Source organism: Exiguobacterium sp. s189 (assembly GCF_018617615.1).
Taxonomy (GTDB): domain Bacteria; phylum Bacillota; class Bacilli; order Exiguobacteriales; family Exiguobacteriaceae; genus Exiguobacterium; species Exiguobacterium aestuarii_A.
Map to the genome: position 1 here is coordinate 115,343 of NZ_JACSKM010000006.1, position 56,423 is coordinate 171,765.

Below are 56,423 nucleotides of genomic sequence, written 5' to 3' on the forward strand. Positions count from 1 at the left end.
TTGTTCGTACCTCCTTCTTTTTTCGTCAATTTCAAGAATTGCTCTTCGAGTGACTCGTGTTTCATGCCGATTTGGTAGACGGCGATATCCCGTTCAATCAATTGCTTCAATAGAACAGGGATATCCGTCTCCTGACGTGGGACGATGAACGACTCGGCTGACTGTTGAACGATTTTCACATCATCGAAGGCGAGTGCCGCGACATCGAGCGCATCGCTCATCTGTTCTTTCGCAACTTTACAGAGGATGACGCTATCGGCTTTCGTCTGACCGTCTTCTACTGATTTGATTTGTCCTTGGTCAATGATGGCGAAGCGGTCCGTGATCAATTCCATCTCACTCAACAAGTGACTCGAGATGAGGATGGCGATGCCGCGGTGGTCCGCGAGGTGGCGTAAGTAATTCCGGAGATCAGCAATCCCGGCTGGGTCGAGACCGTTCGTCGGCTCATCAAGGATAAGTACTTTTGGATTATGCAACAAGGCACGGGCGATCCCGAGGCGTTGTTTCATCCCGAGCGAATACTGTTTCACTTTCATATCGAGCTTTCCATCGAGTCCGACGAGCGCACCAAGCGCATTCAAATCGACCTTCTTTAAGTTCGGGATCAAGTTCATGGCATGAATCAAGTTCTCACGACCGGTCATGTACGGATAGAACGCCGGATTCTCGACGATGGCTCCGATTCGGCTGAGTGCTTCTTGGCGGTTGTTCGCGACGTCATACCCATCGACCGTCACGGTTCCATGTGTTGCAGGCATGAGGCCTGTAATGATTCGGATCGTCGTCGTTTTCCCGGCGCCGTTCGGTCCGAGGAAACCAAAGATTTCACCCGGGGCGACATCAAAGCTGACATTCGTCAATACCGTTGCTTTTCCCATCTTCTTATGGACATTTTGTACGGATAACATGTGGTCACCTAGCTTTCTTTTTTGAGTGATAGTGTTCTTCCTACACCCCCTTCTACGGGCTTGTTTGAAATAAGGTTTCATCTTTTTTTGAAATGTTTGAAACAAATCCGCTGAGACACAATTTATCGATAAGCAAAACTTATCGAAATAGTATGGACGAATTGTGAATTTGTAAGGGTCTTTCTAGCATGAAAGGTGTAGTATGAAGTTGAGCGTAAGAGGCAAGATTTGGTTTTGTTCACTAGGGTAAGAGAAGAGTGAACGGCTTCGGGCTACATGTTAAAATGAAAGCGTTCACAGATTGGGCGTTTAGGAATGGATAAGGGGGATTTATTCAATGGGAGAGTCGTCGAATGTTCACGAGAAATCGCAAGCATTTTATGGTCCTAACTTAGGCTACATCATTGAACTGTACGAGCAATATTTGGAAGACCCGTCTTCGGTCGATGAGGAGACACGTCGTTACTTCGACGAGAACGGGGCACCAGAATCATCACCGACAGAAGTACCGGCCTCGGGTCCGTCGTTTGACTTAGAGAAAGTCGTCTCGGCGACACGTCTCGTCAACGATATTCGTGCGTTCGGTCATAAGGCGGCGGATATTTATCCGTTGAAAGATCATCCGCGTGAACAGGAATTGTTCGAACTGTCTCGTTATGATTTGACAGAAGAAGATTTAAAACAAATTCCGGCCCGTCTTCTTTCGGACGATGCACCGAAACCAAATGCGAGTGCCCTTGAGTTATTCCGTCACTTGCTTGACGTCTATACAGGGACGGTTGCAATCGAACTCCGTCACTTAGACGATATGGAAGAGAAGAAGTGGATTCGCCGTCAAGTCGAACAAGGCGCATTGAAACAAACCTTCTCAAAAGAAGAAAAGATCGAATTGTTCAAACGTCTTGCTGAGACAGAACTGTTTGAATCATTCCTGCATAAAACGTATGTCGGACAGAAACGCTTCTCCATCGAAGGATTGGATGCGATGGTGCCGTTACTCGACGCGATGGTCGGGGGACTCATCTCTAGCGGATCTGAACACATCAATATCGGGATGGCACACCGTGGACGTCTGAACGTACTCGCTCACGTACTCGGCAAGCCATACGAGATGATTTTTGCGGAGTTCCAACATGCACCGAACAAAGAATTGATTCCGTCTGAAGGGTCAATCGGCATCAACTTTGGTTGGTCAGGCGACGTGAAATATCACCTCGGGCTTGATCGCAAAGTCGTCGAACAACAAAAAGAAGTACGTCTCAACTTGGCGAACAATCCGAGTCACCTTGAATTTGTCGGATCTGTCGTCGAAGGGTACACGCGTGCCGCACAAGATGATCGTTCTGAAAAAGGATCGGCTGTCCAGCAGGATGATTTGGCAGCTTCGATCTTGATTCACGGAGATGCGGCGTTCCCAGGACAAGGAATTGTGGCGGAGACGCTCAACATGACGAACTTGACGGGTTACCGTACAGGTGGAACGGTTCACGTTATCGCCAACAACACCATCGGTTTCACGACGGACCCGAACGATTCACGTTCGACACGTTACGCGAGTGATATCGCCAAAGGGTATGAAATTCCAGTCTTCCACGTGAATGCAGACGACCCGGAAGCGTGTGTCGCCGTCGCAAAATTGATTAGTGAGTATCGTGCCAAGTTCCATAAAGACATCTTGGTCGATTTGATTGGGTATCGTCGTTACGGTCACAACGAAATGGACGAACCGATGAACACGAACCCGGTTCTTTATAAAGCAATCAAAGGACATCAATCTGTCCGTCACGTATATGCCGAGCAACTTGAGGCAGAAGGCATCATGACGAAAGATGAGAAAGCAAAAATCGAGCAAAAAATCGAAGAAGAACTTAAAGCAGCGCGGGATCTCGTTCCTTCTGAAGAAGAAGATGCTGACATCGTCTTGCCGGAAGCAGTCCATAAAGGATTCCCGAAAGTCGACACGAGCGTGAAGCTTGAATTCCTCACGCAATTGAACGAAGAGTTGCTTGACTGGCCAGAAGGATTCGGTGTCTTCCACAAACTTCAAAAAGTACTCGACCGTCGCCGTGACGCTTTCGGTGAAGGTGGAAAAATCGACTGGGGTCATGCGGAAACGCTCGCCTTCGCTTCGATTCTTTCAGACGGTACGCCGGTCCGCTTGAGCGGTCAAGATTCGGAGCGCGGAACGTTCGCCCAACGAAACATCATGTTGAACGATGTCGAGTCAGGGAAGAAGTTCTCGCCACTCCATCAGCTGTCGACGGCGAAAGCTTCGTTCTCTGTCTACAACAGCCCGCTTTCAGAAGGGTCGGTTCTTGGATTTGAATATGGGTATAACGTATTCGCCCAAGACACGCTCGTATTGTGGGAAGCCCAGTACGGTGACTTTGCGAACTCGGCACAAGTCATGTTCGACCAGTTCATCTCGGCCGGTCGTGCGAAATGGGGTCAAAAATCAGGGCTTGTCATGCTCTTGCCACACGGTTATGAAGGACAAGGACCAGAGCACTCGAGTGCACGGATGGAGCGTTACTTGACGCTTGCCGGTGAGAAGAACTGGACAGTCGCAAACCTTTCATCTGCGGCACAATACTTCCATATTCTCCGTCGCCAAGCTGAGATGCTTGGCAAAGAAGAGATTCGTCCGATGATCATCATGACACCGAAGAGTCTCCTTCGTCATCCGCTCGCGACGTCACCGATTGAGGCGTTCACGGAAGAGAGCTTTAAACCAATCGTTGAACAGCCAGGTCTCGGTGAGAACGCAGAGAAAGTCGAACGTCTCGTCTTCTGCACAGGGAAGATGGCGATTGACCTCGCGGAAGCGGTCGGCAAGTCAGAAGAGTCACTCGACTTCTTGCACATCATCCGGGTCGAAGAAATCTATCCATTCCCGGTACGTGAGATTCGTGACGTCATCAGCCGTTATCCGAACGCGCGCGAAATCGTCTGGGTCCAAGAAGAGCCGAAAAACATGGGAGCTTGGACGTACATCGAGCCTCGTCTTGAAGCGGTCACAACGAACCGACTCGACGTTCGTTACATCGGTCGTCGCCGTCGTTCGAGCCCGGCTGAAGGAAATCCGACAGCTCATAAGCAAGAACAAGCACGCATCATCCGTGAAGCACTTTCTCGCGACGTCGTCTCGAGCGGTGCAGGCACGAGCACATATCAAAAAGATCGTAAATAAGTTAAGGGGGAACTCATTGTGGTCGAAATTAAAGTACCTGAATTAGCAGAATCCATTACGGAAGGAACGGTCGCGACATGGCTCAAACAGCCAGGCGACCAAGTCGAAAAAGGGGAAGCCATCGTCGAGCTCGAGACGGATAAGGTCAATATCGAAGTCCCAGCTGACGAAGCGGGTGTGTTAGAAGAACAACTTGCCGGAGAAGGGGATACGGTTCAAGTTGGCGACGTCATTGCACGTCTCGGTTCAGGTTCTGGTGGCGGAACGGCTGTCGCGACGAAGACGAAGACAGAAAACGCGACAGAAACGAAGACAGAAGCGCCGACTGAGAAGAAAACGGAGTCCGTTGAAGAAGGCAAGAAAGTAGAGAAACGCGAAGAACACGTCGCGAGCCCGGGTAAAGGACCAATCGCAACACCTGCTGCCCGTAAACTCGCTCGTGAGAAAGGCATCGACCTCTCGGCCGTTCAAACGAACGATCCGATGGGACGCATCAACGTCCATGACGTCTCAAAACATGAAGACAAACCAGCTGTGAAAGAGCAAAAACCAGCTGCTTCAGCACCTGCACCGCAACCGGCTGCGAGTGGGAAAGAAGAAGAGCGCATCAAGATGACACGTCGTCGTCAAACGATTGCCAACCGTCTCGTAGAAGTGCAACAGACGGCAGCGATGCTCACGACGTTCAATGAAATCGATATGTCGGCGGTCATGGCACTTCGTAAACGTCGCCAAGAGAAGTTCGTGAAAGACAACGATGTCAAACTCGGGTTCATGTCATTCTTCACGAAAGCAGCGGTCGCGGCTCTTAAGCGCATGCCTTACTTGAACGCTGAAATCCAAGGAAATGAAATCGTCTTGAAGAAGTATTACGATATCGGGATTGCCGTATCGGCGCCAGACGGTCTCGTCGTCCCTGTCGTCCGTGAAGCAGATCGTAAAAACTTTGGTGAAATCGAGAAAGACATCCTTCACCTTGCGGATAAAGCGCGTAACAACAAGTTAGGTTTAGGCGACCTGACAGGAGGTACGTTCACGATCACAAACGGTGGCGTGTTCGGTTCACTTCTTTCAACTCCAATCTTGAACGGACCACAAGTTGCCATCCTTGGGATGCACTCGATCCAACTCCGCCCAGTCGCAATCGACGCGGACACGATGGAAAACCGTCCGATGATGTATGTCGCCCTCTCATATGACCACCGAATCGTAGATGGTCGTGAAGCTGTAACATTCCTCAAGCACATCAAAGATATGATTGAAGATCCAGAACAATTGTTGTTCGAGGCATAAGAAGATGAAGTACTCGCTCTTAAACAAGGGCGGGTACTTTTTTATGTCAGGTCATGATAAAAAGCCTTTTTATGGAATTTTAGTATGGGCATATATGTTATCCTTGATGGAGAAAATCAAGGAAAAGGTTGTGAATGGTAAATGAAATGGAAAAAATGGTTTCCTTGGATGGGACTTGTCTTAGTAATAGTGGTCATTGCTACATATGCATTCTATCAGTATTGGCTGGGACCGAATCAAAGTGAGCTCGACCGGGACAATTTGACGGAAGAAGAGTATGAGCGGGCGCTTGAATTGATTGACATCATCAAAGAAGAAGACCCGCTCGGGCGGCGTCAAAACGTGACGCGTCGAATCAATCCGCAGGAGACGACGGGGCTCGTCTTTGACGATGAGAAAAAATTAAACAAAGGGAATCTCGTCGATGCGATGCATCTGATGACGCACCAAAAGATTTTGGCGACGGAAAAAGCGGGTGCCATCCCGATGACGCACGACAATCTGAAAGAGGTCCGCGACTATTTGGAGCTGTTACGGGACAAAAATAAAATCAAGCCCGAAGATTATCGTCAACTCGGTCAAATCATCGAACGATGGGAACAAGCCATCTTTGATGAGATTGACAAAGAGCAAGACGTTCTTCTAGAGGAGATGTACGCCGTCATCGGATTCTCAAACGGACTCGCGACACGAGCGGAAGAAGAACTGTTCATCTTGAATAACTTCGGTGAGGAATACGTGTATACGATGGACTTGGAGCCGATGCCCGAAGAGGAAGACGTGAATACGGAAACCGAAGAGTAAACAAAAAGGAGTTCATCACGAACTCCTTTTCGTATGGATGCCAGTATTCATTCGAACGACTCATGGAACGAAAGCCGATTTTTCCCGTTCGCTTTTGACCGATATAAGGCGTCGTCCGCTTGTTCGATGGCGACGTGTGGAGGTTTGGCTGGCGACCAAATCGATGCGCCGATGCTTGCCCCGACCTTTTCCGATATGAGACCGAGCATCACAGGTTGTGAGAGCGTATCGATGATGGATGTCCCGATTTCTTGAATATCCTGAATTGAACGTTCATGTCTTGGAAACATGAGGAAGAACTCATCCCCGCTCAAGCGGACCGGGTACACCTCATCGATTGTGAGTGCTTGTAGCCGCCGTGCGACTTCGACTAATAACTCATCTCCGACCGCGTGACCGTATGTGTCGTTTACCGCCTTGAACCCATCGAGATCGATATAAAAGAAAACATATGGCTCTTTCGAAGTGTGCAGTTGATTCAACTGTTCACGTAAGGCGACACGGTTCGAGAGACCGGTCAGCGCATCACGGTTTGCGAGCGTCTCAAAATGTACCCGCTCCGATTCGGACTCCGTAAGAGAGGTGACGAGCGATTCTAACGCGAATGCGAGTGACTCAATCTCTTCAATTCCGGACTGATGCGGGAATGTATTGACTTTTCCTTGCTCCATGAGCGAGGCCGTTTCAGTTATTCGTTTCAATGGTCTCGTCACGACGGAAGCGAGTAACCAACCGAGAACGGCCGTCACAAGCGATGCGAACAGACCAATCCATAGAATTCTCGTTTCTAGCGCCTCGACCGGCGCGAACGCGACGGCTGCCGGTTGACGGACGACGACACGCCAACCCAGTCCGGGATATTCATCATACCCTTCCCCAATCGACATCCCCGTCAGATAGTCTTGTCCATCCTCCCATTCTTTCACGGAAGCCCCTTCCGTAAACGACACGGGGAGCGGTTTTCCGATTAAGTTGTCTGGACCGAGGAGCACCACGTTGTCTCGCTCACTGACGACGAACAAATCCGTATCGTCGACTTGCTCATGGAGCGTCCGATTGAAATGTCCGAGTACTTCTTTTCCCCATGCCCAACTCAAATGAGTGGCAAGCACCCCTTGAAACGTCCCGTCTTGAAATAAAGGGACACTAATATCGACGAATTGGAGCGGTTCACCCGTCGGATTCGGTAACAGTTCAGCTAAGAGAACCGCCTCGTGGACGTCACCGATGAAAGGCCCTTCTTTCGCTTCGAGATACACTGGGCGCTCGGCGATGGATGCCTCTTCGAGTATGCCGTTCGTGGAAGCGACGACAGTCCCTTCCGCATCCGTGACTCCCATCCAAGAGAATGCCGGAATGTTCGATTGGACTTGATCGAGCAGTCGTCGTGTCGCGTCCGAGTCTTCTAGGGCGAGCCCTTGCAAGAGCTGGACTTCTTGATAGCGTGACCACATGTAAAAGTCGAGTTTGTCCGCCAATTGATGTGATGTCGTTGAAAGACGTTCCCCGATTTCTTGTTCGAGCGAATCAGATGCCCGATGACTGATCAGGGAGGTAAGTGCAATCGTCAGTAAAAAGACGAGCGTGGCAATGCTGAGAGCCAAAATGAGTCCAAGGCGCATCGTAAAAGACTTGATCATGCGAGAAAAACCTCCTAAAGCTTGAAATGAAGACAATTATGAAAAACGAGTCGAACACATGATAGGTGAAAGAGCTTCCGCTATAATGAAAGACGAGTCGAAAATAAATAGAGGTGAAGAGAATGAAAAAGAATCAATGGTTGGTCATCATGACCGTCGTTGCGGTCGCATTGATTGCATTGGTGTTCGTCTTGCTCAATCAAGATGAGCCGACAACGGCCGACCGAGGCGATCACGTGTCAATCGAGGGACAACCGACACTCGGAGACTCGGACGCGAAAGTCTCGGTTGTCGAGTTCGGAGATTATAAATGTCCATCGTGTAAACAGTGGGGCGAAACGATCTATCCGCAACTGAAAGCGGATTATCTCGACAAGGAAGATGTCAGCTTCAGCTATATTAACGTCTTGTTCCACGGACAAGAATCGATTTTGGCATCCCTCGCTTCCGAGTCGGTGTACGAGCAAGACCCTGAATCGTTCTGGAAGTTCCATAAAGCGCTCTATGACGCGCAACCGGCTTCACAACAACACGACAACGCATGGGTGACGGTCGAGAAGTTGAAAGAAATCGCAGGTGAGACGACATCGGTCGACTTGGCACAACTTGAACAAGACCTCGGTGAAAACTCGACCGTGCTCGAAAAAGTCAGCACGGACGACGGGCTTGTGAAAGAGAACGGTGTTCAATTCACACCTTCAATCATGATTAACGGTGTGATGCTCGAGGACCCGTTCGACTACGAACAAATCCAACAGTTGATCGAGCAGGATCTATAAGATGAAGTCATTTTTCGAAAAATATGGATTGTATCTCGCTTGGCTCGTCGCGTTGACAGCGACACTCGGGAGTCTCTATTTCAGTGAGATTCGGGAGTTCGTGCCATGTGAGCTTTGCTGGATTCAACGCATCTTTATGTATCCGCTGACGATTATCCTAGGAATTGCCGTCTTTACGGACGATCGGGCGGTACGAAAATATGTGTTACCGCTTACTATCATAGGCGGTATTGTTTCACTTTACCATTACTTGGTACAAAAAGTGCCGGGATTTGCAGAAATTCAGCCTTGTGCACAAGGTGTTCCGTGTAGCGGTCAATACATCAACTGGCTCGGATTCATCACGATTCCGTTCCTCGCATTGACGGCTTTCACGCTCATCACCATCGTCATGTGGAATGTCAAAAAGCGATAAGGAGTTGGAACGTGTGAAGAAATGGTGGATCGGTAGTTTGATGACGATGCTCATCGTCCTAGCAGGATGCGGACAAGAAATCGAGGACCCGCTCAACTGGGAAGTCGAATCGTTCGAATACATGAACCAAGAAGAAGAGATGGTCAGTCTCGACGATTTAAAAGGGAAAGTGTGGATGGCAGACTTCGTCTTCACAAGCTGTGAGACGGTCTGTCCGCCTATGACGTACAACATGACGAAGCTGAATGAAGCGCTCGAAGAAGAGGGCGTCAAAGACGTACAATTCGTCTCGTTCAGTGTTGACCCGACGGTGGACACTCCAGAGAAGATGAAAGAATTCATGAGTGGCTATGACCTTGCGAAAGCGGACTGGCAGTTCTTGTCGGGCTACTCGCAAGACGAGATTGAAACGTTCGCCCAAGAGAACTTCAAAGCGCTCGTCCGGAAGCCTGACGAAGGGACACAAGTCGACCACGGTACGTACTTCTATTTGGTCGACCAGGAAGGGAAAATCATCAAAGCGTATCCTGGTTTCCAAAACGTCCCGACTGAAGACATCATCAACGACATTAAAATTTTACAAAAGTCTTAACCGAAGACCTGTCCCACAAAAGCAGTGGGGCAGGTCTTTTTGATTGATGAAACCTGCTATACTGGAAGGACTAGATCGATTTCCTTGAAAAGGAGTGGACGGGATGAAAGACGTCTTGATTCGATACATGAAACGGTTTACGGATTTGAGTGACGACGAGTGTGAGCGGTTGGTAGCGGATGTACCAATTGCCACGTTTCCGAAAGGGACGATTCTCTTGAATCAAGGAGACGTCCCGGCTAAATGCTATTTCGTACTGAGTGGCTGCATTCGTCAATATAAAGTCGACGAAGACGGGAACGAGCACACTGTCGATTTCATCACGGAAGAACAGAGTATTACCATATTGACGAAACATCATGCAGATGGACGATCACCGTATTCGTTAGCGTGTATAGAGGAATGTTGCCTCGTCGTCGGAGACCTTGCGACAGAGCAGGAACAATACGAGGAGAATCCCGTCCTTGAGGCGATGACGCGTGACATGATGCAAGAAGACATGGGGACGATGCGCGATGCGTTCGCCTCGTTCATGTCGTCCACACCGGAAGAGCGGTATCAGGCCATGATGGAGAAAAGACCCGACTTGGTTCACCGGGTCCCACAGTATCAATTGGCGAGCTATCTCGGTATCACACCGGAGTCACTCAGTCGGATCAAGAAGCGGGCGACGCGTCACCTGCGGATTGTCGAGTGATATCATGTGTAAAAAGTATTCTTCCTTTCATGATCAACCATACGGCAAAGGCCAATTCGCCGACGAACATCGGAAGCATGAGAGTGAGCTCGAGTAAAGTTGTCAGGCTTTCAAGCGTGGGGAATTGGTAAAGGGCATGAACAATCGTATAACTGAAACCGGCGACGACGAGTAAGATGCCAATCGTTCTTGGAATGAACTGGGTCCTCATCGCAACCCATCCGACTGCGATGAGGTGAAGACCGAATACGATCAAGCCAAGTGACCAAATGGTTTCAAATGACGTGACCGTTTCGTACACTTGTCTAGCTGAAGTGGAAGTATCGAGGAGGCGCTCGGCTTCAACGAGACGTAAAACAGCGAGGGTGAGAATGAGCGTATAAAGGAAGCGAAGTGTCCCGATGAGTAAGGCGAATGTGGTGTGGAACGGTTTAAAGAAACGATATAGTCCGTAGGCGATAATCAAATCCAGCACGACAATGATCCCCCAGCCGATGATACCGAAACGGAACAGCGTCGGATGACTGACTAAGTTCTCATACGTCGTCATTGCCTCATTTTCGATGACGAGTGATTGGTAAACGTAGCCTTGCGCGAAAAAGGCGACGAGTGCCATGAGGACGAGTGCGATTCCGGACCAAAGCGCGGCACGTCGTTGTGAACGGACAGATGAATGGTTCATGAGAAAAACTCCTTTCGAATGATCTTGTCTCCATCATAAAAGGATGGGAGCAGGTGCACATTGACTTAAGTCAAGAACACGCCATTTTTTGAAAGATGAGTGAATCTGCATACTAACCGATATCAGATGGAGACATGCACGTTATAATCAATGCAACGAACTTGTAGAAAAGAGGATCTAGATGAAAAAGACGATGTTGCTCTCATTAGTCGGAATGGCGGCCGTCACCGGGACGATTCTGACACAGTACAAACCACTCGGACGAAAACCGAAATCAATTCAATCCCCGAACCAGGTCAACGGCAAATTCCGTAATCAATACGAGACACCGATGAACTTCTCTGCGGAGGACATGGTGTCGATGGCTCGTGACTATCGTGACGTGACGTCGCTTCGTAAGCCGAGCGAACGCCTTCCGATTGTGCCAATCGATTTCGAGGAGAAGACGGGCTCAAGCTTCACGAGAATCTACTGGCTCGGTCATTCGGCGCTTATGGTACAAATGGACGGGAAGACAATGCTCGTCGATCCGATGTTTGGACGCAGCCCATCCCCGCTTCCGTTCGCAAAAAATGAACGTTTCAGCGAAGACTTGCCGTTCGACCTTGAGGACTTGCCTGAGATCGATGTCGTCTTGTTGACGCATGATCATTACGACCACCTCGACTATGGGACGATCCTTAAGATTAAAGACAAGGTCGCTATGTTTATCGTGCCGCTCGGGGTAGGGAGTCATTTGAAACGATGGGGTGTCGGTGCAGAGCGAATCGTGGAGAGAGATTGGAACGAGTCGTATACGTTCGGGAATTGGACGTTCGTCTGTACGCCGGCACGTCACTTCTCCGGTCGTTCGCTGACGGACCGCAACAGCACGTTATGGGCGTCATGGGTCGTCCTCGGCGAGACAGATCGTCTCTTCTTCAGCGGGGACAGCGGCTACGCGCCGCACTTCAAGATGATTGGTGAACAGTACGGACCGTTCGATTTCGCCGCACTCGAATGCGGACAATATGACGTGCGCTGGCCAGACGTCCATATGCAGCCAGAAGAGACGGCGCAAGCGTTTCACGATTTACGCGCCGATCAGATGATGCCAATTCATTGGGGGGCGTTCACGCTCTCATTCCACGACTGGTTTGACCCTGCTGAACAGATGGCGTCTCTCTTACCAAAAGAAGTCGTCCTCACTCCAAGGATTGGAGAGCGCATCACGCTCGACGGTCGGAATGATACGACGACGTGGTGGCGAGAACTTCAAGACGCAAACAAGCGATGACATCAGTCATCGCTTGCTTTTTTATTATGAAGAAATCCGCTCAGTAGCGTCTTCTTCGATATGCAGTTTATGTTTACGTGTATAGACGAGGAACGCTGCGGTCATCGCAATTGAACTGACTCCAAACAAGACGACCATGAGCTGAAGTCCGATCAAATCAAGGAAGAACCCTGTCACGAGTAAGACGATTTGGAAGATGATCCGGTCGAGCATGTTACGGAATGAGAAGAAGCGCCCATGATATTCTTTCGGCATCCGTGTCTGGAAAATCGTGACCGCCGTTGGGAAGAAACAGCCGACCGAGAAGCCGAATACGACGAACGCCGCAATCGACATGAACGGGATGTCTGCAAAATATAGCATCAGTTGCGCGACACCGATTAAAAACGAGAATGAGAATAAAATCGAGAACGCCGAGAATTTTTCGCCAATCCGTTTGATCATGAAGGCACCTGTCATAAAGGCGAGCCCTTCCGCCGTATAAATCCATCCTTTGATTGCCGTCGAATCCTGCAACTCACTGATGTTGATGACGAGCAAGTTGAACCCTCCGATAAAGAGGAGGGGGATGAGCGTCATGACGAGTGTCATGAAGATGACCGGGATTGATTTGATGATTGGAAAGACATCTTTGAAGCCACTCGACGCCTTCGCATCGATTTTTTTCGCCGACGGTGTCTTCGATTCATCTAGCTTTAAGAAGAGCGTCGCGACCGCAAGCAACAGATAGGCGACGAGCGAGAGCGCATAGACGTTACGGAGCGAAATCAGTGTCAACAAGACACCGGCAATCGCCGTCCCGATGACACGTGACAACGTCGAAACGTTCATATGGACACCGTTCAAGGCGAGAAGTTCCCGCTCCTTCACGATGAGCGGAATCGCTGCCTGTAGGGCCGGGAAGTAAAAGGCTGCCGACCCTTGTAAGATGATTAAAAAGACGACCATCCATACGACTGAATTCGTCTCGATGGCAACGAACATGAAGAGCACGCTGAGCGCTCGGACGATGCTCGAGATGAGCATGATGTTTTTCTTAGAGCCTTGGTCGGTCAAGCGCCCTGCGAGCGGACCGATGGCGACCCCGGCGAGTAACCCGACGGCGAGAATGACCGCCTTCACAAAGTCAGAGGGGACACGGTCTTGCATGAATTCCAAATTGCCAATGATACCGAGCCATAGACCAAGACCGGCGACGAATTCGCCCGTCAAGATGATCCAGACGTTCCGATTTTTCCACATAGATGTAGTCCTCGATTCTTATATGCTAATCACTATTATCAAGTAGTAGGGTGGAAAATACCACAAAAAAGAAGCCGAACGTCGGCTTCTTCATCAATCAAATATCACAGTTGTCGTCGGTGCACGTCGCACCGTTCGAAAGGACTTGGATCGTCGGGTTGTTCTCAGACCAGACTTTTTCGAGCACTTGCGTGAACGCTTCCGTCGGTTGAGCACCAGATACTCCATATTTGTTATCGAATACGAAGAACGGTACACCTGTGATGCCGAGGTCGCTTGCACGCTTCTCTTCGGCCCGGACGTCTTCCGTATACACGTCAGTCGTCAAGACGTCACGGACAGCGTCATGGTCAAGATCAACGCTTGTTGCGATTTCGAGCAGGACATCGTGGTTCCCGATGTGTTTGGCATCGACAAAGTAAGCCTGAAGCAATGCTTCCGACAATTCTTTTTCTTTCCCGACCGTCTTCGCATAATGCGTCAAACGATGCGAGTCGAGCGTACCGGTGACGACCATGTTCTCAAAGTCGTAATCGAGTCCGACTTCGCGGGCTTGTGCCGCGACTTGTGCCGTCGTCCCTTTTGCCTGCTCGATCGGCATACGATATTTCGTTGCGAGTGCTTCATAAATGGTACGTGAATCGTTCGTCGGCGCGTTCGGGTCGAGCTCGAAGCTCTTGAATTCGACTTCTACTTGGTCCGCCTGTGGGAACTGTTCGAGCGCCTCTTCTAAACGACGCTTCCCGATATAACAAAACGGGCAGACATAATCTGACCATACTTCAATTTTCATCATGAATCCCTCCTGTCCTTAGTGTAGGAAATCTTGAATTCAAAGTACAGGAAACGGCTCACAAAAAAAAGTCCCCCGATAGGAGAACTTTAAAAGACATACCAGAAGACACAGACGAAGTGGGCAAAGCTTCCGAACAAGATGAACAAATGGAACACTTCATGGAATCCCCATCCCCGCCAATTGACGAATTTTGGCTTGAACCCATAGATGAGTCCGCCAATCGTATACATGACGCCCCCGAGGACGAGCCAGAAGATGCCGGCGTTACCAATCACGTCATGGAGCGGTCCGATAAAGAAGACGGACAGCCAGCCCATCCCGATGTAGAGCGCGGTCGATAAAAAACGCGGGGCATGGAACCAGACGAGTTTGAAGACAATGCCGAACAAGGCGAGTGCGTGCACCGTGCCGAAGAGGACCCAGCGTGTCGGTCCTTCGAGTGCGAGTAGCGTAAGCGGCGCATATGTACCCGCAATCAATGCGTAGATCATCGCATGGTCGATTCTCCGGAAGAAGGCGATGACGTTCGGTGAGGCGATGATGCTATGGTAAAGACCTGACGATAAGTAAAGAAAGACGAGGCTGATCCCGAATAAAATCGCAGCCATAATTGCAAGCGGCGAGCCAAGTAATGAAGCTTTGACGACCATCGCAATCAGCGCAATGAAAGCGAGTACCGCACCAGCGAGATGCGTTAGCGCGTTGATTGGTTCACGGAAAATCGAATTCATGTAAAACACTCCTTATCACATCATGTAGTATCGATAACTACATGATATACTGAAGAAGAACAAACAGCAAGGTGTACCTTTCGACAAATGAGAGTTTTCTTTATACTTGAAGGTGAGGTGAGACGGATGAAAGCGAAAAATATTACCGAAACAGAAGGGACGCTCCCGAGGGACGTATTGCCGACTGTCGATTTATACATGGACCAGGTCATCCAATTGTTCGAGCAACATTATGGGAAGATGAAGCGGGACGAGGATGAGACGATTTTGACGAAGACGATGATCAACAACTACGCCAAGGGCAAGTTGTTCCATCCTGTCAAAAATAAAAAGTATACGAACGAACATCTGATGTTACTTAGTTTGATCTATGAGATGAAAGGTCTCCTGTCAATCAATGACATCAAAGAGACGCTACGTCCATTGAATGAGTCAGACGAGACGTTCTCACTCGAGGACTTTTATGAAGCGTATCAAACGCAAAAAGTGAAGAATTTAGAAGCGTTTGAAACTCAGGCGGACACGCTGTTACATGCATCGGTCGAAAAAGAGAACGGTGTGCAGCGAACGCTCGCCATTGCATCTGCCGTGCACATGAGCCACTTGTATCAACGATTGGCCGAGCAGTTGATTGATGAGGAATAAAATGTCCCCCAGACCTTCAATAGCGTCTGGGGGACATTTTATTTGGACCGTTCTTGTTCCATACGTTCGCCTTTAGCATAGAGCTTCATCACCATGAGTGGTGCGCTATAGCTAATGAACACAAGAAACACGAGGACCCATATAAGTTGGGAATGATCTAGGATGCGATCATACAAAAAGATCAAGCCTGACATGACAGTGACATGGACGAACGGATGAATCTGTTTAAGCAAGAGTTGAAGTGCGCTGCTTACGAATACAGTGAATAGCACAAACATGAACAATCCAAACAGAATCAAGATCCACATCAGGTCCATCTGCTCACCATCCATCAGTTATTGATGTACTTCTCGTATACCGCTCCGAAGTCTTTACGGTTCCATTCATGATAGTGACGTTGTAGCCAATCGAACGATTGCTCGTTCAATTCCTTGAACGTGTTCGGTACGTTCATGTCGCCTTCGCGGAGCCCGCTCAAAATCGACACTGAGTGTGTGAGCGACGTGTTCGCATACTCCATCATGCGACGACCTTCCCGTTGAATCTCTTCGATCGCGAGAAGTGCCTTATACAAATCTTTCACATGTTCGATTTGCTTTTTGTTGATGTCGATCGAGTACGCTTTGTCGCCGATCGAGAATTTGACTTCGACATCGAGGTCGACCGTACCCGCCGTCTCAAACATGACGTGCTTGATCGGATAATGTGAATACGGATAACGATAGAGGACGCGCTTCGAACTGATGGCGCTCGTTCCATCGAGGTGAATCATCGACAAGTTGGTGAAACAATACTCATCTGATTTCGACTTGATCAAGAAATAAATCTTTTCATTGTCTTCGTGAAGGACGTAATCATCTGCATCCGCCTTATCGAAGTCGGACGGGTCAATCACCTCACCGATGTCGCTGAAGCCAGTCAAATCAGAAGCCAATTTTTTGAACATGTCATTCACTCCTCAATAATGGATTTTATGCATCTCTTTCGGGTCGGAGCCGGTCCGCTCATCACGGTTGAGCGCATCGATGGCCGCCATCTCTTCTTTCGTCAACGTGAAGTCGAATACCTGTATATTCTCTTTGATTCGACTCGGTGTCACCGATTTTGGGATGACGGCGACCCCGTTTTGTAAGTGCCAGCGCAAGATGACTTGAGCCGGTGATTTGCCGTGACGGTTCGCAATCTCGACAATCGTGTCATCTTCGAGCGCTTCGCGTCCTTTCATGAGTGGACTCCACGCTTGAATTTGAATGTCATATCGTTTGCAAAAAGCAATCAATTCCTTTTGAGACAAATACGGATGGATCTCGACCTGGTTGACGGCCGGGACGATCGAGCACGACTGAATGATTTGTTCTAAGTGCTCGACTTCAAAGTTCGAGACGCCGATTGCACGGACACGTCCTTCTTCGTATAACTGTTCGAGTGCCTTATATGTTTCGACGAACTTCCCGAAACGTGGCATCGGCCAGTGGATGAGGAACAAATCGACATACTCAAGACCGAGTCGGTCGAGACTATCCTGAAACGCTTGGAGCGCCTCATCGAACCCGTGGAACTCATTCCAAAGCTTCGTCGTCACAAACACTTCTTCCCGAGGAATGCCTGCTTCACGAAGCGCTTGCCCGACACTTTCTTCGTTTTGATAAATCGCGGCCGTATCAATCAAACGATAATCCGCTTCGAGCGCAGCTTTGACCGTATCGACCGTCACCGCGCCGTCTTCGACCTTATACACACCGAGCCCGAGCATCGGCATCTTGACGTCATTATTCAACGTCGTCCATTCCATAACAAATCCCTCCCTCTCGTCTTTAACGTTACCGAAATTTTGGATGAAGGGAAAGGAAAAACTACAGGCGGATGCTTTCCCCGTGCGACTTGATCACAATTTGGTCACGGTCCAGTTTTGCGACCGCGACGAGCCGGTGATAGGGCTCCTCGACCGGCTCATAAGAGAGGACGAACGTGTCCCAATGCATCGGGAAGAAGCGCTTCGCCCCGCTCTCTTTGTACATCATCCAAGCCTGTTCGGGGGTACAGTGCGCCTCTTGGAAAGAGTCCGGTTGATAAGCGCCGATTGGGAAGAACGCGAGGTCAATCGGTTCACGGTCAGCGAGCCCTTTGAAGGAGTCGGTATACGCCGTGTCTCCCGCAAACAGCATACGGATCCCTTTGTATTTGAGGAGATAGCCGTTATAGCCCATATGTTTGTCCCATGGGAAACGGTTGCCCCAATGTTTAACGGGGATGGCCCGGACATCGAGCCCGTTCGCCAAGGTCACTTTGTCATGCGGATGCAGTTCGAGCGTCTGCAGACTCGGGTATCGACGGAGCAGGCGACTCGTCCCTGGAGCGGAGACGACGATCGTCTCGCGGGTGATGAGTTGTTTTAAACTTTTATGGTCAAAGTGGTCCATATGGGCGTGACTGAGCAAGATGACGTCAACCGGTCCGACATCTTCGATGGAGAGGGCGGGGGCCGTGTGACGTTTCATTCCGATCGTCAGCGGTCCTAAATGGACACCGATTCGTTTGGAGAAGACGGGGTCCGTCAGAATTCTGAGTCCATACCAATGGATGAGGACGGTCGAATGCCCGATCCACGTCGCTTGCACATGCGTCTCATCGATGGTTGTCAGTTCTGGACGTTCCGGCCATTTAAAACGTGGGCGGGGGAGCCGTCGTTTGAATCGTGTATAAAGAAACGTTCCGACGCTCGCCAAGACGGCACTCGGAACGAGGATGCGTCGACGCATCATGCATCACCTCACTGTTTGAATATACTGTCATCATAACGCGGGGAAGCGTGCATCGCATCCGCCTAAAGGAGTAGAAAAAATGGGAGATTGTGGGGTGCGCTCTTGCGAATCCGCTTTCAATTTGATAAGGTGGCAGTAACTTAGGAAAGAGAGGTACACCGTGCCATGAAAAAAACACGTTCACTCCAACGATGAGACGAATCATCACTGTTCGCTTGAACAGTCACGGGTGAAGTGTGTCCATTTTTCAAGTGCGGGAAGCGTCCTCTTTTCCTCTTTGAACGGATTCCTTCACACCACCGCCTTTTGAGCGGATGGTGTTTTTTGTTTCATCGCGTATCGGAAAAATGAGCGAGGTGAAACAGATGTTAGCTATGAAACAAGTCCGGTTCGATTACGACCGGAAACCATTATTTGAAGCGGTCTCTTTTGAGGTCGTAGCCGGAGAACGCGCTGTGTTATTCGGGCTGAATGGAAGTGGGAAGACGACACTCTTCCGACTCGTGACAGGGGAATTGACGCCACAAGCCGGGGCGATCGAATGTCACGGTGAAGTCGGGCTCGTCCGGCAAACAATCGAATCCGAAAATATGTCACTACTCGAATGGGTGATGCGGAGCGATCCAGAACGGTATGCCCTTTATAAAGAGGTGTCCTCTGGTGATGAGGTACGAGTCATGCGCTCCTATGAACGAGCGCTCGCACTCGATGTGTACAACTTGGAGCAAGAGGCGACGCAAGCGTTGACCCGACTCGGGTTGGACGGTCAACTCGACCAAAACATCAACGATTTGAGCGGGGGAGAGAAGACGCGGGCACAACTCTCGACGTTGACGATGAAGCAGGTCGACGTCGTCCTACTCGACGAGCCGACGAACCATCTGGATGTCGAGTCGATTGATTGGCTCACGAAATGGCTGAATCGATTCGACGGAACGGTGCTGATCATCTCCCACGACCGTCAACTGATGGATGATGTTGCGACGGTCATTCTCGAACTGTCGGATGGGGAAGTTACCAGATATCCGGGGAACTATACAGCGTATCGACGTCAAAAAGAGGACGAACGCCTACGTGACGAGCGAGCCCATGCCCGCTACGTGAGCCGCAAAACAGAATTGCTCGATATGATTGCCCAATACAAAGGCTGGCACTTGAAGGCGAAAGCGACAGCCAGTGTCCGCAGTCCGGGGGCTCAAAAAGGAGCGGCCAATCTCGCTGTCAAAATGAAGGCGAGGGAACAGAAACTCAAACAGCTTGAAGACAACCGTCCACGTAAGCCGAAAGAAGAGAAGACTATCTCCGTCCAATTTGCGGCAGATGAACTCGAAGCGAAGACGTGGCTGACGTGTGAAGAGGTGACGTTTGGATACGACAAGCCGTTCTATGAACCGATTTCCTTCTCGATTCAAAAAGGAGAACGCCTCTCCATCATCGGACCGAACGGAAGCGGAAAGACGACGTTATTAAATGTGCTGATTGGTGAACGAGCACCGCTTTCTGGTGTGATTAAGCGGCATCCTCGTCTGAAGATCGGGTATTTCTCGCAAACGCTCGAACGTTTACCGAAGACAGGGACACTGCTCGATGCATTACTCGCCCAGAGTGACATCGGGGAGACGGAGGCTCGGACGTTGCTCGCTCACTTTTTGTTCCGTCGGGATGAGGTGCATCGGCCGATCAACGAGGCGAGTATGGGTGAGAAGTGTCGGATTGCCTTCCTGATTCTCTATTTCTCCGACGCGCATCTGTTGGCACTCGACGAACCGACGAACTATTTAGATGTGGCGACCCGGGAACAAATCGAGACGGCGTTAGACGTTTACCCGGGGGGATTGCTTCTCATTACGCATGACCGTTATTTCCATCGCTTGACCTCACGGACGCTCGAGCTCGATAAAACGATTCGTATTCGTGAGAATATGGAGAACGATGAACCGGTCGATGTCGAGCAGATGATGCAAACGATGGACGAATTGACAAAACACGACTTGAAATTTTTTGATGAGGCAGGAAACCTCCTACCATTTGACGAAACGAGTGAAATGAATCGAATCGAGTAGGAGTGAAGAACATGAATGGAGGAAGATTGTCGCGCGCGACGACACGAAAGCGTAAACGAGTGTTCCGGGTGACGACTGCGATAGCCTTGGTCCTCGCTTTAGTCGGGATCATCGCGTTCGCGGCACTGATCGACAAAAATGAAAAGTCTGCTTTACCAAAAACAGATGAGATTGCGACCGAGATGGTCGATTCCGAGTCGGAGCAACCGACCGATACCGAAACCGAGTCTGCAGATACAATCTATATCGGGCAACCGTATACGAAAGTCTATGCAGATGACCGTGTCGCAGTCGTCTATGAGGCCGACCTCGGTGATCGCTTCGAACGTTTGGAGACGGTCAGTGGCTTCGTGAAAGTACAGTTGAATGAGCGTATGACGGGGTGGGTCACGGAAGAGAGTGTGACGACGGATGCAACGACCTTGTCGGACGATGACGTGATTGCCGCATGGCAACAAGTCGTCCCGAGCGCTTCGGAGACCGTCCTTGATTGGATCGGCAAAGATGTGGCGACCGTGCGCGCCGAACTCGGTAGCCCGACTGCCGTTCAGCGTGACCAAGTGAACGAATATCATTTCTATGATGGATTCTTCTTGATGGTACGGGACCAAAAAGTGCGTGCCGTCGATTGGGACCGTCAGGCAGTCGTGACGCCTGACGTGACACCGACGAACGAACAAGCAACTGGGATTTGGTACGAAGGGGAGACGGTTCAATTGAAGCTGTTCCCATACAGCGGTGTGATGCGCGTGCGTCTCGAGCACAAGTGAGACAAGACGGGAGAGGAATCTCCCGTTTTTTATGACTTATCATTCAAATGAACGTTTGAATGTTTCGGGAAAATGGAATAAGATAAGAAGTAGAAGGAGGCGTCAGTTATGGGACATCATCATGATCACGACCATCACCATCACCATTCCACGAATCAGCGTGCGCTGTTTCTCGCTTTTCTATTGATTGCGACGTTCATGGTCGTCGAGGTCATCGGCGGACTTTGGACGAACAGTTTGGCACTCTTATCCGATGCGGGACATATGCTCGGAGATGCGGCGGCTTTAGGACTCAGTTTCCTAGCTGTTCGATTCGGGGCGAAAGCGGCGACACCGAACCGTACGTTTGGATATCGACGCTTTGAAATTTTAGCGGCATTCATTAATGGGCTGACCTTACTCGTCATCTCGATTTATATCTTATTCGAGGCATATCAGCGATTGAGTGCCCCACCGGAAATTTTGAGTGGGGGAATGCTCGTGGTCGCCATCATTGGACTACTCGTCAATATCCTCGCCGCTTGGATTTTGATGCGCGGAGAGAAAGATAATTTGAACGTGAAGAGTGCGTTGCTTCACGTGTTCGGAGACTTACTCGGATCGGTCGGTGCTATCACGGCAGCACTCTTGATTATGTTGTTCGGATGGACGTGGGCGGACCCGGTCGCGAGTGCGTTTGTCGCCATCCTCATCTTGATTAGCGGTTATCGCGTGACGCGCGATGCGATTCACATCCTGATGGAAGGGTCACCGGAACAAATCGATGTCCGGGCGATGCAAGCAGAGATTGCCACAGTCGAAGGGGTGAAAGAGGTACACGACCTGCATGTCTGGTCAATCTCTTCGAGTGAGCATGCGGCGACGTGCCACGTGTTGATCGGAGAAGACACGGACGATCAGGCCGTGTTACGTCAAGTGACGGAACGGATTCGTAAATATGGGACGTTCGAGCGCTCGACGGTACAGGTCGAACGTGAGCGACAATGTTGCGAGGAGCGAATCATTTGGTAAGCAAAACGGACACTCACCCGAGTGTCCGTTATTTGCCGTGCACGTCAATCACCACAATCTCTGGTGGGTTGTAGATGCGAGGCACGTTAAAGCTATAATTGAATCCCCGTCCGATTACATGGGTGAACGTCTCGTGTTCATAAAGACCGCCTGCATATTTCGGGAAAAACCCTTGGTCAGGGGCGAATAACCCGTTCAATAAATATGGGATCCTCACTTGTCCGCCGTGGGCATGACCGGATAAGACGAGGTCAAAAGGTAAGTCGGCATACGTGTCGACCTCTTCGGCACGGTGAGAGAGGAGTAAGTTGAACGTCGCATTCGGATCCACGTCTTGCATGGCCGTCGCGACGTCAGTTTCCCAACTCCCATAAATATTTTCGGTATATGTTCGTAACGGATCTTCTAATCCACCAATGACGAGATTGACCCCATTGACGGTGATCGGCTCCCATTCGTTTTCGAGAACGGTCACCCCGTGAGAGCGAAATACATTCTTGGCATCATGACGAATGTAGTCAGCGGAGTCATCAATCTCATGATTCCCGGTTACGAAGTACATCGGCGCAATGCCGGCGAGTCCCTCGACGAGCTCGAAAGCAGGTTCAGGAGAACGATAGCGATCGAGCAGGTCCCCCGGCAGGGCGATCAGATCCGGTTTTTGGGCCCGGACTTGATCGATTAAAATCGATTGCTTATAACCGTACGAGGCACTATGTAAGTCGGAGAGAAGCACGATGCGAAGCGATTCATCCGCTGACAGCTTGTCAGACGGGACGTCGTATTTCTGAACGGTCAGCGCATTATACGTCGCTGTGAACAGCAAAATGCCGAGCGCGACAAACACGAATGTCGATTTATGCTTCTTCATCACGGCTCCCTCCCTTCGTTGTGCCTCTATCTTACCCCGACACGTAGGGGGAAGCAAAAAAAATCCCGCTCCTACGAGCGGGATGGGTGATTATGCTGCTTTGGCTGTCAATTTCACATCGACATTGCCGCGCGTCGCTTTTGAATAAGGGCACACTTGGTGTGCTTCTTCAACGAGGCGTTCTGCTGTCGCTTGGTCGACACCTTTGATTTCGACTTCAAGCTCGACTGAAATGAAGAACCCTTCATCGTTTTGGTTCAATGTGACATGACCTGTGACGCTCGATCCGTCTGTCTTCACACGTTCTTTCCCGATGATGAGGTTGAGGGCACTACCGAAGCAAGCCGCATATCCCGCTGCGAAAAGTTGTTCCGGGTTTGTCGCACCGTCGACGTGTTTCGCGCCTGGCATTGAGACGTCCATGTCGATGACGCCGTCTGTTGATTTCACATGACCTTCGCGGCCGCCGATTGCAGTTGCTGATGCTGTGAATAGTGATTTCATGATTCAATTCCTCCATTTCATTTTAAGCAATTAAGTTGTGCACAATTTAAATTATAGAGCAGTCAAAAAGTTTCGCAAGTGATATGCTTGGCTAAAGAAGAGTACGGAGGATTACGTATGGAACAAACATTAAAACTTGAACACCAAATATGCTTTCAATTGTATACCGCTTCAAAAGAGCTTACCCGTTTATATCGCCCAATTTTAGAACCGCTAAACCTGACATATAGTCAGTATCTGGTCATGCTCGTCTTATGGGAAGAGGATGGCATCGACTTGCGTCAGCTCGGAATGAGGCTGACACTCGACTCGGGCACATTGTCCCCGCTCGTGAAACGATTGATTCAAATCGGGTATGTCGAAAAGAGTCGTGCGACAGATGATGAGCGAAAAGTCGTCGTCCGTTTGACCGATCATGGTAGCGCGTTGCGTGAGCAGGCAGTCGATGTGCCGTTACAAGTCAGTGGTATGCTAAATATAGACGAAGCGACATATGTCGCATACATGGAGATGCTCACCGATATCAAAGAGAGACTTCATGATTTCGGAGAGCGTCAGCGCGAGCAGTAAGGAAGGAGGAGCCATGTTTCGAAAATTGATCATCCTCTTGATGGGGATTGGATTGTATATGGCTTGGCAATATGAAATGCCGAACGTCTCTGCCCCGACGAGCATTCAAGTGGAGTCTGAGGTGGCGACGGAACGTGCGACGGATGCACCGAAGTTTACGAGCCAATATGCCGGGCATGATTGGTACCTTGTTGAACGTGGCGGAGATCGTGGCCTTGAACTCATTGACGAGGACGGCGCCAAAAAAGGATTTTATCAGTTCGAGATCGAAAGCACATATCGCGGTCTCGTGCTCGATGAGACGACACGTGACCAAGTCGAGAAAATCGGCTTTGAGAAAGTGACCTCCTACAACAAGGGATTGAATCGCTACCTGATTCCGGACGATCCATCCTTTTCGGTGTTTGCGATTGATGGACAATATGTCACGCTCTTCTTCGATCAACATGACGATGACCGCTTAAAAGGGGTCTTGTCGGTTGACCGCCGAGTGGAAGAGGCGAGTGACGGGTATTACGGTGACATTTCCGCGGAAGGAACCGTCGCGAACGAACAGTTGATGCGAATCTTGATGAACTGGGACCGTGAAAAATATGACTTGAGTGCGCTCGCCGACTACGAGCCACTCTACCCGGTCGTCCGGGCGCACAGTCAGAATATGGCGGAGAATGATTTCTTTAGTCATACGGACCCGGAAGGACGCGACCCGTTCGACCGAATGGATGAAGCGGGACTGTCGTATTCGATGGCCGGAGAGAACTTGGCAATGGGACAGATGAGCGTCTTCCATGCCCATTGGGGGCTGATGAACTCGAAAGGGCACCGTGAGAACATCATGCAACCACGATTCAGTCATGCTGCCGTCGGACTCGCCTACAACGATGAGAACAGTCCGTTCTATACGATTAACTTCATTACCCCAAGATAAAGAACGCGCTAGTGAGATACCTAGCGCGTTCTTTATCTTTATTCAGCGATTTCGAATTTTTGAATGCGTTCGTTTAGAAGTTCGGCTACAAAGATTGCCCCATCTTGTTGTAAAGCTAGAGCGTGGGGTATTCTCAATTGTCCCACCTCGTCGCCCCAAGAACCGAAACGCTCAATCACTTCTCCTTGAGGACTTAACACAACAATCTGACTTTTAGGAGTTTCACGTTCACCATCCAGATAATCGCCACCATCTACAACATAGATGTTTCCATCAGGGCCTACATCAATGCCATAAGGTCGTCCAATCTCTTTATCGTTCCAAGTATCGAGGTGTTGTCCTTGTTGGTCGAATACTTGAACACGGGCGTTATTTCGATCAGCTACATAAATTCTTCCGAACTCATCGTGTGCAATTCCATGAGGGAGATTGAATTCACCATCAGAAGAGCCGTATGCATCGACTTCCCATTGCATATCTCCGTCGCTGCTAAACTTGACGATACGATGATTTCGATAGCCATCAGCAACGACAAATGACCCATCGTCCATCACCGTCACGTCGGTCGGGCGTGCAAATGTGTAGTCATTCATGGGGACAGGGAAGTTAGGCAGTTCGTTTCGAATCCTTAAACTTGTCTCAGTGCCGAGGCGGTAGTCCTCACCGAACGTGGCGATTACTTGACCGCGTTCATCTAGTTTAAAGACCTTGTTCAACATGATATCCGTTACCCAAATGTTGTTTTGGGAGTCCACTTCGATACCATGAGGCGATTTGAACAGGTCGGCACCAAGTTCATCAATCACTTCGTTCGTTTCAGTGTCAAACACTGTGATAGTAGGTGTCGTAATGATGTCTTCGTTCGCAAAGCTGCCATCACCGCGGTCTAAGTAATAGATGTTTCCTGAAGGTGAGGAAGCAACGCCACTTCCTTGCCCTGCCGTTGTTGAATCCGCACCTGACCATGTCCAAGTCGATTCGTATCGAGAACTTTCGGGATTTTCGGTGTAGTCACCTTTAAAAATCGTTTCTGTCTTTCCTTGAATCAACCAGATAAAAATGGCGGATAGGGGAATCAGTATAAGTAATCCATAACCCATTATCTTTTTAAATCTATTCATGTTCGTCACTCCTTAAATAGTTACTGTGCATAGAAGATGATAACTTAGTCACACATTGACTCCTATTCGTCTGAAGTGACAATTCTATATACAGCCAAAGGATGAAGTCAGATCAATTTTTTAACCGCATCCTCAATCTCGGCCGGTGTCGTCTGTGGCGAGAAGCGCTCGACGACGTTTCCGTCACGGTCAACTAAGAACTTTGTGAAGTTCCATTTGATTGTTTTCGATCCGAGCAGTCCAGGTGCTTCTTTTGAGAGATACGTGAAGAGTGGGTGCGCGTCTTTGCCGTTCACATCGACTTTCGCAAACATCGGGAACGATACGCCATAGTTCAGTTGACAGAACTCTTGAATCTCTTCATTTGAGCCCGGGTCTTGATGTCCGAACTGGTTGCATGGGAAGCCTAGAATCTGGAAGCCTTGTCCTTTGTACGAGTTGTATAGCGACTCGAGACCTTCGAATTGTGGTGTGAATCCACACTTACTCGCTGTATTGACGATGAGTAGGACGTCACCCTTATATGTAGCTAACGGTTGTAACTGACCTTTCATGTCCAATGCTTCAAAATCATAAATCATATTGAATCCCCCTTTTTTCTAAAGTATACCAAGAGAAATCCGCTATCTCGACTTTGAACGCGTTGCGTGCAATCAAATTGTTATAAAATCATGATGTCGCTGTTACATATTTCGTGAAGTACAATCCGTATAATGAAACTCGTTGTAGAAAGGAACGGTGTTATGCGACTTTTAAAAAATGAATTTATATGGATCGCGCTCATTTTGATTGGATTATTCTTCTCGAGTGCGACACCTTACTCAAATCAGTCGATCGTTTCGCCACTCGAGCGATTCGATTGGAGCTGGATTGAGCCGACGTTAGCGAACGTCGAGTTTTACTATGCAGGCAAAGAAGTGTCACTCGACACGTTAGGGACAGTCCGGCTCATCGAGTTCTTGATGCGAAAAGCAGCTCATTTCGTCACATTCTTCGCTCTCGGTGCTTTATTCGTCAAGGCGATTTCGAGAACGAACCTTCATGCCGGGCTGATCCTTTTGTTCGCTTGGACGCTCGCCAATACGGTCGCCATCTTTGATGAGTATCATCAGAGTTTGACACCGGAACGGACGCCGTTACTGCAAGATGTCCTATTGGACAGCAGTGGGGCGATTGCTGGAGTCGTGCTCATCGGTGGCTTCTTATTACTTCGTTCGAAACGAAAACGAGGGAAACGAGCTGGATATGTGGCATTAAGGTAGTCAAAAAATGATATAGGTTGTTATGTGAAAAGCGCTTTCTTCAAGTGCTTTTTTTATGTTGAAAACTATTTTGTGACAACAAACCAAATAAAATATTGTCTATACCCACGTTTTTTAAGCGATAAAACCTAAATTAGGGCAATGTCATACGAATGAAATATAAGTGTAAAATAACTTTTGGTTTAGATTGCTATAATGAGTCACAGAGCGAATGAAATTTCGCAACTTAATCTTATAGAAAATACTTGAACGATTATAGATAAAAAATACACAGGAATCAGCGGAGGGAAGCACATTGGGTAACTTGAAGAAATTTGCAGCCACAGTCACTCTAGGCGCACTCTTGATCGGCGGAACGTCACCGACTTATGCAGCCTCACTTACAGAGAAGCAGAAGAAAGTACAAGAACAACGACAAAAGAATAGCAGCGAGCAGTCGAAAGCAAACTCTTCGATTCAATCACGTGAGCAAGCCATCAGCAAAGAGCAACAAGAAATCAACAAGTTAGATGCTGAACTCCAAGACGTCATCAACGATGTCGCTCAGAAAAAAGCTGAGATCCGTGCAACTGAAGAAAAAATTCAAAAGCTTCAAGAGCAAATCAAAAAATACGAAGCAAAAATGAAAGCACAAGAAGAACTCATGAAAGACCGTATGGCGACGATGCAAAAGAACGGTGGTTCGTCAGTCAACTGGGCTGAGTTCATCTTCGGTTCAAAAAACTTTAGTGACTTGATCACACGTATGATCACAGCTGGTACGATTCAAGAGAACGACCAACAGATCTTCGAAGAATATGAAGCAACGAAAGAGAAACTTGCAAAAGCACAAGCTGAATTAAAAGCAGAGCGCGATTCACTCGTGAAGCAAAAAGAAGAACTTGAAAAACGCCAAAAAGAGCTCGATCAAAAAATGAAAGAGCGTGCAGCGAAAATCAAGAAACTCGAAGCTGAAAAAGTGAAATTCGAATCAAAACTCATGAGCCTAAAAGAGATGGAAGATACGCTCAAAGCTCAAGAAAAAGCGATTCAAGCAGAAATCGAAGCACAACGTCGTGCTGAAGAAGAAGCACGTCGCGCAGCGGCAGCAGCAGCTGCTAAGAAGCAACAAAGTGCAAACTCAAGCAACAGTGGTTCTAGCGCATCAACATCAACACCTGTAGCGTCTGCACCAGCGAGCGGTGGGATGTTCCAACGTCCAGCAAGCGGTCGCCTCTCACAAGGATGGGGGAAAGCGAGCGGTGCGAACGGATACTCGTTCCATAACGGTCTTGATATCGCAGGTCCAGTTGGTACACCGATCTATGCAGCACAAACTGGTACGGTCCTCCGTGCAGGTTGGGGTGGCGCATACGGAAACCACGTCATGATCGCACACGTCATCAACGGACAAGTGTGGACGACAGTATACGCACACATGAGCTCGGTCTCAGTTAAAGCGGGTCAACGCGTGTCACAAGGTCAAAACCTTGGTGGCATGGGTAGCACAGGGAACTCGACAGGTTCACACCTTCACTTCGAGATTCACCGTGGCGGCTACTCGTACTCTTCATCGAGCGCGGGAAGCACAGTCAACCCAGCATCATTCTTCTAATCAACACAAAGATAGTGATCGACGAACGCGTCGATCACTTTTTTGTTGTTTGATACACGATAAACGTTAGAAGTGCGGCACCAATCACACTGAGCCACAACGTGTCGATGTTCGGGTCATCGAGGACGCTCTGTCCACCGACGATCAACATATAAAGAAGGAGTGCCACACCAAGTGCACGTAAAACAATTCGGAATCTAGCCATGAAAAATCGCCTCCACCTAATAGTATAGGGGAGGCGATTCGTTTCATCTAGCGAGTCGGACCCAAGCAGAGTCCATGATCTGTTCGTACCCGACTTCTTGATAGATTTTGTTTGAGGTCGGGTTCGTCAAGTCCGTATAGAGGACACAGAACGATTTCGTCTCAAGTAATTGACGGCTAAGGTCTGCAACGAGACTGCGAGCGTAACCTCTTCCACGTGCGTCAGGTGACGTATAGACGAACGAGACGGTGATGCCGTTCTCGGTCGGACGTGAGCGTTTCGCACACGAGACAAGCTGTCCATCGACTTCCCAGAATACGGCGTCATCATTTTTGAGCATCGTGTCGATTGCTTTCGTCACTTTTTCAGGTGGCGACGAACGAAGTCCCGACTCGGCTTCGAAGGCGCTATACCAAGTTTCGAGCTGTGCTTGGTCGGCTGTTGTCGCTTTTCGCATGTGGCCTTTCGCCATCTCGATGTCTTCTACCTCGTCGAGTCGATAAAGACCTTGTGACATGAACATCTCACTCGTCCCAGATGTGATTTCTTGCCACGTTTTCCCGAACCGTTCGGCTTGAACACGTTCTGAGACCACCTCGGTGAACGGGATCTCGTTTTCGAGAAGGTGCGGGATGATGAAAGCGGGGAGTTTTTCCTCTTGTTCCGAGTCCACGACGATGTAATGGAGCGGATGGGGCGGTGTCACTTGAAGGATGGCGAGGAGTTCACCATTCTCTTCGACGGTAAATTGATGAAACGCCTCATAAACGCCTTGAATCACGTTATTCAATACGCCGATCATTAAGCTGTTCTTGGCTTCTTCTTTTAACAATGAGTCCATGACGCGGTCAGCGAAGTGATTCGGGTCTTTCCATTCAATCCATTCCATATGTATCTCTCCTATTCGATGTAGACAAAAACGGACAAACCTGATGGCTTGCCCGTTTATGCGTTGTACGTTATGCGATATCTTCTTGTTTCGACGCTGTGTTGTCGAGAAGTTTCGTGTTGTGTTTGAAGTAGTGGATAATTTTTGCGATGGCACCGTCACCTGTGACGTTTGTAGCTGTCCCGAAGCTATCTTGCGCCAAGTAGAGTGCGATGACCAAGCTTTGCATCGTCGCGTCGAACCCGAGGATCGAGCCGAACAATCCGAGCGATGCCATAACGGCTCCACCCGGAACACCAGGTGCTGCAATCATCGTCACACCGAGTGCGAGGATGAATGGGAGGACGATCGCGTAAGACATCGGCATGCCGTTCAAGTACATGAGTGCGACACCGACCGACGTGAGTGTGATCGTCGAGCCTGACAAGTGAATCGTTGCCGAGAGCGGGATGACGAAGTTTGCGACACCCTCATCCGTATTGTTCAACTTCGCTTGGCGAAGCGTGACTGGAATTGTCGCAGCCGATGATTGCGTCCCGATAGCTGTGAAGTAAGCCGGCATCATCGTCTTGAGCAACTTGAACGGATTCTCTTTGTTGAGACCACCTGCGATTGAGTATTGAATCATAAGCATCGTCAAATGAAGGACGATGATTGTGACGAAGACGAGTGAGAACACCGAGAGGATCTCAGCGACCTGACCAGCGTACGTCATGTTCATGAAAATTCCGGCGATGTGGAATGGGAGTAATGGAATAATGACTTTACTGATTAAGAGCTCGATGATATCGCGGAAATCCATGGCGAGGTCGAGTGACCGTTTGCTTTCGATCGCGGCAATCCCGATCCCGATGACGAAAGCTAAAATGAGTGCGGTCATGACACCGAATACCGGTGGAATCTCAAATTCCATGAACCCTTTCAATAAGGCTTCTTCTGGGTTTTCGGCTCCTTCTGTCGACCGTGACAAAATTTGCGGGAACAAGTTGCTCGTTGCAAAGTATGCGAGTGTTCCTGCGACAACTGTTGAAGCGTAAGCGATGAGTGCTGTGAGTCCGACTAACTTTCCTGCTCCTTTACCAAGTTCCCCGATTCCCGGGATAATGAAAGCAAGAATGATCAATGGGATGGCGAAGCCTAAGAACTGCCCGAAGACCGTGTTGAACGTCACGAACGTCCGGACGATCCAGTTCTGACTTTCTGGTACGATGCTCCCGAGCAGAATCCCGAAAGCGATCGCGATGATGATGCGACCTAAGAGGCCAATGCGTAATTTCAAATCAATCATCCTTTCTGTTTGTTTGAATAGTTGATATTTTCGCACATTTCACGAAATGATGCCACCATCTCTTGCAATTTTACTGAAGAAAGACGTTTGACAACTTCATAGAAGGGTAATAGAAAATGTTGTACATATCAAGGGAAGGGGCTTCTCCTTTTCCTAATATAAAAACGATGTTATGATTAATGCTGACAGACGTAAAGGAGGGGTGCGCGTGCAGTTACAACGAACAACGATTCACATTGCGGGTCAAGACTATACGATCGTGAGCGAAGAACCCGCTGATCATGTGAGGGAAGTAGGCTTTTTGGTCGACAGTAAGATCCGCGAGATTCGTGAACAATCCCCTCATTTAGATGCTCGTCAGGCAGCGGTCTTGGCTGCGATTCAAATCGCGAGCGACCACGTCAAAACTAAACGAAATATGGGAGAATAAATCAATCCATGGTTACGCTACTTATACTGTTTTTCTTGTTTATTGGAATCGTCAACGGCTTCCGTCGTGGCGCGATTCTACAGCTCGGCCATTGGGTCGCGCTCATCATCAGTTTTCTCGTCGCCAACACGTACTATAAAGACTTAGCCGAAGCGTTCAAGCTCTGGATCCCGTATCCATCTCAGCTTGATGGAACACTCCCTGGCGGCGTCTTGGACCTCAACTCGCTTTCAGGGATTGAGATGACGTTTTACAATGTCTTTTGGTTCGTCGTCTTGTTCCTCATCACGAAACTTGTCTTGCATCTCATCTTGGCGATGCTCGACTTCTTGACAGACTTGCCGATCTTGCGCCAACTAAAAGGGTTGATCGGAGCAGTCCTCGGATTCTTCGAGGCGTATGTCATTACATTCTTCATCCTTTGGGTGATTGCGTTCGTGCCGATGGCAGGCGTTCAAAATGCCGTCGACAATTCGTCGCTTGCGACATTTATCATTCAAGACACGCCATATCTATCGGATTGGTTTTCAAATAAGATGTTGTGACACGACAGGCCGGAATGCAAGCTAGTGCTTGTATCTCGGTCTTTTCTGTGTGAAGAGGGGGAAGCATATGAATAAAGTAGAAGCAATGATGTTGCTCGAGAAGATCGCGCAATATATGGAGATCAAAGGGGAGAACCCGTTTAAAATCAATGCCTTCCGTAAGGCCGCAACGGCACTGGAGAACACGGACCTCGAGCTCGAGGACATCGACGACTTGACGTCCATCTCTGGGATTGGAAAAGGGACGGCGACCGTCCTTGAGGAGTATCGAGATACAGGTCGCAGCGAAGTGCTCGAAGCGCTGCAAGAAGAAATCCCATTCGGCTTGATGAAGCTTTTGAAAATTCAAGGGCTCGGCGGGAAGAAACTCGCCAAACTCCGTGAAGTCGGGGTCGTCGATTTAGAGTCCCTCATCCGTGTGCTTGAAGACGGGACAGCGGCATCGCTCCCGGGATTCGGAGCGAAAAGTGTCGAGAAGCTACTCGCCGCAGCGAAGAACCTCGAGTCGCGTCCGGAACGATTGGCCTATGCGGTCATGCGACCGATTGTCGAAGAGATTAACGACGTGTTGGAGAAAGAAGAGCTCGTCTTACGTCATTCGGTCGGGGGAAGCTTCCGCCGGGCCGAGGAGACGTGTAAAGACCTCGACTTTATCATTGCGACCGAGGAGCCGATTGCGCTTCGGGAGAAGTTACTCGCCTTGCCGTTCATCAATGAAGTGATCGCGGCAGGGGAGACGAAAGTATCGCTCGTCCTCGAACGTGAGGAAATGGTGTCGGTCGACTTCCGTATGGTCGAACCGGGCGCATTCGCCGCGACGCTTCACCATTTCACAGGCTCAAAAGACCACAACGTCCGCATGCGCCAACTCGCGAAAGCAAAAGGAGAGTCGATTTCGGAGTACGGGGTCGAAACGGCAGACGGGCTGTGGCAACCGGAAACGGAAGAAGAACTGTTCGAACGGTACGGACTCCCGTTCATCCCACCTGAACTTCGGGAAGGGCACGCCGAGTTTGAGCACGACTTGTCAAAACTGGTCACGCTCGAGGACATCAAAGCTGATGCGCATATGCACACGGTCTGGTCGGACGGGAAGTTGACCGTCGATGAGATCGTTGTGGCGATGAAAGGGCGCGGTTATGAGTGGATGGCCATCACCGACCACGGGAAGTATTTGACGTTCGTCAATGGTTTGACCGAAGAACGACTCGAGGCACAAGGTGAGGAGATTCGCGAAGCTGCAAAGACACATGAGATGAACGTGTTGCGTGGCGTCGAGATGGATATCCGTCCTGACGGGACGCTCGACTACGAGCCAGAATTTTTAGAGACGCTCGACTATGTCGTCGCCTCGATCCATTCGAAGATGGACCAATCCGTCGACGAAATCATGGCCCGTCTCGAGAACGCCTGCCGTTCCCCATACGTCAACGTGATCGCGCATCCGACGGGACGACTCATCGGTCGCCGTGACGGCTATCCGATCGACGAGGACAAGTTGATCGCCCTCGCAAAAGAGACGGGGACGGCGCTCGAATTGAACGCGAACCCGAACCGCCTCGATTTGACGGCATCGACGCTGAAGAAGGCGAAGGCGGCGGGCGTCAAAGTAATGATCAACACCGACACACACCACCCAGACATGATGGAAGATATGGCACTCGGCGTGTTACACGCACGGAAAGCCTATCTCGAACCATCGGATATTATCAACTGCTTCTCGTTTGAAGACGCCAAGGCGTTCTTCGCGGCGAAGCGATAGAAAGGAACATGCTAGATGGATCACGCGTTACGCGTATTAGAATATGAAAAATTGCGCCAACAGCTTGCCGGACACGCATCGAGCTCGCTCGGGAAAGATTTGGCGCTCAAGATGCAACCGGACTACTCGTACGACCGGGTGCTTTCGAATTTGAATGTGACGAAAGAGGCGACCGAGGTCGTGCGTCTCCGTGACCGTCTGCCGCTCGGTGGGCTCACAGACGTCCGCGCGGAAGTGAAGCGGGCTGCCATCGGCTCGGTCCTCTCGACGAGCGAACTGCTCGCCGTCGCCGCCGTCATGTATGGCGGGCGTCAAGTGAAGAACTTCTTCGAGAAGCTACACGAGGACAACGAAGAGATTCGGATCCCACGTCTGGATGAGTATGCAGACAAGTTGACGAAGCTCATCGAAGTCGAACAATCGATTCGTCATGCGATCGATGACCAAGGGACGGTCCAAGATTCGGCGAGCTCACAACTCCGGGGACTTCGGACACAGCTCCGAAGCTATGAAGGCAGTGTCCGTTCGCGAATCGACAACATCCTCCGCAACAACGCGAAGATGCTCTCGGACGCCATCGTCACGATTCGAAACGATCGCTATGTCGTGCCGGTCAAACAAGAGTACCGTCAAGCGTTCGGCGGGATCGTCCATGACCAGTCGGCTTCCGGTCAGACGCTCTTCATCGAGCCGCAAGCCATCGTCTCGATTAACAACGAGATTCAAGAAGTTCGCTTGAAGGAACGCGCCGAGATCGATCGGATTTTGAGTGCGCTCTCGAACGAAGTCGGTGGGGTACATGATGCGATCATGACGAACCTCGACGTGTTGGCCGAACTCGACTTTATCTTTGCGAAAGTCGCTTACGGACAAGAGATGAAAGCGACCGAGCCGAAATTGAACGACAACCGTGAAATCAAGTTGAAACAGGCACGTCACCCGTTCATCCCGAAAGATGAGGTCGTGCCGATCACGGTCGAGCTCGGGGAAGACTATACGTCGCTCGTCATCACGGGACCGAACACCGGCGGGAAGACGGTCACGTTGAAGACGATTGGACTCCTCCAGTTGATGGTACAGTCAGGTCTCTATGTGCCGGCAGAATTCGGGACAGAACTCTCTGTGTTTGACGCCGTCTATGCCGATATCGGCGATGAGCAATCGATCGAACAGAGTCTCTCGACGTTCAGCTCGCATATGACGAACATCGTCGGCATGCTCGACAAGATCGACTTCATGTCACTCGTCCTCTTCGATGAGCTCGGTGCCGGGACGGACCCGCAAGAAGGGGCCGCTCTCGCCATCGCGATTCTAGATGAAGTGAAACGTCGCGGGGCACGTGTCGCGGCGACGACGCACTATTCGGAATTGAAGGCATACGCCTATAATCGCGAAGGCGTCATGAACGCCTCGATGGAGTTTGATATCGAATCACTCAGCCCGACCTACCGCCTCTTGATTGGTGTGCCGGGTCGCTCGAACGCTTTCGAGATCAGCCGTCGCCTCGGACTGTCCGAGCAAGTCATCGACAAGGCACGTAGCCACGTCGGTAGTGATGCCGAGTCGGTCGAGTCGATGATCAACGAGCTCGAAGCGGCGAAACAACGCGCCGAACAGCTCGAGCAAGAACTCATCGTCAAACGCCATGACTTCGAAGAAGAACAGGCAGCGTTTGAAGCGAAGATGACCGAATTCGAACGCGAACGTGACAACTTGTACAGCGCGGCCGAGGCAAAAGCCGAGAAGGCCGTCGAACAGGCGAAGCGTCAGGCGAACGAAGTCATCGACCGCTTGAAGAAGCTTCGGGAGCAGGGCATCGTCAAAGAGCACGAGATTATCGCGGCGAAGAAAGAGCTCGAGTCGGCCAAACCGACGCTTCAAGATAAAAAGATCCAAAAAGTGAAACAAAAAGCCCAACAGAAACGTACGTTCAGTAAAGGCGAAGAAGTGAAAGTGACGACGTTCAACCAAAAAGGCTACATCGTGAAACAAATCAACGACAACGAGTACAACGTCCAAGTCGGCATCATGAAAGTGAACGTCAAAGCGGACGACCTTCAGAAGATCGGTCCATCGAAAGAGAAGCCGCTTCAATCGAAAGGAAGCTCGCTCAAACGTCAGAGTTCGACGAAGTCCGAGCTCGACCTCCGCGGCGTCCGTGTCGAGGAAGGGCTCATGCGTCTAGATAAGTATATCGATGAAGCCCTCGTGTCAGGCTATGATAACGTCCGCATCATCCATGGTTTAGGTACAGGAGCGATGCGTCAGGCGACACAAGAATTTTTAAAAGGACATCGTCACGTGAAGAGTCAACGCCCGGGAGGAATGGGCGAAGGTGGACTCGGTGTCACGGTCGTCGAACTGAAGTAAGGGGAGTCGGGGAATGGGTACGATTACGTTTGCCGTCATGCTGGAATCGTTTGGCCTCTATTCGATGGCGGGACTGATGATTATCGTCGGTCTTGCCATCTTCGAGGTGACGACGCCATACAGCAACTGGCGCGAGATTCAAAAAGGAAATATCGCCGTCGCTTTGGCGACAGGTGGGAAGATTGTCGGTCTCGCCAACATCTTCCGTGTGGTCGAGAGCTATCATGAGAGCACGATCGACATCTTCGTCGGTGGAGGATTCGGCTTCATCTTGCTCCTCGCGACATATTGGTTGTTTGAATTTTTGACACCGACATTGAAGGTGAACGACGAGATTCAAAAAGGAAATATCGCCGTCGGACTGTTGGCATTCTTGCTGTCGATCGGGGTCTCCCTTGTCGTCGGCGCGGCATTGGTGAGGTGAAGACATGGTATACGAACGATTGGCAAAAATCTTGTTCATCGGGGCCGGGCTGTTCTTAGTGGCAGCGGCGCTATGGTATATCTTTTATTGAGGAGAAAGGCGATGTCGTGAGGCATCGCTTTTTGATTAGGGGGCGAATGAATGATTGATCTACACAAACTCATGACGGCAACGGATTACGTACTCGACACGGAATCCTTTCAAATGAAGAATGAGGCGTATTATCCTCTAGAGTGGACGTTCTTTGGAGCTTCGGACCCGACGATGCTTCTCACATGGGACGCTGAGCGTGACCGAATCCGGATTCGGTTCGAACAGTATGCGCTCTTTCTTGGAACACTTGAAGAGCACGGTCTGAAGGAAGAAGGATTATGGAACGACCACCCAATCGTGAAGCTGAAGACTTCTCGTTTCATGTCATACGTACATGAAGGAATGGGAACAAATCAAGTGAACAGCGAGCGGGGGACGCTTTCGCATTATGTCATCCGCACAATCGAGCAGGAGTTTCATGTCCTGGCGTATGAAGACCCGACCGTAGAAGATTTAGGGAAAGTCGGGGACACGGGGGTTATTGGGACGGAAGTGTTGGATCAGTTGGAGGAATAGGGAATGTAAGTACGTGAGGAGGAGAGAACATGAAATCATTCGAAATCGAATTTCATTTGATCAATGAAGAAGTACTGACGTATATGGTGGAAGCTGACACACGTTATGAGGCATTAGAGACAATTTATCAGGCGTTTCGACATGCGAGCGATGGATTTGTGCAATTTGAGAGGACGAGTTGATTGTGATGTTGGATCATGTGGCTTATGTGAAGGCGTTTGAGGTGGTGGAGTAGAATGTAATTACTTGTAAGGGGGTTTTATTTCTATAAATTGTATTCATTACCCAATTTTAACCACTTTGTACTGAAAAATAAGGATAGAGATATCTGTCGCTGAATTGGGAGGAACGAATTTGGGAAGAAAAGTTGTTGTTTATATCACTTTAATATTTTTAATATTTATAATGCCAATAATAATTCATACGTTAATGTTGTTCGGCAATGCAACAACTGATAATGATTGGATAGGTTTTTTTGGTAGTTATATTGGGGGAATTATTGGTGCAGTCGTTGCGCTATGGATTGTCAATGTCCAAGTTAAAAGTGCTAAAAAGGGTATTGAAGAGCAAATTGATTTTCAAAAAAAATTAAATGACTCGAAAGAAATAATTGAACAGAGAGTTTACGTAGATTACACGATGGAGATTAATTCAATTATATTAAATGAAATGTCGCCTCAGAATAAGTACATTTTATTACACTCTCACGTTTCAACTATAATTCATAATAATATAAATGAAGATTTGGGGAAGATGAAGGCGCACTTTTTAAAAACTAGATATTATGGTGGAGCCAGTTGCATTCTAGATATTAAAATAGAAATTGAATTGTTAGAAAGTAACAACCAAGATTTTAATGAAGAAGTCAAGTATACTGCAAAAATGTCTATGAGTGGATTGAATAGAGATGAAACAATATACATCCCATTGTTCTTAAAGTATGAAAAACTCCACTTAATATTCGTTAAAATAGAATATAGTACTTTGTCGGGTGAAAGAATTAAGTTCGTGAGTGACTTGTTAAATAAAACGGAAGAATATTATACGATTACTGAGAATGATGAATCAGTATTGATAAAGAAAAAAGAACTACATGACGAATACTATATAATTCCTGGAAATCCTCATAATAATAACTAAAGATATTTTATTATTAATTTATTTAAACTATAGATAGGAGCGAAGTATAGAATGAATAAAAATCAAAAATTAATCCGTGACCATATCCCTGAAATCATTCATGAATCAGGAAAAATACCGATTGTGAAGCAACTAAGCCAAGCAGAGCACTTCGAACAAGCACGCTTGAAACTCTATGAAGAAATCAAAGAGTATGAAGAGACAAACATTGATGAAGAGTCGCTAGAAGAGTTAGCTGACATTTTGGAGTTGGTCTATACACTTGGGAAAATGCATGGAGCAGACTTTGACGAATTGAATCAGATTCGTGAAGAGAAGCGTAAAAAACGTGGCGGCTTTGAGAAGGGTCTATTTTTAGAAGAGGTCCTGGATTATGAGTGACTTACGACTCCATACAAGCAACCTCGGCATTCCTTTACAAGGACATATAGACGCGGCGACTGAAATTTATATGGTCGTCGCGTTTGCTCAAGTGTCAGGAGTGAAAGAATTATCCGCTTCGTTAAGAAAAGCGAGTGAACGCGGTGCTCAAATCAGAATTTTGGTAGGAGACTATCTGTACCTCACCGATCCTGATGCGCTGGATATGCTGTTACAAATACCGAATATTGAGCTCCGGCTATACCGATCAAAAGGGAGGTCATTCCATCCAAAGGCATATTTGTTCCGTACAATAAAAAGCGGTACATTTTTTGTCGGTTCCTCGAATTTGTCGCATAGTGCGCTCAATCATGGAGTGGAGTGGAATGTTGAAATTCCTTCGAGTGTATCAGAGGAAGTGTTTGAAGAGTCAGTCGCTGCGTTCCATGAGTTATTTTATAGTGAATATGCGCAAATGATGAATCCGGTCTCGTTACAGCCTTATCGCGAAGAGTATGAGGCGCGAAAGGATCGAATGAAAGAGCTGGAGGTCGCTGAGCATTCTCCTGTCTACATAGAAGATAATTCGATTACACCGACGTCTGTTCAAGATGCGGCGTTATTGGCACTTCGGGAAACGATGGCGGAAGGTCGAAAGAAAGCGATGCTCGTATTGGCAACTGGATTAGGAAAGACGTATTTAAGTGCATTTTTTGCTCGTCAATTCAAACGTGTCCTTTTCGTCGCGCATCAAAAGGAACTTTTGTTACAGGCAGAAAAATCATTCCTCAACGTGGCGAATGACTGGAAGACCGGGTTACTACTCGGAGGTGAATCACGAGATCAGGAAACTGCTGATGTCGTGTTCGCCTCAATTCAAACGTTAGCTTCGAAACAAAGAATGGAGCAATATGACCCGAATCAATTCGATTTGATTATCGTGGATGAGTTTCATCATTCGGCGGCCCCGTCCTATCGTCGTGTATTGGATTATTTTAAGCCGAAATTTTTGTTAGGTTTGACTGCGACGCCTGACCGTTTAGACGGGGGAGACGTATACGCACTTTGTGATGATAACGTTGCTTTCCAGATGCATTTTACGGAAGCAATCGAAGAATCGTATTTAACTCCGTTTCATTATGTTGGAATCTATGATGAAATCGACTACTCTCAAATTCGTCTAATCAATGGACGACGTTATGATCAGGAAGAGTTATTGGCAGAACAATTAAAAGAAAGTGTTGCTGAGAAGATTTATAAGGCGTGGACAGAACATCATCAATCGAGAGCGCTCGGTTTTTGTTCATCTGTTATACAAGCTGAATATTTGGCAGATTATTTCAGGAGACAAGGTGTGCAGGCAGTGGCACTTCATAGTCAGACCGAGTATGATCGTACCGAAGTGATTGGTCAGTTAAAGCGTGGACAATTGGACATCATTTTTGCAGTGAATCTATTTAATGAAGGTGTCGATATTCCTGAAATCGATACGCTATTGTTCTGTCGTCCGACTGAATCATTGACAGTATTCACCCAACAAATTGGACGAGGGCTACGTCTATCAAAAGGAAAGACGCATTGTACGATTATCGATTTAATTGGGAATTATAAAAATATTGATAAGAAACTGGCTTTGTTGACGACTAGCCGACAAGATACAGTGAGTTCCTTACCAACTACGATTGATCTACCTTCGTCATGTACAATTGAGTTTGATTTACAAACTGTTGACTTACTGAAGAAAATGGTGACACGTTCCTCAACGCGTCAGCAATTACTTGAACAAAATTATTTCATGGTGAAAGAAGAAATAGGTAGGCGCCCGAGCTACATGGAATTAATCCAACGAGGAGAGTACTCTATTGATGCGTATCGTTCCGAATGGAGAAAGCTTGGTGGGTTCTTCGGATTCTTGCATAAACTCGGAGAACTAAGTGAGGAAGAAACGATAATATACAATGATGTGAAGTCGCTTCTAGTCGAGGTGGAATACACGAGCATGACCAAAAGCTATAAAATGATTGTACTTTCTATTATGCTGAAACGAGGAGAAGAGAATTGGTACAATCCACTCAAAGCCTCTGAAGCCGCTCTTCCTTTTTATGACTACATTAAAAATAAACCATATCGTCAGCAGATTGATGGAAAGACGAAAGACTTTCAGCAACCTTTCCATCAACAAAGAATTGAAAAATTGTTGTTACGAATGCCATTCGATAAAATTGCCAAAGGACCGTTTTATGTAGCAGATGAAACCTTGCATATCGAATTCAATGAGAGACTCCGTAATCCGGTGGTTTATAAATGGGTGAAACAAATTGTAGATGTTCGGTTACATTACTACTTTAGTCGGAAAGCGAAAGGGTGAGCATGCTGAACGAGGAAACAACTATCAACTCATCAGAGATTGCTATACAGTCTTTTTGTAACTTTATTGATAGTTTTGCGCGTCAAGGTACATATAAAATGAATGTTATCCAAATCATGCTCAACAGAGGATATGAAGATTGGTTTTACCCATTATCAGCTGATGTAATCGCAAAAGAGTACTATGATTTGGTAAGGAAGCAAAGTGAAGAACATTCTTTAAATAGCATTGCTAAAATATTTCATGAATCATTTTCACAGAAGGGAATAGAAAGTCATCTAAATTCGCTACCGTTTAAAGCCTTGACGACAGAATCACCAAGAACAGGTAAATCACCATTTAAGAATGCGAATGGGAAACTCATTGTCAGAGAAGAGTTCTGCATTCCGACTAAACAAGCACATGCTGCTATTCAATTAGCAGTTGAAAACAAATTAGAAGACTACTTTGAAATGAAGCAGAGGTAGAAAGGTGGGGTAATGTGAAACGCCTATTACTACGCAAAATCCAGTTCGCCCTCCAGCACCATGGTGGAACGGCATCTTTAAAAGACATTTATGCGTATGTCGAAAAATCATATTATCAACTCGAGCTCGATCGTTATAAAGATTGGAAAGGGCACGTCAATAAACAGATTCGTGCGCATTCTAGCGATTCAGCGAGCTTTACCGGGAAAGAGGACCTCTTTTATTCCACAGGAAATAAAGGAATTTGGGGCCTCCGACAATCCAATAACTAACGAAAGCGGGACCAATTTCACTTGGTTCCGCTTTCAATGTTTACAAAACATCACACCCTATTGTCACACAATGTTCATTCCTGTACACTTCGATATTGTGTGCTAAAAATTATGTTAGGGGTTAGTCAATGGAACTTGTACAGCAATTATCTCAAATGCAACTCATCAACCAATTCTGGTTGCTTATGGCCTTCATCATCCCGATGGTCATTTTATCTCGTATGGTCGTGGCTGGGACGCGCTTCTCGCCGATCCTCGTCATCGTCATCTTCGGTCTCGGTCTCGGATTCGGTATGGTCGAGCTCGGTATCGCGACACCGGGTCTTCCTGAATTCCCGCTCGTCGACTTCTTGTCACGGACGACGATCATCGCGTTAGTCGTTTCGTTCTTCGTCGGTGGACAGGAACTTCGTAAGATCTTAAGCAAACAAGAGCTCGACATGGAAGACATCGTCGTTCCTGCAAAAGAGGAGATGTTCCTCGGAACAGGACGTACGCAGTTCATCTTCATCCTTCGTTCGTTCTTCTTGCTCGTCGGTTTGGAAGGATTCTTCCGTATGGCAATCGAGCCAGGTACGGCAGAAGGGATTGCGCTTTACTACCCAATCCTCGCACTTCTCGGTCTCGCTGTGTCGTTCTTACTCATCGACCATAAAGCACAGATTCAGGACAAGAAAGTATACATGCAAAAAGGTGTCATCGAGACAGTCCTCTTGCTTGTTATCTTGTTCGTCTCGTTCTTGATTGCGACAGCAGTTCAGCCGATTATCGCACTTCCGCAAATCTTCTTCGCAATGTTGATCTCGTCAGCACTCGGTGCCATCTTCCATAACTGGACGTATGGACCGACTGTCCGCGCGCTTCTATTCGCAGGGATTCCGGTCGTCTTGGCTGCCAACTTCATGGTTGGTGGTTCACGAATCGGTGACGCATTCGCCATCGAAGGCATGAACTCCATTCTCGTGTACGGCTTCTTCGGTCAGTTGTTCTGGATGTTCGGTGGAATCGCACTCATCATGTGGTTCGCACGTACGGGTCACATCCGTAACCTCGCGCCAGGTATGGCGGGATCACTTTCACACAGTGGTCTCACAGGTGCGTGTACGGCTGGGGACTTCGGTCAAGTGGCGGCAAAACGTGCGCCAATCATGATCAACATCCCGTTCTTCGGACACATCTTCGTCTTCTCAATCCTCGCAGTCAGTGCCGATAACGGCGCGCTCTGGATTTGGCCTACAGCCATCATCGTCTTGATCGGTCTTGCTCTCACGGCGCTCGCGTTGAAAAACTTACGTGCAGCGAACGGAGAAGACTTCAAAGAAGTAAAAGCACTCATGCAGTTCTCGTTCGGATGGCAGATGATGGCTGTCTTCGGTGGTCTCGTCATCTTGACGTTCAGCACGATTGCATTTGATTACACGACGATGGCACAATCGTCAGCAATCTCGCACTTCGGCTTGTTCGCAGCGGTCCAAGGCGGTATGTTCGGGACGGAAGCATCGCTTCTCATCCCGCTCATCTTCTCGATGCCGTTCCTCGTGCACCCGATCGTCTTCTACATGTTCGGGAAAGCACTCGATAACAATGGCGAAATGCCACGTGTGCCGGTATATGCGATGGCGCTCGTCGGTGTCGTCGGTGTATCTGCAGCGATTTTCGTTTTATAATACGATTCCGCTCCGACTTCGGTCAGGGCGGTTTTTTTATTTGATGATTTGGATATGGTAGACTTTGGATAGTGAAAGCGGGGGAGAGTATATGAAAAAATGGTTGTTCTTCGGTTTTATTGTGTTGATTTTAGCTTGGGCATGGTTGACACCGATATATACGACTAGCCCAGATATGGATGACTTTGTGAGCTGGTTCGAGGAAACGTATTCGGTACAATGTGAAGATGAGAGCTGTGACTCATTTACGCTGATTGGTGATCAGACAAATACATATGTGAATGAAGAAGGGTATATGAAACAGTCCAGTGGCTTGTTCACTTTCGACATGGAGGTCAGGCGATTATACCGAAGTGTCGAAGAACCAGAACGAGTCGGGAAGATTGAAGTGAGATGGAATCAAGATTCATTCGAGATTACGGAAGAGACGGGTATCTTTGTTTCTTCGCCTTAGGAGACTGGAAGCATGCTGATGATCACTCAGGATATAAAGGAGAAGCGCTATGAGGCGCTCATCGATACTTTGCTTGAACACTGCACTCACTTTGCGTTCGTGGAAGACAGGCGCCGAATGGAGATCGAAGAAGAGCGCCTGGCGTATATGGATGTACTGACGGAAGAGATTCGTTGGGATTTGATGGAACGAACCATCGTAAGTGAATGGGAGACGACAAGACTATCTGGGGATACGGCGTATTTATATTCGTTCCATATGAATTATCGGACAGCACAGTTCCTAAAAGAGCATGGTGGCTCATTGTTCAGTTGGCTCAATCCAGAACTTCCAGAAGACTTGATGTTTTATAAGGGGGAGACGTGCGTGCTTGCGGTATGTTCCCATGAATCGTTCTTTGTCGTCGATGAAGCGTTGTGGAGGCAGGTTCAATGAGCTGAATGATTAAGGTTATCTCTTATACGGGTGACCTACCATTATGTCAGCTTGTTGGGGAACGGTCTCCAGTCCGGATTTTTTTATCACATTCATGTGGTTTTCTGACAGAGTCAGAAAAAAGTCGTTCACTCGCACCGAATTGAATATAATTTTGTTGAGCCTGTCGAAGAGACACCGTATTCGCTCCGCCTTCATAATCGGGATCGTCGAATTGAACCCCGTCATCTTCCTAAAAACAAATTCGACAAATATCGTATGTGCGCGGCGGTTCTTCTAACGTCTGGTAGCCACAACATGGGCATGTGTATCTCAAAATCATCACCTCATTATTTAGTATAGTAGATACAAGCAAAAAAGCGTCCGACCTTTTCACCAGGTCGAACGCTTTTTCTGTCATCACATCACCATCGAGATCAACGTCAAGATAGCAAGCCCACCTTGTGTCAGGATAATCTTCTTGTCACTCGTGATACTGCCATATAGGGCAACGAGAATGATATAGGTCAGAATCATCGTGACAATCTCGACCGGATTGGGGGAGACGTATAGCCCGTACAAGAGCCCGACCCCAATCAATCCGTTATACACGCCTTGATTTTTGAACAAAACCGATACCGAGTCTCTCGTCAGTTCGTCTTTCGACATGCGGAAGACACGTGACGTCGAGGAAGAGGCTGTCGCAATCGTTTCTAAATAGAAGATATAGAAGAATTCGATGGCGACGAGCGTCCCGAGCACAATGGTGAGCGTCGACATATTAGTTGACCGCTGCTACTTGCACGACAGGTTTCGCAGACACGTAGTTTGCCACGTTTTGTGCGAAGTTGATGAGGACCGGGTTTTGGTTGTGCTGCTCGAGAGCGGCTTGGTCTTCCCAGTTCTCGATCATGACGAAACGGTTCTCGACAGACGTTGACTCGTATAGGTCATATCCGACGCAGCCCGCTTCTTGTTTTGATGAGTCGATTAAGACTTGGATGTCACGCAAGAAGTTCTCGCGTTGTGAAGCTTGGATATCGAATGTGGCGTTGACTAAGATCATGGTTGATTCCTCCGATTGTGTGGTGAATTATTTGAACGATGTGACCGTTTGAGCGTCAAGACGAACTGATTCGTAACCTTCTTCTGCCGCTTTCCCGACAGACAAGATCATGACCGGTACATAACGGTCTTTGTCGAGACCGAACGCTTCAGCGAGTTGGTCTTTCTCGAAACCACCGATTGGGTTCGTGTCATAGCCGTGAGCACGGGCTGTGAGCATGAATTGCATCGCAGCGAGACTCGCATCGATCTTCACGATGTCGTTCATCTCTTGTTTCGAGAGGTTTTTGTAGTAAGGGATGATTGCGCCGAGCTGTTGGTCACGAACTTCTTGTGGCATTTTGCCTTCTGCGACCGCTTGATCGTAGATTTGTTCGCCGTACTCGTAGCACTCCATGTCTCCGAAGATGAGGAGCATTGCTGCAGACGAATCGTTTTGACGTGTGTTGAACTTGATGAGCGGCTTGAGCGTCTCTTTCGCTTCTGGGCTTTCGACGACGACGAAGCGCCATGGCTGCATGTTGACCGATGATGGGGCAGTCGTTGCTTCCTGAATCATCTCGAGCATCTCTTCTTGTGAGATTTTCACGTTCTCGTCATAGACACGGATTGATTTACGACCGAACATGACGTCTTTAAATGTATTGTTTTCGAATGTAGTTGCCATTGGTGAATTCCTTCTTTCTCTGTTTAGGTGTGACTGTTCAATTTTTGAAGCAGTCCGGATAAGTGTTGAATCTCTTCAGCGGACAAGGCTTGTAAGACGAGGTGGTTGGCTTGTTCGTCTCGCTCGCAATCCCTTAGGTCTTGCTCTGCTTTCTCTGTCACACGGACGAACATCTCGCGATGGTTCTCCGCGTTCCGCTCTCTGACGACATACCCTTTTTCTTCGAGGATCTTTAAATGTCGGGTGATGGCGGCATTGTCGATTTTCATCTCTTCTTTAATCACGCGTTGCGAACAAACGCCTCGTTCTTTGACGACTTGTAGCATCTCGTAGCGGGTCAGGCTGAAGCCCGTTTCCCGTTCGAACGACGATGCGACGTTTTGTTCCGCCAACTTGATTTGGTAAAGTAATCGGCTGATTTCACGTAGGTCCATTGCGTCCCACCTTTCTCAATTGACTTATCAATCGTTGACTTGTCAAACGATACAACGTTTCGGATTACGTGTAAAGTCAAACGCTCAAAAAAAAAAGACGACACCGAAATTATCGTGTCGTCTCGTCTTCGATCGGAGTGCCATCAAAATGATATTCTGTCATGAACGTCGTCTCGTCGAATCCGTACAGACGGTCGTAGGCGTTCAAATCCTCAATCGTCCGCACGTCGAGGAATGAAGGGTCGATATCAGACGCTTCGCGCGTGAACATCATGTACCGTTCCGTATAGTCGTCATTGCCACCCGGCTTCCCGTCGAACGAGAAGTGGATCGAGTAGACGTCAGACTCGATTTCGCGGATGACGTTGAGAATGCGCTGTTTCTGTTCGTCCGTGTTGTTCCAGTCTTCATGAAACATGATCGAGACGTTGAGATACGTTTCCGGATTCGTTTCATAGATAGACGTCGGGGTCGGGCTGACGTTCGCTTGTGTTTCATCGGACACACCAATCGGCACCTCCGCACGGACGGTCTCTTCTTCTTTTAAGAATCCTTCCGATACGAGCCGCTCGTGAATCGTTCGTTCCGCCTCAAGTTCCCAATACGTCTCGAGCACGTTGTCATGGATGGAGCCGTCACCATACGTCTCAAGAAAATAAGTGCCGGCGAACGGTTCGTTCGCCAATGTCACTTCCCCGACATAACCGCCCATCTTCCAATCCCATGACAGTTCGATGTCGGGTTGTTCCTGATACGTTTCTTTTACATAAGTACTATATGCATCTCGGGCCTCGGATTTTTCAATCGTCGTATAAACGAAGATTCCACCAGCGAGAAGACCGCCGACAACGCCTGCCACGATTCGTTTTTTCATCCATTCGTCACCTCTTTCCCAATGTACCTCATATGTCGAGGAGAAACCTCGGTCCAAAGTCTTATTCAAATCATTTCCATTTCCCTGTAAACTGAAAGTGCCCTCAAGATACTATTGCAATTACGTGTACTAATACATATAATACACTTAAAGAGTGACATTGACTATGAGAGGGTGTGACCCATGTTATACAAAATCGATATGAAGAGTTCAGAACCGCTTTACGAACAAATCGTCAATCAAACGAAAGAGCTCGTCATCCGCGGCATCTTGCGTCCGGGAGACAAGGTGATGTCTGTACGCGAACTCGCTACCGACCTCGTCATCAATCCGAATACGGTTAGTAAGGCGTATCAGGAGTTGGAGAGACTCGGTCTCCTCGAGATGCGGCGCGGGCGCGGGACGTTCGTCTCCGAAGACTGGGTAGACGACGATGCATCAAGAGAACCGGTCATCGCATCGATCAAGAAGATTGCGATTGATTGCCATTATGCGAATGTGCCATTAGAAGAAGCCATCGACGTATTGCGGACCGAATATGAGAAAGTAGGGGAAGCCAATGCTGAAAGTTGAGCAACTGAGTAAACAAATCGACCGCCAGACGATTTTGGACGGAATTGACTTTACCGTCGAATCAGGAGAAATCGTTGCGCTCGTCGGGCGTAACGGTGCCGGCAAGACGACACTTCTCCGGACAATGGTCGGAATCATCCGCCCCGACCAGGGAGACGTGTTATATGGAACGAAAAGTATCTTTAAAGACGCAGGATTGAAGCGGGACGTCATCTTCGTACCGGATTCGGCAGATGCGCTCAAACATTATACGGTAAACGAAGCGACGGACCTGTACGAATCGATCTACCCATCGTTCAATCGTTCCGCCTTCCGTGAAACATTGACGCGTTACAACATCGACAACAAAAAGATTCGCCAGCTTTCAAAAGGACAGAAAGCGCTCGTCACGTTATCACTCGCTTTCGCCGTCCAAGCGAAATACTATCTGCTCGATGAACCGACGGACGGTCTAGACGTCGTCGCCAAGTCAGACGTGTTGAAACTGATGATCGCCCAGGTCGAGAAACGAAACTGCTCAATCATCGTCTCGAGCCATCAGTTGCACGAACTCGAACGAATCGCCGACCGTATCATCATGATCGAGAGCGGACGCGTCAAAGCAATCATGTCGCTCGAAGAGGCACGTGCCCTCAGCATCAAGTGGCAAGTCGTCTTCAACGATCATGTCCCGGTCGAGTTGCTCGAACGAAAAGATATCGAAATCATTAGTGTGACAGGACGTGTCGTGCTATTCATGGCGAAAGAACGAACGGACGAGCTCGAGACGTTCATCGATTCATACAATCCGATGCTCATCGAAGAGATCCCGATGTCTCTCGAAGACGTGTTCCGTATCCAGTTAGGAGGAGAAGCCCATGCCGTCTAAAGTGTTGTTGAAGAAAGATTGGAAACAAGTGTCGCTGCTTTGGATCTTGCTCGTCTTCTTAGGGATTGTTGCCTTCACGGTGCCGGTGTGGACGGATATGTATGCGTACGAACAACAGATTCTTGAAATTAAACAAAACCCGAGCGACTTCCCAGATATCGTGACAGGTGATGTGAACGAGATGGTGCCGGAAGACTTCTTCGGGGATGGATCTGGATACGGATACCTCGGAGGTCTGAACGGACTCATACCGTCAGGCGGTGTCATTTTCTTGTTTGTCATCTTCGGTGCCCTCATGGCGTCCGTGTTGATCGGGAGTGAACGCAATAGCCAAATGTCAGATTTCACAATGTCGTTACCGTACACGCGTACCCAGCTATACATATCGAAATGGGTGCTCGGTGCGACAGGAATTGTAACATCGACCTTGATTGGCGGCACATTGATGTTCCTCATCATCCGCTTCTCCGATTACTCTTTCTTGATGGAAGGAAAAGAGTTCAAGGTGATCGCGATGATTCTATTTTTGATGCTATCCGGAATTTCATTCTTCTCGCTCTCGTTATGGATGGGTTCGTTTGGGGGAGAGTCCATCTCACAAGTCATCTGGACGTTTGTCGCGCTCGTCTTTCCGATGGGGATTTTACTCCTCGTCCAAGGTTCACTCTATGCGTTTTTCCCAGATCGACTCTTCTCGTTCGTTGATGAAGCGTTCGAGAGTATCCCGATGCGAATTTTGTCACCGCTAAACAATATTTTCAATGTCGATATGTATTCAGTGTATACCGATCAATCGGTGTGGAATGACTTTATCACGTATGCCCCAATCCTTGCGATTGCGAACATCGTGCTCACATTCGGTCTTGGGTTGTGGATGTTCAAGGAAGCACCACAAGAGAACAATGGACGATTCTTCATGTTCTCGAGCTGGTTGTGGCTCATCCATATCGTCATCGTCATTTGCTTCGCGATGTTAGGTGGCGTATTGTTCTCGGTCATCTCGTACCCGCAAAACATGATCTTGTATGTGCTTGGTTTTGTAATCGGTGCCTTTTTGGCGCACTTACTCGCCAAACGCTTGCTCTACCGCTTCAACTTGAAACTCAAATCGTAAGGAGGGACACCTGTGAAACGCTTCTGTCTGTTGTTCGTACTCGCCATCTCACTGGCAGGTTGCACGAATCCGAAACCGAACGCCTTTGAATACAAAGGTTCGAAAGTCGGGGATAATGCCGCCGTCGTTGGGATTACCGGGAGCTTGCCGCTACACGAATGTTATCAATCGGTCGAGTTGCAGACGAAGAAGCGTCCTTATGGGTTGACCGTCCGTTATGAAGATCCAAAAATGGAGCGAGCGGAGCAAGAGCGTCTTGCGATTCGGAATGCGGCTACTTACTTCACGCTCATTCCGAATGCGGAGATCGTCCGCTTCGCTTTCCCGAACCGGACGTATGCCTTCTCTCGGCCAGAGATGGAAGCATGGTTCGGAACGGATTTCTCGAACATCCGTCACGAGAATGAGTTGCATCAACTGATGAATCAGAAGCTTGAACAGCTGGATTCGAACAATTCCTATTTTAGGCGGGTATGACAGCGATTGGATGACAAATCCAATCGCTTTTTTGATATTTTCTGAAAATTATCGGGTAAAGGGTAGATGAAAGCGTTTTCTTAGCATTATAATGGAGTTAACTGAATGAGTATTCATTTCCAAGGAGGAACAGCGATGAACAAACCGTGGTTACAAGATTATCCAGAAGGTATGCCCCAGTCGATTGATTACGAGGTAAAGCCGCTCTATGAGGCATTGTCTCGCGCAGCAAAGGATTATCCGAATCGTACGGCCGTCTCCTTTATCGGGAAAGAGTGGACATTCGCGGAGATCGATGATGCCGCACGTCGACTCGCCACGATGCTCCAAGCAAAAGGACTTGAAAAAGGGGACCGCGTCAGCCTCATGCTTCCGAACTGTCCTCAATACGTCATCTCGTTCTATGCCGTGCTCTATGCAGGTGGGACTGTCGTCCAGACGAACCCGCTCTATACGGAACGGGAGCTAGATAACCTCATCACGGATGCGGGCGTCAAAATTGTTATCACCCTTGACTTGCTCTATCCGAAAACGCTTCGCGTCAGTGAAAAGACGGAGATCCAAACCGTGATCACGACAAGTATCGCCGATTACTTACCGTTCCCGAAAAACAAGCTGTATCCGATCAAAGTGAAACGAGAAAATAATATTGTCATCGACACGACCGGCTCGACGCCGTTTAAAGACTACAAAGACTTTAATCCGGTCACGCCGCTCGACATCGATCCGAAAGAAGACGTCGCGGTTCTTCAATATACAGGCGGGACGACGGGACTTCCGAAAGGCGTCATGTTGACCCACTTCAACTTGACGGCGAACGCGGACCAAATCACGAACTTATTCTATAAGTATAATCGCGGGGACGAGAAGCGCGTTTTGTGTGTCGTTCCGTTCTTCCACGTCTACGGGATGTCGTGCTGTCTGAACTTCGGTGTCACGAACGGGTATGAGCTCGTCCTCGTGCCGCGCTTCGAAGTGACGGATGTCCTGAAGACGATTCAGAAGAAAAAGCCGCACTTCTTCCCGGGCGCTCCGACGATGTACGTCGGGATCTTGAACGACCCGAAACTGAAAAAATACGACTTGTCATCGATTGAAGCGTGTATCTCTGGTTCGGCACCGCTTCCGATTGAGGTGCAAGAAGAGTTCGAGAAGATCACAGGCGGTCGCATCGTCGAAGGATATGGATTGTCTGAGACGTCGCCGGTCACGCACGCGAACTTCTTATGGGATAAGCGAATCGTCGGCTCAATCGGTGCGCCGCTGTCGGATACTTCTGCTAAAATAGTAAAAGCAGACGGAGAGACGGAGGCGGACATCGGGGAAATCGGTGAAATCATGCTGAGCGGTCCGCAAGTCATGAAAGGCTATTGGCAAAAACCGGAGGAGACGGCAGCCGTCTTGAAAGATGGTTGGCTCGCGACGGGTGACCTCGGTTATATGGGTGAGGACGGATTCTTCTATATTGTCGACCGGAAGAAAGATATGATCATCGCCGGTGGGTTCAACGTCTATCCGCGTGAAATCGAAGAAGTGCTCTACGAACATCCGGCTGTCAAAGAAGCGGTCTGTATCGGTGTTCCTGACCCGTATCGTGGTGAGACGGTCAAAGCGTTCATCGTCCTTCGTGACGGGTCAAGCGTGACCGAAGAAGAGCTCGACAAGCATTGTCGTGAGAAGCTCGCGGCCTATAAAGTGCCGAAGCTGTACGAGTTCCGTGACGAGTTGCCGAAGACGTTCGTCGGTAAGATTTTACGCCGTGTCCTCGTCGACGAAGAGAAGGCGAAACAAGTGAAACAAAGCAGTTGACACCAAGCGTATGCATGATAGAATAATAAATGAATGAACCATCATTCATTTTTCTGCAGCGGTAAGGAGCTTGGGGTTAATGACAAATCATATTTCGAAAAGTGACCGAATCATTGATGCGGCGGTCAAAGTAATTGCCAATCATGGCTATCACGGTGCAAAGGTGACAGCCATCGCCAAAGAGGCAGGTGTCGCGGACGGCACGATCTATTTGTACTTTAAAAACAAGGAGCATCTCTTGATCGAGTTGTTCCAAGCGAAGATGGGGCTGTTCATCGACTACTCGAAACAACAAATCGGGAACGAGACGACAGCCGGGGATCAATTGTATCAGTTGATTGAATCACATTTAAAACAACTGTCGGCCGATTACGACCTTGCCGTCGTGACACAAATCGAACTGCGACAGTCGAACTTGGTGCTTCGCCAAAAAATCGGAGAAGTGCTCAAACCATATTTGAATTTGATCGATTCGGTCGTCAAACACGGAATCGAGACAGGAGAGTTCGACAAGGATCTAGATTATCGACTCGCCCGTCAGATGATTTTCGGCACAATCGATGAGGTTGTGACGAGCTGGATGGCGAGCGGCTTCAAGTATGACTTGATGTCGACGCTTCCGAATGTGCACCATATGTTAAAGAAGGGGCTTACTTAACAGTGAGCCCTATCACTAGCTCAAAAAATGAATGCTGATTCATGAATGATGGGAAAGAATTGACTAAAGGGGGATCAACCATGAATATTTTTGTTTTGCTGAAACGTACGTTTGATACTGAGGAAGCGATTCAGCTCGAGAATGGGGAAATTCAAGAAGACGGCGCTGAGTTCATCATCAACCCGTATGACGAATATGCGGTCGAAGAAGCGATTCAAAAACGTGACGCACTCGGGGGAGAGGTCACGGTCGTCACGGTAGGACCGGAAGACGCGGACAAAGAGCTTCGTACGGCACTCGCCATGGGAGCGGACAAAGCTGTTCGGATCTCGATCGAGGACGATGTCGAAGATGCGGACCACGTCACGATTTCAAAAGTGCTCGCCACATACTTGAAAGAACAAGACGCAGACCTCATCTTTGCAGGGAACGTTGCAATCGATGGCGGTAGCGGACAAGTCGCACCACGTGTCGCAGAACTTCTCGATATGAACTACGTGACGACAATCACGGCTCTTGAAATCGACGGCACGACGGCTACGGTCACACGTGACGTCGAAGGGGATACGGAAGTCATCGAAGTTGCACTCCCACTTCTCGTGACGGCGCAACAAGGGTTGAACGAACCACGTTACCCGAGCTTGCCAGGGATCATGAAAGCGAAGAAGAAACCACTCGAAGAACTTGAACTCATGGACATCGATCTCGATGAAGATGAAATCGAAGCGAAAATCGAGACGATCGAACGATTCTTACCAGAAGAGAAGAAAGCCGGCCGTATCCTTGAAGGCGACATGTCGACACAAGTGAGCGAGCTCGTACAACTTCTTCGCACGGAAGCGAAAGTCATTTAAGGGGGAGATCATAGATGAAAGCTTTAGTACTCGCAGAAGCGCGTGAAGGCGCGTTACGTAACGTATCATTCGAAGCCATCGCTGCGGCGAAGCAATTGACAGACGATGTGACGGCAGTCGTGATTGGGGATCACGTGCAATCACTCGCGCAAGAACTTGGGGAGTATGGCGCAAGCCGTGTCCTCGTCGTTGAAGACGATCGCCTCAAACACTATACGCCAGACGGCTACGGTCAAGTGCTCCGTCAGCTGATCGAACAAGAAAGTCCGGACATGATCGTCCTCGGTCACACGGCTCTCGGGAAAGACATCGCACCGAAACTCGCGGCACGTCTCGATGCCGGACTCATCAGTGACGTCGTCTCCATCGAGGGAACAGGTCGTGACGCTGAGTTCGTTCGCCCAATCTACTCAGGGAAGGCGTTCGAGAAAGTGAAGTTCAAAGACTCGGTCATGTTCTTCACAATTCGTCCGAACAACATCGACGCACTTGCGCGTCAAGCAGGTGCAAGCGTCTCAGTTGAAACGCCAGCAGTTGAATTAAAAGATCTCGCGATGATCGTCAAAGAAGTCGTTCGTAAAGCGACAGGGAAAGTCGACTTGGCGGAAGCGAAAGTCATCGTCGCAGGCGGACGTGGCGTGAAGAGCGAAGACGGCTTCAAACCACTTGAAGAGTTGGCTGAACTTCTCGGAGGAGCGGTCGGTGCTTCACGTGGAGCATGTGACGCCGACTACTGCGACTACGCGCTTCAAATCGGACAAACGGGTAAAGTCGTCACACCAGACCTTTACATCGCATGCGGAATCTCTGGAGCAATCCAACACTTGGCAGGGATGAGTAACGCGAAGGTCATCGTCGCGATCAACAAGGATCCGGAAGCGAACATCTTCAGCGTGGCAGACTATGGCATCGTTGGTGACCTATTCGATGTCGTTCCAATGTTGACAGAAGAGTTCCGCAAGCACCTCGTCAATAGCTAATAAGCAAAACGTTTTGGGGTTGTTACCCTCCGTGGTATACTCTGAACATGAATTGCATGAGAGTTCTATATCAGGACTCTCTCATCTTATTGGGGAGGTTTTTACAAATGGCTATTAAACACGCAACGACTCAATCGTTTGAACAAGATGTAAAAGAGGGCGTAGTCCTCGTTGATTTCTGGGCAACTTGGTGTGGACCATGTCGCATGATCGCGCCAGTTCTCGAAGAACTCGATCAAGAAATGGGTGACCAAGTCCAAATCGTGAAACTCGACGTCGACGAAAACCCTGAAGTCGCAGGTGCTTTCCAAATCCAAAGTATCCCGACACTCATGATGTTCAAAGATGGCGAGCCTGTTTCGAAAACAATGGGCTTCCAACCAAAAGAAGCATTGAAAGAGTTTATCGCAACAGCACAATAATTGCGTAGCAGCCGACCTGTATCGGCTGCTTTTTTGTTTTGTAGACCGGAAAAGAAGGAAAAGGACAGGCAAGCAGGGAATAGGTTGAGTTATTCCGCACAACCTCAATTACGTAAAATTCCGATACATATCGTCTGATTTCAAAAATTTTTTTGAAGAATTTCCGTCGGCTTCCTTCATATTTAAAAGATTCGGAATTTTAACGAGGGAGCGCTCGAGCTGGAAGCTTTTATCATGGAAACAGACTGAAAATTTACGCTATACTCATGAGGAAGACATGATGGAGTCAAGTGACCTTACTTTACGGCTCAATCTATTGTACGACTCTGTTCGAAGGAGGAATTTTCTTGTCGCTGTTACATTTAGCTATTTTGTTGCCGCTTCTCGCGGCACCGTTCATCCCGTTCTTGTTTCGGGGGATGAAGCAAATTCATACAGGCTGGTTCGTGTTGATCGTTCCGGTCGTGCTCGTCACCTACTTCGCCGGATTCATTCCGATCACGAGTGCAGGGGACGTCGTGACAGAGACGATTGCGTGGATGCCGTCCCTCGGGATTAACTTCACGGCATACGTTGACGGACTCAGTCTACTGTTCGCCCTCCTCATCACGGGGATCGGCGCACTCGTTGTCTTGTATTCGATTTACTATTTGAATAAGGACAAAGAGTCACTCGGGCATTTCTACGTGTATCTCTTGATGTTCATGAGTGCGATGCTCGGGGTCGTTCTCTCGGACAACATGATTGTCATGTATATGTTCTGGGAACTCACATCGATTTCATCATTCCTGTTGATTGGTTACTGGTATGAGAAA

General features: G+C 48.6%; 64 protein-coding genes and 1 pseudogene (3 of these 65 only partly in view). 41 read left to right on the forward strand and 24 right to left on the reverse strand.

All coding sequences use genetic code 11. From position 1 onward, the window contains the following. Window position 1, reverse strand: partial view of an ABC transporter permease gene (locus KNO99_RS09355; RefSeq protein ID WP_214747764.1) — a 1-nt sliver only. 737 nt of this gene lie to the left of the window's left edge; just 1 of its 738 coding nucleotides falls inside the window; the start codon is cut by the window's left edge — 1 of its three bases falls inside, at window position 1; its stop codon lies off the left edge, out of view. Continuing rightward, a protein-coding gene (locus KNO99_RS09360) for an ABC transporter ATP-binding protein (protein ID WP_214747767.1) crosses the window boundary here: on the reverse strand, window positions 1–911 show its 5' portion. 22 nt of this gene lie to the left of the window's left edge; only the first 911 of its 933 coding nucleotides appear in the window; it begins with the start codon at window positions 909–911; its stop codon lies beyond the left edge, outside the window. Before KNO99_RS09360 ends, KNO99_RS09355 begins: the two co-directional genes overlap by 23 nt. Window positions 912–1,248: 337 nt before the next feature. Here KNO99_RS09360 and KNO99_RS09365 point away from each other — a divergent pair, with 337 nt between their 5' ends. The 3 genes from KNO99_RS09365 to KNO99_RS09375 all read left to right on the forward strand — a co-directional run bounded on the left by KNO99_RS09365 (window position 1,249) and on the right by KNO99_RS09375 (window position 6,198). Next, complete coding sequence (locus tag KNO99_RS09365) at window positions 1,249–4,101, forward strand: 2-oxoglutarate dehydrogenase E1 component (protein ID WP_214747770.1); 2,853 nt, start codon at window positions 1,249–1,251, stop codon at window positions 4,099–4,101. 18 nt (window positions 4,102–4,119) lie between these two features. Beyond that, a complete protein-coding gene (gene odhB / locus KNO99_RS09370) occupies window positions 4,120–5,394 on the forward strand; it encodes a 2-oxoglutarate dehydrogenase complex dihydrolipoyllysine-residue succinyltransferase (RefSeq protein WP_214747773.1) in 1,275 nt (424 codons plus the stop codon). A 141-nt stretch (window positions 5,395–5,535) separates the two neighbouring features. Then, entirely contained in the window at window positions 5,536–6,198 is a 663-nt protein-coding gene (locus KNO99_RS09375) for a DUF6241 domain-containing protein (RefSeq protein ID WP_214747776.1), read from the forward strand. A gap of 47 nt (window positions 6,199–6,245) precedes the next feature. Here KNO99_RS09375 and KNO99_RS09380 read toward each other — a convergent pair whose 3' ends face one another. Then, window positions 6,246–7,838: a diguanylate cyclase domain-containing protein gene (locus KNO99_RS09380; RefSeq protein ID WP_214747779.1), complete on the reverse strand. Its 1,593-nt coding sequence runs from the start codon at window positions 7,836–7,838 to the stop codon at window positions 6,246–6,248. Window positions 7,839–7,960: 122 nt separating this feature from the next. Here KNO99_RS09380 and KNO99_RS09385 point away from each other — a divergent pair, with 122 nt between their 5' ends. From KNO99_RS09385 to KNO99_RS09400, 4 genes are all read left to right on the forward strand, one after another. Continuing rightward, window positions 7,961–8,617, forward strand: coding sequence for a DsbA family protein (locus tag KNO99_RS09385; RefSeq protein ID WP_214697344.1), 657 nt, complete (start codon window positions 7,961–7,963; stop codon window positions 8,615–8,617). A 1-nt stretch (window position 8,618) separates the two neighbouring features. Beyond that, window positions 8,619–9,032, forward strand: a complete 414-nt coding sequence (locus tag KNO99_RS09390; protein WP_214747782.1) for a disulfide oxidoreductase — start codon at window positions 8,619–8,621, stop codon at window positions 9,030–9,032. Between the two features lie 4 nt (window positions 9,033–9,036). Beyond that, window positions 9,037–9,624 carry an SCO family protein gene (locus KNO99_RS09395; RefSeq protein WP_305794030.1) on the forward strand — a complete coding sequence of 196 codons (588 nt, stop codon included), beginning with the start codon at window positions 9,037–9,039 and terminating at the stop codon, window positions 9,622–9,624. A gap of 103 nt (window positions 9,625–9,727) precedes the next feature. Further along, window positions 9,728–10,321 carry a Crp/Fnr family transcriptional regulator gene (locus KNO99_RS09400; RefSeq protein ID WP_214747785.1) on the forward strand — a complete coding sequence of 198 codons (594 nt, stop codon included), beginning with the start codon at window positions 9,728–9,730 and terminating at the stop codon, window positions 10,319–10,321. On the opposite strand, the gene KNO99_RS09405 is transcribed toward KNO99_RS09400, so the two are convergent. Beyond that, complete coding sequence (locus KNO99_RS09405; RefSeq protein ID WP_214747788.1) at window positions 10,281–11,003, reverse strand: DUF4386 domain-containing protein; 723 nt, start codon at window positions 11,001–11,003, stop codon at window positions 10,281–10,283. The two genes, KNO99_RS09400 and KNO99_RS09405, sit on opposite strands and share 41 nt — an antisense overlap. A 181-nt stretch (window positions 11,004–11,184) precedes the next feature. On the opposite strand from KNO99_RS09405, the gene KNO99_RS09410 reads away from it, so the two are divergent. Further along, complete coding sequence (locus KNO99_RS09410; protein WP_214747790.1) at window positions 11,185–12,279, forward strand: MBL fold metallo-hydrolase; 1,095 nt, start codon at window positions 11,185–11,187, stop codon at window positions 12,277–12,279. A gap of 24 nt (window positions 12,280–12,303) precedes the next feature. Here KNO99_RS09410 and KNO99_RS09415 read toward each other — a convergent pair whose 3' ends face one another. From KNO99_RS09415 to trhA, 3 genes are all read right to left on the reverse strand, one after another. Continuing rightward, window positions 12,304–13,521 carry an MFS transporter gene (locus KNO99_RS09415; RefSeq protein ID WP_214747793.1) on the reverse strand — a complete coding sequence of 406 codons (1,218 nt, stop codon included), beginning with the start codon at window positions 13,519–13,521 and terminating at the stop codon, window positions 12,304–12,306. 97 nt (window positions 13,522–13,618) lie between these two features. Beyond that, window positions 13,619–14,314, reverse strand: coding sequence for a DsbA family oxidoreductase (locus KNO99_RS09420; protein WP_214747797.1), 696 nt, complete (start codon window positions 14,312–14,314; stop codon window positions 13,619–13,621). An 89-nt stretch (window positions 14,315–14,403) separates the two neighbouring features. After that, window positions 14,404–15,048, reverse strand: a complete 645-nt coding sequence (gene trhA / locus KNO99_RS09425; protein ID WP_074032708.1) for a PAQR family membrane homeostasis protein TrhA — start codon at window positions 15,046–15,048, stop codon at window positions 14,404–14,406. Window positions 15,049–15,174: 126 nt separating this feature from the next. Between trhA and KNO99_RS09430 the strand changes: the two genes are divergently transcribed. Further along, window positions 15,175–15,693: a DUF1836 domain-containing protein gene (locus KNO99_RS09430; RefSeq protein WP_214747800.1), complete on the forward strand. Its 519-nt coding sequence runs from the start codon at window positions 15,175–15,177 to the stop codon at window positions 15,691–15,693. A 38-nt stretch (window positions 15,694–15,731) separates the two neighbouring features. Here the strand turns inward: KNO99_RS09430 and KNO99_RS09435 are convergent, their stop codons facing one another. The 4 genes from KNO99_RS09435 to KNO99_RS09450 all read right to left on the reverse strand — a co-directional run bounded on the left by KNO99_RS09435 (window position 15,732) and on the right by KNO99_RS09450 (window position 18,452). Further along, complete coding sequence (locus tag KNO99_RS09435; protein WP_214747803.1) at window positions 15,732–16,010, reverse strand: hypothetical protein; 279 nt, start codon at window positions 16,008–16,010, stop codon at window positions 15,732–15,734. Window positions 16,011–16,024: 14 nt separating this feature from the next. Further along, the gene (locus KNO99_RS09440; RefSeq protein ID WP_214747806.1) at window positions 16,025–16,639 is read right to left on the reverse strand and encodes a PH domain-containing protein; all 615 of its coding nucleotides are present in this window, start codon (window positions 16,637–16,639) and stop codon (window positions 16,025–16,027) included. Window positions 16,640–16,651: 12 nt separating this feature from the next. Then, window positions 16,652–17,485, reverse strand: coding sequence for an aldo/keto reductase (locus tag KNO99_RS09445; protein ID WP_214747809.1), 834 nt, complete (start codon window positions 17,483–17,485; stop codon window positions 16,652–16,654). 61 nt (window positions 17,486–17,546) lie between these two features. Further along, window positions 17,547–18,452, reverse strand: a complete 906-nt coding sequence (locus KNO99_RS09450) for an MBL fold metallo-hydrolase (RefSeq protein WP_251131016.1) — start codon at window positions 18,450–18,452, stop codon at window positions 17,547–17,549. Window positions 18,453–18,820: 368 nt separating this feature from the next. Here KNO99_RS09450 and abc-f point away from each other — a divergent pair, with 368 nt between their 5' ends. From abc-f to KNO99_RS09465, 3 genes are all read left to right on the forward strand, one after another. Continuing rightward, the gene (gene abc-f, locus KNO99_RS09455) at window positions 18,821–20,518 is read left to right on the forward strand and encodes a ribosomal protection-like ABC-F family protein (protein ID WP_214747815.1); all 1,698 of its coding nucleotides are present in this window, start codon (window positions 18,821–18,823) and stop codon (window positions 20,516–20,518) included. Between the two features lie 11 nt (window positions 20,519–20,529). After that, window positions 20,530–21,288: a hypothetical protein gene (locus KNO99_RS09460; RefSeq protein WP_214747818.1), complete on the forward strand. Its 759-nt coding sequence runs from the start codon at window positions 20,530–20,532 to the stop codon at window positions 21,286–21,288. Window positions 21,289–21,396: 108 nt separating this feature from the next. Beyond that, entirely contained in the window at window positions 21,397–22,299 is a 903-nt protein-coding gene (locus KNO99_RS09465; protein WP_214695136.1) for a cation diffusion facilitator family transporter, read from the forward strand. Between the two features lie 28 nt (window positions 22,300–22,327). On the opposite strand, the gene KNO99_RS09470 is transcribed toward KNO99_RS09465, so the two are convergent. Together KNO99_RS09470 and KNO99_RS09475 are read right to left on the reverse strand one after the other, a co-directional pair. Then, on the reverse strand, window positions 22,328–23,170 hold the full coding sequence (locus KNO99_RS09470; protein ID WP_214747820.1) for a metallophosphoesterase: 843 nt from the start codon (window positions 23,168–23,170) through the stop codon (window positions 22,328–22,330). Between the two features lie 90 nt (window positions 23,171–23,260). Then, window positions 23,261–23,674, reverse strand: coding sequence for an organic hydroperoxide resistance protein (locus KNO99_RS09475; protein ID WP_074032719.1), 414 nt, complete (start codon window positions 23,672–23,674; stop codon window positions 23,261–23,263). Between the two features lie 117 nt (window positions 23,675–23,791). On the opposite strand from KNO99_RS09475, the gene KNO99_RS09480 reads away from it, so the two are divergent. Next, a complete protein-coding gene (locus KNO99_RS09480; RefSeq protein ID WP_214747823.1) occupies window positions 23,792–24,244 on the forward strand; it encodes a MarR family winged helix-turn-helix transcriptional regulator in 453 nt (150 codons plus the stop codon). A gap of 13 nt (window positions 24,245–24,257) precedes the next feature. After that, window positions 24,258–25,172 carry a CAP domain-containing protein gene (locus KNO99_RS09485; protein WP_214747826.1) on the forward strand — a complete coding sequence of 305 codons (915 nt, stop codon included), beginning with the start codon at window positions 24,258–24,260 and terminating at the stop codon, window positions 25,170–25,172. Between the two features lie 38 nt (window positions 25,173–25,210). Here KNO99_RS09485 and KNO99_RS09490 read toward each other — a convergent pair whose 3' ends face one another. Both KNO99_RS09490 and KNO99_RS09495 read right to left on the reverse strand, forming a co-directional pair. After that, entirely contained in the window at window positions 25,211–26,293 is a 1,083-nt protein-coding gene (locus tag KNO99_RS09490; RefSeq protein WP_214747829.1) for a peptidyl-alpha-hydroxyglycine alpha-amidating lyase family protein, read from the reverse strand. Between the two features lie 107 nt (window positions 26,294–26,400). After that, window positions 26,401–26,874, reverse strand: coding sequence for a glutathione peroxidase (locus tag KNO99_RS09495; RefSeq protein WP_214747832.1), 474 nt, complete (start codon window positions 26,872–26,874; stop codon window positions 26,401–26,403). Between the two features lie 162 nt (window positions 26,875–27,036). On the opposite strand from KNO99_RS09495, the gene KNO99_RS09500 reads away from it, so the two are divergent. Further along, the gene (locus KNO99_RS09500; RefSeq protein ID WP_214747834.1) at window positions 27,037–27,555 is read left to right on the forward strand and encodes a VanZ family protein; all 519 of its coding nucleotides are present in this window, start codon (window positions 27,037–27,039) and stop codon (window positions 27,553–27,555) included. 295 nt (window positions 27,556–27,850) lie between these two features. Then, the gene (locus KNO99_RS09505) at window positions 27,851–29,149 is read left to right on the forward strand and encodes a murein hydrolase activator EnvC family protein (protein WP_214747837.1); all 1,299 of its coding nucleotides are present in this window, start codon (window positions 27,851–27,853) and stop codon (window positions 29,147–29,149) included. Window positions 29,150–29,183: 34 nt separating this feature from the next. Here KNO99_RS09505 and KNO99_RS09510 read toward each other — a convergent pair whose 3' ends face one another. The 3 genes from KNO99_RS09510 to KNO99_RS09520 form a co-directional block, all read right to left on the reverse strand. Then, window positions 29,184–29,354: a hypothetical protein gene (locus KNO99_RS09510; protein ID WP_198929991.1), complete on the reverse strand. Its 171-nt coding sequence runs from the start codon at window positions 29,352–29,354 to the stop codon at window positions 29,184–29,186. Window positions 29,355–29,397: 43 nt separating this feature from the next. After that, on the reverse strand, window positions 29,398–30,243 hold the full coding sequence (locus KNO99_RS09515) for a GNAT family N-acetyltransferase (protein ID WP_214747840.1): 846 nt from the start codon (window positions 30,241–30,243) through the stop codon (window positions 29,398–29,400). Window positions 30,244–30,313: 70 nt separating this feature from the next. Next, window positions 30,314–31,531, reverse strand: coding sequence for a dicarboxylate/amino acid:cation symporter (locus tag KNO99_RS09520; protein ID WP_214747843.1), 1,218 nt, complete (start codon window positions 31,529–31,531; stop codon window positions 30,314–30,316). A gap of 208 nt (window positions 31,532–31,739) precedes the next feature. Between KNO99_RS09520 and zapA the strand changes: the two genes are divergently transcribed. The 15 genes from zapA to KNO99_RS09595 all read left to right on the forward strand — a co-directional run bounded on the left by zapA (window position 31,740) and on the right by KNO99_RS09595 (window position 44,834). Further along, the gene (zapA, locus tag KNO99_RS09525) at window positions 31,740–31,961 is read left to right on the forward strand and encodes a cell division protein ZapA (RefSeq protein ID WP_015881047.1); all 222 of its coding nucleotides are present in this window, start codon (window positions 31,740–31,742) and stop codon (window positions 31,959–31,961) included. Window positions 31,962–31,969: 8 nt separating this feature from the next. Further along, window positions 31,970–32,506 (forward strand): CvpA family protein, encoded by a 537-nt coding sequence (locus KNO99_RS09530; RefSeq protein ID WP_074032727.1) that lies wholly within the window; start codon window positions 31,970–31,972, stop codon window positions 32,504–32,506. A 67-nt stretch (window positions 32,507–32,573) separates the two neighbouring features. Then, window positions 32,574–34,268, forward strand: coding sequence for a DNA polymerase/3'-5' exonuclease PolX (polX, locus tag KNO99_RS09535; protein ID WP_214747846.1), 1,695 nt, complete (start codon window positions 32,574–32,576; stop codon window positions 34,266–34,268). Window positions 34,269–34,283: 15 nt separating this feature from the next. Then, entirely contained in the window at window positions 34,284–36,638 is a 2,355-nt protein-coding gene (locus tag KNO99_RS09540; protein ID WP_214747848.1) for an endonuclease MutS2, read from the forward strand. A 13-nt stretch (window positions 36,639–36,651) separates the two neighbouring features. Next, entirely contained in the window at window positions 36,652–37,062 is a 411-nt protein-coding gene (locus KNO99_RS09545; protein WP_214747851.1) for a DUF350 domain-containing protein, read from the forward strand. Window positions 37,063–37,203: 141 nt separating this feature from the next. Then, entirely contained in the window at window positions 37,204–37,671 is a 468-nt protein-coding gene (locus KNO99_RS09550; RefSeq protein WP_214747854.1) for a hypothetical protein, read from the forward strand. 29 nt (window positions 37,672–37,700) lie between these two features. Then, entirely contained in the window at window positions 37,701–37,853 is a 153-nt protein-coding gene (locus KNO99_RS09555) for a hypothetical protein (RefSeq protein WP_251131017.1), read from the forward strand. A gap of 172 nt (window positions 37,854–38,025) precedes the next feature. Further along, window positions 38,026–38,811 (forward strand): hypothetical protein, encoded by a 786-nt coding sequence (locus KNO99_RS09560; protein WP_214747857.1) that lies wholly within the window; start codon window positions 38,026–38,028, stop codon window positions 38,809–38,811. A 51-nt stretch (window positions 38,812–38,862) separates the two neighbouring features. Beyond that, window positions 38,863–39,192 (forward strand): nucleoside triphosphate pyrophosphohydrolase, encoded by a 330-nt coding sequence (locus tag KNO99_RS09565; protein WP_214747860.1) that lies wholly within the window; start codon window positions 38,863–38,865, stop codon window positions 39,190–39,192. Further along, a complete protein-coding gene (locus tag KNO99_RS09570) occupies window positions 39,185–41,539 on the forward strand; it encodes a DEAD/DEAH box helicase family protein (RefSeq protein WP_214747863.1) in 2,355 nt (784 codons plus the stop codon). The genes KNO99_RS09565 and KNO99_RS09570 overlap by 8 nt, the downstream gene beginning before the upstream one ends. Window positions 41,540–41,541: 2 nt before the next feature. Continuing rightward, entirely contained in the window at window positions 41,542–42,006 is a 465-nt protein-coding gene (locus tag KNO99_RS09575) for a hypothetical protein (protein ID WP_214747865.1), read from the forward strand. A gap of 14 nt (window positions 42,007–42,020) precedes the next feature. Continuing rightward, complete coding sequence (locus KNO99_RS09580; protein ID WP_015881071.1) at window positions 42,021–42,278, forward strand: hypothetical protein; 258 nt, start codon at window positions 42,021–42,023, stop codon at window positions 42,276–42,278. Between the two features lie 128 nt (window positions 42,279–42,406). Then, window positions 42,407–43,945: a hypothetical protein gene (locus tag KNO99_RS09585; protein WP_214747869.1), complete on the forward strand. Its 1,539-nt coding sequence runs from the start codon at window positions 42,407–42,409 to the stop codon at window positions 43,943–43,945. Window positions 43,946–44,036: 91 nt separating this feature from the next. Further along, on the forward strand, window positions 44,037–44,399 hold the full coding sequence (locus KNO99_RS09590) for a hypothetical protein (RefSeq protein WP_214747871.1): 363 nt from the start codon (window positions 44,037–44,039) through the stop codon (window positions 44,397–44,399). A 12-nt stretch (window positions 44,400–44,411) separates the two neighbouring features. Then, window positions 44,412–44,834, forward strand: a complete 423-nt coding sequence (locus tag KNO99_RS09595; protein WP_251131018.1) for a stage III sporulation protein AH — start codon at window positions 44,412–44,414, stop codon at window positions 44,832–44,834. A 46-nt stretch (window positions 44,835–44,880) separates the two neighbouring features. Here the strand turns inward: KNO99_RS09595 and KNO99_RS09600 are convergent. From KNO99_RS09600 to KNO99_RS09625, 6 genes and pseudogenes are all read right to left on the reverse strand, one after another. Further along, window positions 44,881–45,150: pseudogene (locus KNO99_RS09600) on the reverse strand (CPCC family cysteine-rich protein). Window positions 45,151–45,233: 83 nt separating this feature from the next. Further along, window positions 45,234–45,593, reverse strand: coding sequence for a DUF1304 domain-containing protein (locus tag KNO99_RS09605; protein WP_214747874.1), 360 nt, complete (start codon window positions 45,591–45,593; stop codon window positions 45,234–45,236). A 1-nt stretch (window position 45,594) separates the two neighbouring features. Then, window positions 45,595–45,879, reverse strand: coding sequence for a putative quinol monooxygenase (locus tag KNO99_RS09610; RefSeq protein WP_026826548.1), 285 nt, complete (start codon window positions 45,877–45,879; stop codon window positions 45,595–45,597). A 27-nt stretch (window positions 45,880–45,906) separates the two neighbouring features. Next, a complete protein-coding gene (locus tag KNO99_RS09615; RefSeq protein WP_214747877.1) occupies window positions 45,907–46,545 on the reverse strand; it encodes a nitroreductase family protein in 639 nt (212 codons plus the stop codon). Between the two features lie 23 nt (window positions 46,546–46,568). Continuing rightward, a complete protein-coding gene (locus KNO99_RS09620) occupies window positions 46,569–46,979 on the reverse strand; it encodes a MarR family winged helix-turn-helix transcriptional regulator (protein WP_214747880.1) in 411 nt (136 codons plus the stop codon). A 109-nt stretch (window positions 46,980–47,088) separates the two neighbouring features. Continuing rightward, window positions 47,089–47,853, reverse strand: coding sequence for a hypothetical protein (locus tag KNO99_RS09625; RefSeq protein WP_214747883.1), 765 nt, complete (start codon window positions 47,851–47,853; stop codon window positions 47,089–47,091). A 183-nt stretch (window positions 47,854–48,036) separates the two neighbouring features. Here KNO99_RS09625 and KNO99_RS09630 point away from each other — a divergent pair, with 183 nt between their 5' ends. The 10 genes from KNO99_RS09630 to KNO99_RS09675 all read left to right on the forward strand — a co-directional run. Beyond that, window positions 48,037–48,426, forward strand: a complete 390-nt coding sequence (locus KNO99_RS09630; RefSeq protein ID WP_074032742.1) for a GntR family transcriptional regulator — start codon at window positions 48,037–48,039, stop codon at window positions 48,424–48,426. Continuing rightward, the gene (locus KNO99_RS09635; protein ID WP_214747886.1) at window positions 48,413–49,294 is read left to right on the forward strand and encodes an ABC transporter ATP-binding protein; all 882 of its coding nucleotides are present in this window, start codon (window positions 48,413–48,415) and stop codon (window positions 49,292–49,294) included. The genes KNO99_RS09630 and KNO99_RS09635 overlap by 14 nt, the downstream gene beginning before the upstream one ends. Further along, window positions 49,284–50,408, forward strand: coding sequence for an ABC transporter permease subunit (locus KNO99_RS09640; protein ID WP_214747889.1), 1,125 nt, complete (start codon window positions 49,284–49,286; stop codon window positions 50,406–50,408). The genes KNO99_RS09635 and KNO99_RS09640 overlap by 11 nt, the downstream gene beginning before the upstream one ends. Window positions 50,409–50,420: 12 nt before the next feature. Further along, entirely contained in the window at window positions 50,421–50,885 is a 465-nt protein-coding gene (locus tag KNO99_RS09645; RefSeq protein WP_214747892.1) for a DUF4825 domain-containing protein, read from the forward strand. Between the two features lie 135 nt (window positions 50,886–51,020). Then, on the forward strand, window positions 51,021–52,694 hold the full coding sequence (locus tag KNO99_RS09650; protein ID WP_214695230.1) for an AMP-binding protein: 1,674 nt from the start codon (window positions 51,021–51,023) through the stop codon (window positions 52,692–52,694). A 79-nt stretch (window positions 52,695–52,773) separates the two neighbouring features. Then, the gene (locus KNO99_RS09655) at window positions 52,774–53,352 is read left to right on the forward strand and encodes a fatty acid metabolism transcriptional regulator FadR (protein WP_214695232.1); all 579 of its coding nucleotides are present in this window, start codon (window positions 52,774–52,776) and stop codon (window positions 53,350–53,352) included. 80 nt (window positions 53,353–53,432) lie between these two features. Beyond that, window positions 53,433–54,206: an electron transfer flavoprotein subunit beta/FixA family protein gene (locus KNO99_RS09660; protein WP_031421365.1), complete on the forward strand. Its 774-nt coding sequence runs from the start codon at window positions 53,433–53,435 to the stop codon at window positions 54,204–54,206. 14 nt (window positions 54,207–54,220) lie between these two features. Continuing rightward, complete coding sequence (locus tag KNO99_RS09665) at window positions 54,221–55,186, forward strand: electron transfer flavoprotein subunit alpha/FixB family protein (protein WP_214695236.1); 966 nt, start codon at window positions 54,221–54,223, stop codon at window positions 55,184–55,186. 107 nt (window positions 55,187–55,293) lie between these two features. Beyond that, window positions 55,294–55,608 (forward strand): thioredoxin, encoded by a 315-nt coding sequence (trxA, locus tag KNO99_RS09670; protein ID WP_015881090.1) that lies wholly within the window; start codon window positions 55,294–55,296, stop codon window positions 55,606–55,608. A gap of 347 nt (window positions 55,609–55,955) precedes the next feature. Beyond that, window positions 55,956–56,423, forward strand: the start of a protein-coding gene (locus KNO99_RS09675; protein ID WP_214747895.1) for a Na+/H+ antiporter subunit A. The gene runs 1,974 nt beyond the window's last position; only the first 468 of its 2,442 coding nucleotides appear in the window; it begins with the start codon at window positions 55,956–55,958; its stop codon lies beyond the right edge, outside the window.

Coding starts and splice junctions, on each gene's coding strand:
- KNO99_RS09365 (WP_214747770.1), top strand. CDS start 1,249: ATGGGAGAGTCGTCGAATGTTCACGAGAAATCGCAAGCATTTTATGGT.
- KNO99_RS09375 (WP_214747776.1), top strand. CDS start 5,536: ATGAAATGGAAAAAATGGTTTCCTTGGATGGGACTTGTCTTAGTAATA.
- KNO99_RS09380 (WP_214747779.1), bottom strand. CDS start 7,838: ATGATCAAGTCTTTTACGATGCGCCTTGGACTCATTTTGGCTCTCAGC.
- KNO99_RS09385 (WP_214697344.1), top strand. CDS start 7,961: ATGAAAAAGAATCAATGGTTGGTCATCATGACCGTCGTTGCGGTCGCA.
- KNO99_RS09390 (WP_214747782.1), top strand. CDS start 8,619: ATGAAGTCATTTTTCGAAAAATATGGATTGTATCTCGCTTGGCTCGTC.
- KNO99_RS09400 (WP_214747785.1), top strand. CDS start 9,728: ATGAAAGACGTCTTGATTCGATACATGAAACGGTTTACGGATTTGAGT.
- KNO99_RS09405 (WP_214747788.1), bottom strand. CDS start 11,003: ATGAACCATTCATCTGTCCGTTCACAACGACGTGCCGCGCTTTGGTCC.
- KNO99_RS09410 (WP_214747790.1), top strand. CDS start 11,185: ATGAAAAAGACGATGTTGCTCTCATTAGTCGGAATGGCGGCCGTCACC.
- KNO99_RS09415 (WP_214747793.1), bottom strand. CDS start 13,521: ATGTGGAAAAATCGGAACGTCTGGATCATCTTGACGGGCGAATTCGTC.
- KNO99_RS09420 (WP_214747797.1), bottom strand. CDS start 14,314: ATGAAAATTGAAGTATGGTCAGATTATGTCTGCCCGTTTTGTTATATC.
- trhA (WP_074032708.1), bottom strand. CDS start 15,048: ATGAATTCGATTTTCCGTGAACCAATCAACGCGCTAACGCATCTCGCT.
- KNO99_RS09430 (WP_214747800.1), top strand. CDS start 15,175: ATGAAAGCGAAAAATATTACCGAAACAGAAGGGACGCTCCCGAGGGAC.
- KNO99_RS09435 (WP_214747803.1), bottom strand. CDS start 16,010: ATGGACCTGATGTGGATCTTGATTCTGTTTGGATTGTTCATGTTTGTG.
- KNO99_RS09440 (WP_214747806.1), bottom strand. CDS start 16,639: ATGTTCAAAAAATTGGCTTCTGATTTGACTGGCTTCAGCGACATCGGT.
- KNO99_RS09445 (WP_214747809.1), bottom strand. CDS start 17,485: ATGGAATGGACGACGTTGAATAATGACGTCAAGATGCCGATGCTCGGG.
- KNO99_RS09450 (WP_251131016.1), bottom strand. CDS start 18,452: ATGCGTCGACGCATCCTCGTTCCGAGTGCCGTCTTGGCGAGCGTCGGA.
- abc-f (WP_214747815.1), top strand. CDS start 18,821: ATGTTAGCTATGAAACAAGTCCGGTTCGATTACGACCGGAAACCATTA.
- KNO99_RS09460 (WP_214747818.1), top strand. CDS start 20,530: ATGAATGGAGGAAGATTGTCGCGCGCGACGACACGAAAGCGTAAACGA.
- KNO99_RS09465 (WP_214695136.1), top strand. CDS start 21,397: ATGGGACATCATCATGATCACGACCATCACCATCACCATTCCACGAAT.
- KNO99_RS09470 (WP_214747820.1), bottom strand. CDS start 23,170: ATGAAGAAGCATAAATCGACATTCGTGTTTGTCGCGCTCGGCATTTTG.
- KNO99_RS09475 (WP_074032719.1), bottom strand. CDS start 23,674: ATGAAATCACTATTCACAGCATCAGCAACTGCAATCGGCGGCCGCGAA.
- KNO99_RS09480 (WP_214747823.1), top strand. CDS start 23,792: ATGGAACAAACATTAAAACTTGAACACCAAATATGCTTTCAATTGTAT.
- KNO99_RS09485 (WP_214747826.1), top strand. CDS start 24,258: ATGTTTCGAAAATTGATCATCCTCTTGATGGGGATTGGATTGTATATG.
- KNO99_RS09490 (WP_214747829.1), bottom strand. CDS start 26,293: ATGAATAGATTTAAAAAGATAATGGGTTATGGATTACTTATACTGATT.
- KNO99_RS09495 (WP_214747832.1), bottom strand. CDS start 26,874: ATGATTTATGATTTTGAAGCATTGGACATGAAAGGTCAGTTACAACCG.
- KNO99_RS09500 (WP_214747834.1), top strand. CDS start 27,037: ATGCGACTTTTAAAAAATGAATTTATATGGATCGCGCTCATTTTGATT.
- KNO99_RS09510 (WP_198929991.1), bottom strand. CDS start 29,354: ATGGCTAGATTCCGAATTGTTTTACGTGCACTTGGTGTGGCACTCCTT.
- KNO99_RS09515 (WP_214747840.1), bottom strand. CDS start 30,243: ATGGAATGGATTGAATGGAAAGACCCGAATCACTTCGCTGACCGCGTC.
- KNO99_RS09520 (WP_214747843.1), bottom strand. CDS start 31,531: ATGATTGATTTGAAATTACGCATTGGCCTCTTAGGTCGCATCATCATC.
- KNO99_RS09530 (WP_074032727.1), top strand. CDS start 31,970: ATGGTTACGCTACTTATACTGTTTTTCTTGTTTATTGGAATCGTCAAC.
- polX (WP_214747846.1), top strand. CDS start 32,574: ATGAATAAAGTAGAAGCAATGATGTTGCTCGAGAAGATCGCGCAATAT.
- KNO99_RS09540 (WP_214747848.1), top strand. CDS start 34,284: ATGGATCACGCGTTACGCGTATTAGAATATGAAAAATTGCGCCAACAG.
- KNO99_RS09545 (WP_214747851.1), top strand. CDS start 36,652: ATGGGTACGATTACGTTTGCCGTCATGCTGGAATCGTTTGGCCTCTAT.
- KNO99_RS09550 (WP_214747854.1), top strand. CDS start 37,204: ATGATTGATCTACACAAACTCATGACGGCAACGGATTACGTACTCGAC.
- KNO99_RS09555 (WP_251131017.1), top strand. CDS start 37,701: ATGAAATCATTCGAAATCGAATTTCATTTGATCAATGAAGAAGTACTG.
- KNO99_RS09565 (WP_214747860.1), top strand. CDS start 38,863: ATGAATAAAAATCAAAAATTAATCCGTGACCATATCCCTGAAATCATT.
- KNO99_RS09570 (WP_214747863.1), top strand. CDS start 39,185: ATGAGTGACTTACGACTCCATACAAGCAACCTCGGCATTCCTTTACAA.
- KNO99_RS09575 (WP_214747865.1), top strand. CDS start 41,542: ATGCTGAACGAGGAAACAACTATCAACTCATCAGAGATTGCTATACAG.
- KNO99_RS09585 (WP_214747869.1), top strand. CDS start 42,407: ATGGAACTTGTACAGCAATTATCTCAAATGCAACTCATCAACCAATTC.
- KNO99_RS09590 (WP_214747871.1), top strand. CDS start 44,037: ATGAAAAAATGGTTGTTCTTCGGTTTTATTGTGTTGATTTTAGCTTGG.
- KNO99_RS09595 (WP_251131018.1), top strand. CDS start 44,412: ATGCTGATGATCACTCAGGATATAAAGGAGAAGCGCTATGAGGCGCTC.
- KNO99_RS09605 (WP_214747874.1), bottom strand. CDS start 45,593: ATGTCGACGCTCACCATTGTGCTCGGGACGCTCGTCGCCATCGAATTC.
- KNO99_RS09610 (WP_026826548.1), bottom strand. CDS start 45,879: ATGATCTTAGTCAACGCCACATTCGATATCCAAGCTTCACAACGCGAG.
- KNO99_RS09615 (WP_214747877.1), bottom strand. CDS start 46,545: ATGGCAACTACATTCGAAAACAATACATTTAAAGACGTCATGTTCGGT.
- KNO99_RS09620 (WP_214747880.1), bottom strand. CDS start 46,979: ATGGACCTACGTGAAATCAGCCGATTACTTTACCAAATCAAGTTGGCG.
- KNO99_RS09625 (WP_214747883.1), bottom strand. CDS start 47,853: ATGAAAAAACGAATCGTGGCAGGCGTTGTCGGCGGTCTTCTCGCTGGT.
- KNO99_RS09630 (WP_074032742.1), top strand. CDS start 48,037: ATGTTATACAAAATCGATATGAAGAGTTCAGAACCGCTTTACGAACAA.
- KNO99_RS09635 (WP_214747886.1), top strand. CDS start 48,413: ATGCTGAAAGTTGAGCAACTGAGTAAACAAATCGACCGCCAGACGATT.
- KNO99_RS09640 (WP_214747889.1), top strand. CDS start 49,284: ATGCCGTCTAAAGTGTTGTTGAAGAAAGATTGGAAACAAGTGTCGCTG.
- KNO99_RS09650 (WP_214695230.1), top strand. CDS start 51,021: ATGAACAAACCGTGGTTACAAGATTATCCAGAAGGTATGCCCCAGTCG.
- KNO99_RS09655 (WP_214695232.1), top strand. CDS start 52,774: ATGACAAATCATATTTCGAAAAGTGACCGAATCATTGATGCGGCGGTC.
- KNO99_RS09660 (WP_031421365.1), top strand. CDS start 53,433: ATGAATATTTTTGTTTTGCTGAAACGTACGTTTGATACTGAGGAAGCG.
- KNO99_RS09665 (WP_214695236.1), top strand. CDS start 54,221: ATGAAAGCTTTAGTACTCGCAGAAGCGCGTGAAGGCGCGTTACGTAAC.
- trxA (WP_015881090.1), top strand. CDS start 55,294: ATGGCTATTAAACACGCAACGACTCAATCGTTTGAACAAGATGTAAAA.